Genomic DNA, 55,871 nt, shown 5'->3' on the forward strand with positions numbered 1-55,871 from the left:
TCGCCCGAATCGATCGCGGCCTGCTTCATCCATCCGCGGAGCGTGTCTGGATTCACGCCCGTGCGCTGTCCGATCCGCACCACCGCCGCGTTCAGCGACAGCTCCGGATCCTCCTTGCGCGCCTCCTGCACGAGCCGCATGGCCCGCTCCCGCAACTCCTGCGGGTACTTCTTCGGTGCTGGCATGGCCATCATCCTCTCGGGGAATCAGACCCTCCACCAGAACCGGGGCGATTCAGAGTGACGAGCAATGCGGGTTCCAAACCTTGGCGTGAGCGGATCAACGCCAAGGTCTTCTCCGTCCTCGTGATCGAGGACCGGTCGCCCGGGATGCGACGTGCATCCGTAGTGACGAGCGACCGTGCGGGAGTACTCCCCTTGGTCCGCCCAGTCTAGCCGCGCTCGCCGTGAGTCCCCTGGACGTCCGGCTCAGGCGCCGCGCTCGCGGGGAGCACGCCCTAGTCGAACAGCGGCCCCGCCTGCGGCCGCCACCACTCGTCGTCGGGCGTCACCGGCATCCGGCGCTTGTGCTCGGTGCGCGTGTAGCGGTCGACGATCTGCTCGGCGACCTCGGGCTCGACGTCGCGCCCCTCGAGGAACGCGTCGATCTGCTCGTAGGCGAGGCCGAGCTCGGCCTCGTCCGTCTGGCCGGGGCGCTCGTCGAGCAGGTCGGCGGTCGGCGCCTTCTGCCACAGGCGCTCTGCGGCGCCGAGCTCGCGCAGCAGCTGCTTGCCCTGCCGCTTCGTGAGGCCGGCGAGCGGCAGCACGTCGGCGCCGCCGTCGCCGTACTTCGTGTAGAAGCCCGTGACGCCCTCGGCCGCGTGGTCGGTGCCGATCACGAGCATGCCGAGCTGGCCGCCGATCGCGTACTGCGCGATCATCCGCGCCCGCGCCTTGACGTTGCCCTTGTGGTAGTCGTCGACCTCCCCGACGCCCGCCTCGATCGACGCCTCGAGCGCATCGACCCCCGGCTTGACGTCGATCGTCACCTCGCGATCGGCGCGGATGAAGTCGAGCGCGAGCTGCGCGTCGTCCTCGTCGTGCTGCACCCCGTAGGGGAGCCGCACGCCGACGAAGCTCGCCTCGCCTCCCGCCTCCCGCGCACGCTCGACGGCGAGCTGGGCGAGGCGTCCGGCGAGCGTCGAGTCCTGCCCGCCGGAGATGCCGAGCACGAAGCCCTTCGCGCCGGTCGCGGCGAGGTAGTCGACGAGGAACTGCACGCGCCGCTCGATCTCCTCGGCCGGATCGATCTCGGGACGGGAGCCGAGGGCGGCGATGATCTTGAACTGGGCTGTACCGGTGGGGATGCGCTCCATGGCCCGAGCCTACGCTCGCGATGTTTCCGGAGTGCTACGGCTCCTGAGAGCACTCCGAGATTGACAATCGTTCTCACTAAGCCGTAGCGTCGACCCGTGCGGCACGGCGTCGCACTTGGACAGGAATCCCATGCGACCCATGCAGACCACCGCCCTCCTCAGCACCGTCGGAGCGGCGGCCCTCGTGCTGACCGGATGCGCCGGCCCGGCCGCCGGCGCCGGCTCGGCCGACGATCGGCTCGAGATCGTCGCCACCACGACGCAGCTCGCCGACATCGCCCGCGAGATCGTCGGCGACGGGGCGGAGGTGACGAGCCTGCTGCGCCCCGGCGCTTCAGCGCACAGCTTCGACCCCGGACCCGCGGCGCTCGCGGCGCTCGCCTCCGCCGACCTGCTCGTCATCAACGGCGCGGGCCTCGAGGGCTGGCTCGACAGCACGGTCGAGGCCTCCGGCTTCGCGGGCACGCTCGTCGACACCTCCGAGGGCATCGACCTCATCGCCGAGGGCCACGACCCGCACGAGGGCCACGACCACGACCACGAGCACGCCGACGGGCACGAGCACGCCGACGAGGCCCGCGCCGCCGAGCACGCCGACCACGACCACGCGCACGAGCCCGACGACCACGCGGGCCACGACCACGGCGCGTTCGACCCCCACGTCTGGACCGACCCGGCCAACGCGATCGTCCAGGCGGAGGCCATCCGCGACGCGGTCACCGCCGCCGACCCCGACGCCGACATCGACGCATCCGCCACCGCCTACCTCGACCGGCTCGCCGAGCTCGAGTCGTGGATGCGCGGCTCGATCGAGCAGGTGCCGGTCGAGGAGCGCCTCGTCGTCACGACGCACGACACGTTCGGCTACCTCGAGCGCGCGTTCGACGTGCAGGTCGTCGGCACGGTGCTGCCGAGCCTCGACGACAGCGCCGACGCGAGCGCCGCGCACATCGACGGCCTCGTCGCCGAGATCCGCGCGACGGGCACGCCCGTCGTGTTCAGCGAGAACGCGATCGACCCGCAGCTCGCCGCCACGATCGCCCGCGAGGCGGGCGTCGAGCTGCGGCAGGGGGAGGACGCGCTCGCGGCCGACGCGCTCGGCCCGGAGGGCAGCCCCACGGGCACCTACATCGGCTCGCAGCTCCACAACACGACCGCGATCGTGACCGCGTGGGGCGCCGAGCCGCTGCCGGTGCCAGGATCGCTCTCATGAGCGAGCCCGTCGTCGAGATCGCCGACGCCTCCTTCGGCTACGGCGGAGCGCCGGTGCTCTCGGGCGTCTCGTTCGAGGTGCGCGCGGGCGAGGCGGTCGCGCTCATAGGGCCGAACGGCGCCGGCAAGTCGACGCTCCTCGCGGGCCTGCTGGGCCTCGCCCAGCACGAGGCGCGCGTCTTCCGCGTGCCGAGCGCGCGGGGCGAGATCGGCACGCTGCCGCAGTCGAGCGAGATCGACCCGGCGTTCCCCGTCACGCTCGAGCAGGTCGTCGCCATGGGCCGCACGCCGCGGCTCGGGCTCAAGTGGCCGGGGCGCGCCGACAGGCGCATCGTCGCCGACGCGATCGAGGCGGTCGGGCTCGCCGAACACCGCGCGACGCGCTTCGGCGACCTCTCGGGCGGGCAGCGCCAGCGCGCACTCCTCGCTCGCGCGCTCGCGGGCCAGCCGCGCCTGCTGCTGCTCGACGAGCCGTTCAACGGCCTCGACCACGGCTCCCGCGACGCGCTGCTCGAGACGGTGCGCCGCCTCAAGGCGCAGGGCGTCGCCCTCGTCATCACGACCCACGACCTCGACCTCGCGCGCGCGGTGTGCGATCGCACGCTGCTCGTCAACGGGCGGCAGATCGCCTTCGACGAGACCGGATGCGTCCTCACGCTCGAGCGCGTCGAGGCCGCGTTCGCGAGCCACGTGATGGAGATCGACGGCCACACGCTCGCGACGACCGAGCACCACGAGGCCACGCACGGCGCGCACCACCACCACTTGCTGCAGGACGACGACGCCGCGGGCGTCCCGCCCCGATGACGCCCGTCGCGGCGCTCATCGACCCGATCACGCCGTTCTCCGTGCCGTTCATGGGGCGGCCGCTCCTGCTGCTGCTCGCGCTCGCGATCGCGGCGGGCACCGTCGGCGTGCTCGTGAACCTCCGCCGGCTCGAGTTCTCGACGGACGGCCTCACGCACGCGGTCTTCCCGGGCCTCGTGATCGGTGCGGCGCTCGGCGGCGCGGCCGGGCTCATGCCCGGCGCGATCGGCGCGGCCGTGGTCGCGGCGGTCGTGCTCGTGCTCATCTCCCGCCGCGGGCAGCCGCGCGACACCGCGGTCGCGATCGTGCTCACCTCCTTCTTCTCGCTCGGCGTCGTGCTCGTCTCCGCGTCGGGGGGCCGTTCAGGCAGCCTCTCCGACTTCTTCTTCGGCCGGCTGCTCACGATCACGTGGGCCGACCTCGGCGTCTCGCTCGCGCTCATCGGCGTCGCGGTGCTGCTCGTCGCCCTGACCGCGCGGCCGCAGGTCTACGCGGCGTTCGACCCCGCGGGCGCGCGTCGGGCGGGGCTCCCAGTGCTCGCGCTCGAGGTCGTCGGCACGGTCGCGGTCGCGCTCGTCGTGGTCGCCGCATCCGCGTCGGTCGGCACGCTCCTCGCGCTCGCCGTCGTCATCGTGCCGACCGCGGCGGCGCGCGCCCTCACCCGATCGCTCGCGGCGGCCGCGGTCGTCGCGATCGGCTTCGGCGCCGTCACGGGCTGGCTCGGGCTCTGGGGGGTCGTGCAGCTCGCGGTGCTCGGCGTGGATGCCGCGCCCGGCGCGACCGTCGCGCTCACGATGATCGCGGGCTACCTCGTGGCGCTCGCGATCGGCGGCGCGCGCGGCGGCTCGTCGAGGCGCGCGGCGCCCGCGGCGAGCACGGCGGGGGCGGCGTCGTGACGCTCGACTTCTTCTCCCGCGCGCTCCTCGAGGTGACGCTCGCCGGCGCCCTCGCCGGCCTCGTCGGCGTGCTCGTCGTGCTGCGCGAGCGCGCCTTCTTCGCGATGTCGCTCACCCACGCGACGTTCCCCGGCGCCGTCGCGGCGGCGATGCTCGGGGTCGCGATCCCGCTCGGCGCGGCGGTTGCGGCCGTCGCGCTCGTCGCGATCGCGGTCGGCATCGGCCGCATCCGCTCGCAGGGCCCGGCCGTCGCCTCGGGCATCATGCTCACCGCCGGCTTCGCGCTCGGCGCGCTGCTGCAGTCGCTCAGCCCGCTCGCGATCGACGTCGAGTCGTTCCTCATCGGCCAGGTGCTCGCCGTCACGGGCGCCGACATCGCGCTCACCGCGGCGCTGCTCGCCGTCGCGATCGTCGTGTGGGCGATCGCCGGCCGGCACCTCGTCTTCTCGAGCGCCGACGAGGGCGGCTATCGGCGCGCGGGACTGCGCCCGTGGATCCCCGAGGCGGTCGCGCTCGCGCTCATCGCCGCGACCGTCGTCGCGATCATGCCGGTCGTCGGCGCGATCCTCGGGGTCGCGCTCATCGTCGCGCCCGCCGCCGCCGCGCGACTCGTCGTGCGCGACTGGCGCGCGATGCTCGTCGTCGCGCCGCTCATCGCGATCGCGTCCGGCGTGCTCGGCCTCTTCGCATCGCGCTGGTTCGAGCTCGCCGCCGGCGGCGCGATCGCGCTCGTGGCCGCAGCCTGCTACGGGCTCGCCTGGATCCGGGCAGAGGCCGCCCGCCGCCCGCGTGGCACGATCGAGACGAGGACACCATGACCGCCCCCGCTCCCGCCCCTGGTCCCCGGCGCAGCACGAAGCAGCGCGAGGCCGTGCGCGAGGCCCTCGAGGCGAGCGACGAGTTCGTCTCGGCGCAAGCGCTCCACCAGACGATGCGCGCGGCGGGCTCGACGGTCGGGCTCGCGACGGTCTACCGGGCGCTCGCGGCGCTCGCGGAGGACGGCGAGGCGGATGCGCTGCAGTCGGCGGGCGAGCTGCTCTACCGCGCGTGCACCAAGACCCACCACCACCACCTCATCTGCCGCTCGTGCGGCCGCACCGTCGAGCTCGAGGCGGCGGCGGTCGAGCGCTGGGCGGGCCAGGTGGCCGCCGCGCACGGATTCGTCGAGCCCGACCACGTCGTCGACATCTTCGGCCTGTGCGCCGAGTGCGCGGCCGAGCGGGCCGCGCGAGGTCACGCCGCGCGCTGATCCTCCCCAGGTGACTTCTGCCCATCGCGCTCTGGCGCTTCCGATGTGAGACTGTCTCGACGAGACCGAGGGGAGCCCCAGTGACCGCTCAGCCCAGTGCCTTCCGACCCGGCAGCGACCAGCAGCCGACGCTCCTGCAGCAGCTCCAGCAGCGCGAGCAGCAGCACGCGCAGTCGCAGGAGCCGCCGGCCGATCGCCGCTCGCCCGAGCCCGGCCCCTACGACCAGCGCTCAGCCTCCGGAGAGCCGCTCGCGCAGGCGTCGATGCCCTACGGTCAGGGCTCCGTGGGCGGTCGCACCGCCGCGGGCACGGTCGAGAACCCCTACAGCGGGCAGCCGAGCTCGCCGTGGCCCGAGCGGCCGTCGCGCATGGGTCCGACGCGCCGCATCTTCGGCATCCAGCCGGTGCTGTTCATCGGCATCTGCCTGCTCGCGATCGTCACGCTCGTGACGGTCGTGCTCGTCTTCGTCGGCGACTTCGAGAGCCAGGCGTCGCGCGTCGTCTGGACGGTCGTCGTCTTCCTCGCCTTCACGGGCCTGCTCGCGCTCGACCTCGTGCTCGCTCGGCGCTCGTCGACGCCGCTCATCATCGGGGTCGCAGCGAACATCTACCTGCTCGCCGTGCTCATGATCTCGATCTGGATGCGCGGCACCGGTGCCGAGGGCGACCCGTGGGACGACGAGTGGCTCTTCGGCGAGCTCTTCGGCATCACGCTGCTGACGATCCTCGTCGTGCGCGCGGCGGCGGCCGGAGCGTGGGGCCTCATCTCCCTCGGCGAGCGCGGCCGCGCCGAGATGGCGCGCATCATCGGGCTCGTCGCGGCGGCGCTGCTCGGGCTCGTCGGCATCCTGCTGACGCTCCACTTCGCGATCGAGGCCTTCGGCTTCGACGTGACCGAGTGGTACTGGCGCGCGACGGTCGCGGCGATCGTCGTGACGGCGCTCGCGGCGTCGGTGACGGTGCTGCTGTTCTGGAATCGCCGGAACATCGACTGGCAGGAGGCGGAGGCGCGCGGTGAGCACCAGCGGCGACCCGTGGGGCAGCCGATGCCGCAGGCCGTGCCGCAGCAAGCTCCGCAGCCGGCGCCGCAGGCCGCGTCGAGCCCGCTCCTGCCCTGGCCGACGTACGCCGACGGCACGCCGTTCCCGATGGGTCCCGACGGCCAGCCGGTCTTCCCGCCCCAGCGCTGACGGCGGCGCCACGATGCGAGTCTTGCCGCGAGCACGCCGCATCGCGTACGATTGACCCTTGGCGCGGTCTCGGCCGCGCAGCGCACGCCTCCTCCAAACCCCTCAAAGGCTCGGCTTCGGCGTGTGCAGGCAAGTGATCTTGGGCAGGCCCTCGGGCCTGCGGTACCCAATTGGAGGCACCATGGCAGCCGTATGCCAGGTGACCGGAGCCGTTCCCGGCTTCGGGCACAACATCTCGCACTCGCACCGGCGCACGAAGCGCCGCTTCGACCCGAACGTGCAGCGCAAGACCTACTTCGTCCCGTCGCTCAAGCGCAACGTGACGCTCAACGTCTCGGCCAAGGGCATGAAGGTCATCGACGCCCGTGGCATCGAGGCCGTCGTCCGTGACATGCAGGCTCGGGGGGTGAAGCTCTGATGGCGAAGAAGGCGCAGGACGTCCGTCCGATCATCAAGCTCCGCTCGACTGCGGGCACCGGCTACACCTACGTGACGAAGAAGAACCGTCGCAACAACCCTGACCGACTTGTGCTGAAGAAGTACGACCCCATCGTGCGTCAGCACGTCGAGTTCCGAGAGGAGCGATAAATGGCCAAGAAGAGCATGATCGCCAAGAACGAGCAGCGGAAGGCCATCGTCGCCCGCTACGCCGAGAAGCGCGCAGCCCTCAAGAAGGCGCTCGTCGACCCGAAGAGCACCGACGAGGAGCGCGAGGCCGCCCGCATCGGCCTGCAGAAGCTGCCCCGCAACGCCTCGCCCGTGCGCGTCCGCAAGCGCGACGCGATCGACGGCCGCCCCCGCGGCCACGTCGGCGACTACGGCATCTCGCGTGTCCGCTTCCGCGACATGGCGCACCGAGGCGAGCTGCCCGGCGTGACCAAGTCGAGCTGGTAGGCACCGACTCACGCACGAAGGCTCCGACCCCAGCGGTCGGGGCCTTCGTCGTCTCCGGATGCGGTGGCACCGGCTCGAGGGCGCCCGGGATCAGGCGGGAACGTCCTCGAGGTCGCAGGTGCAGTCGTTGAGGTGTGCCCATGGCGGGTCGCTGGCGGTGCACTTGGCGGGTTCGTCGCGGGGGATGCCCCAGTAGTCGGGTGTGCGGTTGACGAACGCGGGACCCGCGGGTTCGGATTCGTCGAGGTAGATCTTGCCGGTGGGGCTGGTCCATTCGAGGACGCCTTGGTCGAGCTGCCGGACGGTCCAGGCGGTGGAGTGCTTCATGAGGTGATGTCGTCGGCAGAGGTGGGCGAGGTTCGAGAGGGTGGTGGGTCCGCCGTGGGCGTGGGCGATGGTGTGGTCGGCGTCGGCTCTGGAGACGCGGTTGGTGCAGCCGGGCCAGCGGCAGCGGCCGTCGCGGCGCTGCAGCCAGCGCCGCATGGCCCGGTTGGGCTTGTAGGTGTCGACCGCGACGGGCACGCCGGTGACGGGGTGGAGGAAGAGCCGCTCCCAGGTGATCGTCTCGGAGGCCAGTGCCCGCACGGTGGCGGCGTCGACGAGCGCCCCGCCCTCCAGTGCGCCGGAGAACCGCAGCTGCGGCTCGTCGGCATCGTCGGTGCGCTTGAGCAGCTCGGTGGCGGGGATCGTGACCGTGATGGTGGCAGCGATGGGGTTGATGCCGTGCAGATCCTCCGGTACCTGGCCTGTCAGGAGCAGCTCCATGAGCGCGTCGAGCCGGTACTGGTCGAAGGTGCGGGGGTCGTCCTTCGGCTTGGCGCGGGCGGCGTCGGTGGCGCGGTTGAACGCGCCGTGGATCGTGACGGACGGGCCGGACAGCGCGAGCGTCGAGATCCCGTCGTCATGGTCGTCGACCCAGGCGCGGCGCTGCTCGACCGCCCGGTCGTGGCGGCGCTGGAGCGGCTCGGCCATCGCCCGGTCGACGATCCGGCGGGCGCGGGAGCGCAGCTGCGACGGGGTGACGCGCTCGGCGATCTCCACCAGCTCCGCCTCGACCTTGGCTCGGTCCTCGGGGTCGACGGCTGGGTCGGTGCGGAGCGCCTCGGTCGCCTGCTCGATCGCGCGCAGGTGGGTGCCGGTGATGCGGCCGGCCTTGTGGGAGGCGTGCGCGGCGGGGAGGTCGGTGACGGTGAGCCAGGCGCCGGTGAGCTTCCGCTCCATCGCCCGGTCGGACAGGCGCAGCTCCGCGGCGAGGTTGGAGGCGCTCTCCTTGACCGCCATCCCGGTGTCACCGCCGGCATCACGCAGCCGTTGCAGCTCCGCCGCGAGCACTTCGCGCTCTTCTGCGTCGAGGCGGGCTCGGCGCTGCTCGATGGCCCGCATCCGCCCCGCGACCGCATCGAGGGCGCGCACGTGCTGCGACCGGGCATCGATCGAGCCCGGCAGCGGCGGCACCTCCATGCGGCCGGCGATGACCTCCTCGACCTCCGCGTCGGTCAGCAGCGCGAGCCGCTCGGACCAGTCGCGGTCGTGGGCGGCGAGCTCCTCCTCGAGCTCGTCGGCGGTGCGGCCGTGCGGGTCGATCGCGCCCGCCCGGATCGACGCGATGTACTCCTCCGCATCGACGCCCCACCACTCATCCATGACGGCATTCCACCACGGGCCACTGACACGCGAATGCGCGGGAGCAGAGCCTGTGGAGAACGAGTTCTCCCCGGTCAGACTCGGGTGATCACCGCATCCGCCGGGGAGGCATCGATCCACCGCCAGCCGTAGGGCTCGAGCTCCAGTTCGAGCGTGCCGTCGATCGTGATCGACTGCCCGTCGAAGCGGTCGGTCAGCGTCACCGGTCCGTCCTCCGACGCCACCGAGAGCCGCACCGCCTCCCGGCCGTCACCGAGGTTGTGCAGGGCGAGCATCGTCCACTCGTCGCCGCGCGCGACGTGCCCGAGCACCGCGCGCTGCCGCACGCCGATGACCTCGAGGGTCGACCACGCGAGCTGGGGGGCGTCGCGGTACATCGTGGTGAGGCGGCGGATGTGGTGCCACAGCGAGTCGGGATCGCGCCGCTGGTCGGCGACGTTCACGCGCTCCGGCCCGAACTCGCCCTCGACGATCGGGCGCGTCAGGCTGGGAGCCTGCGCGCTCGAGAATCCCGCGCCGCGCCCCGGCTCCCACTGCATCGGCGTGCGCACGGCATAGCGGCCGGGCACCGCGAGCTCCTCGCCCATGCCGATCTCCTCGCCGTAGAAGAGCACGGGGCAACCGGGGAGCGAGAACATGAGCGTGTAGACGAGCCGCACCGCGCGCTCGTCGCCGAGCATCGTCGGCAGCCGGCGCCGGATCCCTCGACCGTAGACGCGCATCCCCTCGTCGGGCGCGAAGGCCTCGAAGACCTCCTCGAGCTCGTCGGGCTCGAGCTTGTCGAGCGTGAGCTCATCGTGGTTGCGCACGAAGTTCGCCCACTGGCTCGCATCCGGCAGCTCCGGCCGCTCGCGGAGCGCCCGGGCGAGCGGCGTCGCGTCCTTCCGCGCGAGCGAGAGGTAGAGCCGCTGCATCGAGACGAAGTCGAACTGCAGCTGCAGGCCCGCCGACTTGCCGTCGGCGTGGAACCAGTCGAGCTGCTCGCGATGCGAGAGGTTCACCTCGCCGAGCAGCGCGACCTCGCCGTTCCGGCGCGACGCGAAGCGCTGCAGCCGCCGCAGGTGCTCGGCGCCGTCGTAGTCGGTCCCGGCCGGCTGCGTGCCGTGCTGGTCGGCGTCGCTGAACAGGAACGGCACCGCGTCGACGCGGAAGCCCGAGACCCCGAGCTCGAGCCAGAGCCCGAGGTTGCGCTCGATCTGCTCGCGGACGGCGGGATGCGCGATGTTGAGATCCGGCTGATGGGCCCGGAAGTGGTGCAGGTAGTACTGGCCGGTGGTCTCGTCCCTGGTCCACGTCGAGTCCTCCTCGCCGGGGAAGACGGGCGGGTCGGGGTTCGCGGGCGGCTCGTCGCGCCACACGTACCAGTCTCGGTGCGGGGAGTCGCGCGACGAGCGCGAGGAGCGGAACCACGGATGCTCGGCCGAGGTGTGGTTCATGACGAAGTCGATGATCACGCGCATGCCCTGCGACCGCGCGACGCGGATGACCTCGACGAGGTCGCCGAGCGTGCCGAGCCGCGGGTCGACGGCGAAGAAGTCGGTGATGTCGTAGCCGTCGTCGCGATCGGCGGTGGGGAAGAACGGCATGAGCCACAAGCACGTCACGCCGAGGTCGGCGAGGTCGTGGATGCGCGACACGAGCCCCTGCAGGTCGCCGGCGCCGTCGCCGTCGGAGTCCTGGAAGACCTGCACGTCGAGGCAGTAGATGACGGTGTTGCGCCACCAGTGGTCGGCGTAGTCGATCGGGTGCGGGCTCACGCGCCGGCCCGTCCCGAACCGGCGCCGAGCGCGGGCAGCACCCGCTCGCCGAACGCGTCGATGAAGGCGGACTGCTCCTTGCCGACGTGGTGCAGGTAGACGCGGTCGAAGCCGAGGTCGAGGATCTCGGCGATCCGCGCCTCGTGCACCGACAGGTCGCTCGAGATCGTCACGGCCTCCCGGATGTCGTCGTCCGTCGCGCCCGCCGCGGCGCGCTCGAGCTCCTCCGCGGTCGCGAGGTCCCACGACGCGGGCGCGCCGATCGTGCCCGTCGCCCACTGGTCGCGCGCGATCGCCATCGCCTCGCCCTCGTCCGGTGCCCACGAGAGGTGCAGCTGCGCGGCGGCCTCGCCGCGGCCGCCCGCGTCGCGGTAGCGCGCGAGGATGTCGCGCAGGGTCGCCGCGTCGGAGGCGACCGTGATGAGGCCATCCGCCCACCGCGCGTGCGAGGCCGCCGAGTCGGCCGTGACGGCCGCGCCGAAGAGCGGCGGCGGCTCCGCGGGCAGTGACCACACGCGCGCGCGATCGACCACGATCTCGCCCGAGTGCGAGACCTCCTCGCCCGCGAGCAGCCGCCGCATGACGTCGACCGACTCGTCGAGCCGCCGCACGCGCGTCGCCTTGTCGGGCCACCGGTCGCCCGTGATGTGCTCGTTCATGTTCTGGCCCGAGCCGAGCGCCGCCCAGCAGCGGCCCGGGAACATCTCGCCGAGCGTCGCGATCGCCTGCGCGACGATCGCGGGGTGCATGCGCTGCCCCGGCGCGGTCACGAGCCCGAGCGAGAACGACGTCGACGCGAGCGCGGCGCCGAGCCACGCCCACGAGAAGCCGCTCTCGGCCTGCCGCGTGCTCCAGGGCGTGTGGTGGTCGGAGCACATCGCCGCCTGGAAGCCGGCCTGCTCGGCGTGGCGCACGTGTTCGAGCAGCGCCGAGGGCGCGATCTGCTCGTGCGAAGCGTGGAACCCGATGAGCGTCATGGCCCCACGGAACCGCGCCGGGCGCATCCGGTCAATCGGCGTTCGTCCAGGTGGGCGTGGAAGCCGTGCGCATGGAGACGGGTGGCGGATGCGTCGGCGAGCGCCCCGATGGAGTGGAATGGGTCGGTGACCCTCCGACGACTCCTGCTGCCGATCGACGCGCTCGGACCGGCCGACACGACCGCCCGGGTCGTGCAGCTCATGGCGGGGCTCGCGCTCTACGGCCTCTCGCTCGCGATGCTCGTGCGCGCCGACCTCGGCGTCGGCCCGTGGGACGTCCTCGCGCTCGGGATCGCGAACCACCTGCCGATGACCTACGGCACCGCGACGGTCGTCGTGTCGTGCCTCGTGCTGCTGATCTGGATCCCGCTGCGCCAGCGCCCCGGCATCGGCACGCTCCTCAACGGCTTCCTCGTCGGGCCCGCCGCCGACCTCGGGCTGTGGCTCATCCCCGAGACGAGCGTGCTGTGGCAGCAGGTCCTGCTGCTCGCCGGCTCGATCGTGCTGCTCGCGTTCGCGACCGGCGTCTACATCGCGCCCGCGCTCGGGCCGGGCCCGCGCGACGGCCTCATGACGGGGCTCGTGCGCATCACCGGCTGGCGCATCTGGATCATCCGCACGCTCATCGAGGGCACGGCGCTGCTCGTCGGCTGGCTGCTGGGCGGGCCGGTCGGCATCGGCACGGTCATCTTCGCCTTCGGCGTCGGGCCGCTCATCGGCCTCTTCCTGCCCTTCTTCGAGCGCCGCCGAGCGGCGAAGGCGTCTCGCTTGCGTGCCGCGCGCCTGGCCGCGTCGACCGGGGAGTGACGGGCCGACGCATCCGTTTTGTCCCCCAAACGCGTTCGCAGACTGCGAAACTCCGCGGAAAGCGCGGCGTGTCGGGGTGTTCCTGCCACGGATCGCGGGGCGCGGGTCTACGTTCGGGGTTGGTCGGAGCCCCTGGGGGCCCCGGCGGATGCCCGCCTCCAGGCGGGCCCGACATGCCACATCCAGGAGGACACCATGGCTGAGACCATCAACAAGACCACCCTCGCTTCGAAGATCGCCGCGACGACCGACCTCTCGCAGGCCAAGGTCAGCGCCGTCCTCGACGCGCTCTTCGACGAGGTCTCGGCGGCCGTCAAGGCCGGCGACAAGGTCTCGATCCCCGGCTTCTTCAGCGCCGAGCGCACCGAGACGGCTGCCCGCACGGGCCGCAACCCGCAGACGGGCGAGGAGATCCAGATCGCCGCGGGCCACCGCGTCAAGCTGACCGCCGGCTCGAAGCTCAAGGCTGCCGTCAAGTAGCTCGCACCGCACACAGCACCGGGAGGGGCGTCGCCGAGAGGCGGCGCCCCTCCCGCGTGCTCCCGTGTGCACAACGCAAGCCCGCCGGCCGACCCTCGCGGGAGGTCGAGCGCTGCACCGGGTTCCACCGCCATCCGCGGCGGCCCGGCTTGCGTTGTGCACGGGAGGCCCGGGGCGGGCCGCTCATAGCGTCGGTCACTACCCTGGACGGGTGCAGCGCCTCCGTCTCCTCGCCCCGGCGCTCGCGATCCTCGCGGGCCTCGCCGCGCTGTGGGCGGCGCTCGAGCTCGGCGGCGGCGCCGATCCGCTCGCGATCGAGGATCCCGGCCCGCTCGTGCGCTACGGCCTCCCCGCCGTCACGATGCTCCGCAACCTCGCGATCGCCGCGTCGTTCGGCGGGCTCGTGCTCGCGTGCTTCGCGCTCGTGCCCGGCAGCCGCGACTGGAACCGCTCGCTCGACCTCGCCGCGCTCTCCGCGGGTGTCGCGACGGTGCTGCAGGCGTTCGTCGGCTTCTGGACCTTCCGCCAGCTCGTCTCGAACCCCGTCACGGCCGACGACGAGTTCGGCAACCTGCTGCAGCTGTTCTTCGTCGAGATCGAGACCGGCAGGCTGCAGCTCGGCACGATGCTCTCGCTCGCGGTGCTCACCGTCACGCTGCTCGTCGTGCGCGGCTCGACCGCCGTCGCGTTCGCGGTCGTCGGCTGGGCCGTGCCGTTCTGGCTCATCGCCTCCGGCGGCCACGCGGGCGGCACCGCCAACCACGCGCTCGCCGTCTCGTCGCTCCTCCTCCACCTGCTCTTCGTCTCGATCTGGCTCGGCGGGCTCATCCACCTCGCCGTGCTGGTGCGCGGCCGCGACGACGAGAGCCCCGACGACGCATCCGCACCCCGGAACGCCGCGTACGGCGACGTGCTGCTGCGCTACTCGAGCCTCGCGCTCGTGAGCTTCGCCATCGTCGCCTTCACCGGCATCGTCTCGTCGTGGGTGCGCATGGAGGGCGACTGGTTCAGCGACTACGGCATCCTGTCGATCGCGAAGGCGGTGCTGCTCGTCGTGCTCGGCGCCTTCGGCGCGTGGCAGCGGATGCGCATCCTCACGCCCGCGCGCGAGGCACGCTCGCGCGTGACCGGCAGGGCGGTCGCGCTCATCCTCGGCCTCGAGCTCGTCGTGATGGGCGTCACGGCCGGCGTCGCCGCGGGCCTCGCCCGCACGGCGACGCCCGTGCCGGAGGTGCCGCCGGGCGCGGAGGCGAGCCCTGCCGAGATCCTCACGCAGCAGCCGCTGCCGCCCGAGTTCTCGCCCATCCGGCTGCTGACCGAGTGGCGCATCGACCCGCTCTGGACGGTCCTCTGCGCGCTCTTCGCGTTCTTCTACCTCGCGGGCGTCGTGCGGCTCGCGCGCCGCGGCGACCGCTGGTCGGGCGGCCGCGCGGTCGCGTGGCTCGCGGGCATCGCGCTGCTGTGGTGGTGCACGAACGGCGCGCTCAACGCCTACCAGGAGTACCAGTTCTCGTTGCACATGCTCGTGCACATGCTCATCGGCATGGCCGTGCCGCTGCTGCTCGTGCTGGGCGCGCCGATCACGCTCGCGATGCGGGCGATCGGCAAGCGCCGCGACGGCTCGAGGGGCGGGCGCGAGTGGATGCTCGCGATCGTGCACTCGCGCTACCTGCAGGTCATCGGGCATCCGGTCGTCGCCGCGGTCATCTTCGTCGCGAGCCTGTGGATCTTCTACTTCACGCCGATCTTCGAGTGGTCGATGCGCGAGCACCTCGGGCACGTGTGGATGGTGCTGCACTTCCTCGGCGCCGGTTACCTCTTCGTGCAGGCCATCATCGGCGTCGACCCCGGACCGGCGCGGCCGCCCTACCCGCTGCGGCTCACGCTCCTGCTCGGCACGATGGTCTTCCACGCGTTCTTCGGCCTGTCGATCATGATGAGCGACGCGCTCATGCTCGCCGACTGGTTCGGCGCGATGGGCAACGGCATCGACGCGCTCGAGGATCAGCGGGTCGGCGGCGGCATCGCCTGGTCGGTCGGCGAGGTCCCGACCGTGATCATGGCGATCATCACGACGATCAAGTGGTCGCGCAGCGACCGCAAGGAGCAGAAGCGCACCGATCGCGCCGCTGCTCGAGACGGCGATGCCGAGCTCGGCGCCTACAACGCCATGCTCGAGAAGATGGGGGAGCGATGAGCGACCAGGCGACCGAGACCGCCCGCAGCGAGCGGTCGAAGGCGGAGCGGCCCGAGCAGCGCCTGCCGGAGGAGCTCGCGGCGCTCGCCCGCGGGCGCGAGCTGCGCATCACGATCGTGCGGCACGCCGAGACCGAGCACAACACGAACCACCTCATGCAGGGCTGGTCCGACTCGCCGATCACCGCGCTCGGCACGCGCCAGATCGAGGCCGTCGCGCGGCGCCTGTCGAGCGAGCGCTTCGAGCTGTTCTTCTCCTCCGACCTGCAGCGCACCCGCACGACGGCCGAGGGCATCCGCGCGGCCCTCGACCCCGCGCCCGAGATCGAGCTCACCGAGCTGCTGCGCGAGTGGAACTTCGGCGGCCACGAGGAGCGGAAGGCTTCCGACGTGTGGCGCGAGGTCATCGTCGAGCACGGCTTCGAGGTCGACCGCGAGCTGAGCGCGCTGAGCGCGATCGCCGACCAGGTCGGCTGGCGCGGCCTCTTCGACACCATCGCGCAGCTCGACGCGACCGGTCAAGCCGAGCAGGCCGCCGCGATCGTCCTCCGCGCCGACGGCGCGCTCGAGCACGTCATCCGCGCCGCGGCCGACGTCCCGGGCGAGGGTCCGGTGCACGTGCTCCTCGTCTCGCACGGCGGCTTCATCACGTCGCTCCTGCGGCAGCTCGTGCCGGACCTCACGCCCGACGTCATCCTGCCGAACTGCTCGATGACGACGGTGTCGCTGCCCGCGGGCACGACCGTGTGGCAGCTCGACCGGCTCGGCGAGGTCGCGCCGGTCGAGTAGCGGCCGCAGGCCGCGCATCGAGACCAGTCGCTCCCGTCTCGATACGGCCCTGCGGGCCTACTCGACGGACGGAGGGCGCTCAGTCCCGCGAGGGCAGGTGCACCGCGATCTCGTACCGCGCCCGCGGGTCGGTGTCGTCCGAGCGCTCGCCCGAGAGGCCGAGCTGCTCGTAGAAGTGCTTCGCGACGTCGAGCGACTGCCACTCGAGCACCCGGATCTTCGTCTGCTGCTCCGCCCAGTCCCGCACCGCCTCGAACAGGGCCGTCCCCGCGCCGCGACCCCGCGCATCCGGAGACACCCACAGGTCGTGCATGCGCGCGATCGACCAGTCGCGGTGCGGTGCCGGCCCGTAGTCCTGCGCGGCCGCGTAGCCGGCGACGCGCCCGTCGAGCTCGGCGACGACGATGTGGTGCGCGGGGTTCTCGACGAGCGCGACGAGGCGCTCGCGGTAGCGGTCGACCTTCTCGTCCTCCTCGTCGACCGAGCGGTGCGCGGCGAACATCGGCAGCAGCGCCTCGGCGTCGGCCGTCGTCGCCCGCCGGATCGTGATCGCGCCCTCGCTCATGGCGCCAGCGTAGCCCGACGCGCTCCATGGAGGTTCCCGCCAACGCGTGCGGATGCGCGGGCGCGAGTCGGGCAGGATGGCTCCTCGTGAACATGTGGTTGCAGTGGCTGCTCGCGATGGACCTCAAGAGCCGGGGGAAGCCCGAGCTCGGCATCGGCGACGTCGCGAAGACGACCTTCCGGGTGCTGCCGACCGACATCGACCTGCTCGGCCACATGAACAACGGGCGCTACCCCTCGTACATGGACCTCGCGCGCGTCGACATGACGAACCGCACGGGCATGTCGGCCGCGCTCGGCAAGGCCGGCATCTACGCCGTCGTCGGCCAGTCGTCGATGGTCTACCGCCGCTCGCTCGACCTGTGGCAGCGCTTCGACATCGAGACGGCCGTGCTCGGCGGCGACGAGCGCGCGATCTACCTCGTGCAGCGCTTCGTCGTCGACGGCGAGGTCTACGCGCGCGGCATCGTGCAGGGCCGCTTCATCGAGAAGGGCGTCGGCACGGCGAAGATCGCCCGCGTGATCGAGGTGCTCGAGTCGGCCGGCATCGCGGTCGACATCCCGGCGCTGCCCGAGCAGGTCGCCGAGTGGGCGCGCCTCAACGCGCTGCCGCCGTCGCGCGCGAGCCACCCCTCCGACTGGGCGGGCCGCGTCCCGCGCTGACTCGCGGCCCGGCGGGCGCTGGCTACGGCCGCAGCAGCTCGAGCGCCGCGTGCGCCGCGTTGTGGCCGCCGATGCCCGAGACGGCGCCGCCGCGGCGCGCGCCCGAGCCGGCCATGAGGATCCGCGAGTGCGGCGTCGCGACGCCCCACGCCTCGGCGACCGAGGTCGGCTCGTGGTCGAGCCACGGCCACGACAGCTGGCCGTGGAAGATGTGGCCGCCCGGCATCGCGAGCGACGCCTCGATGTCGCGCGTCGTGCGCGTCTCGATCGCGGGCCCGCCCCGCCCCTCGACGAGCAGCGGCTCGATCGGCTCGGCGAGCACCGAGTCGAGCGACGCGAGCACCGCGCGCTCGAGCTCGTCGCGCATCCGCTCGTTCGACTCCTCGGTCAGCAGCCGGTCGGGCGCGTGCAGGCCGAAGACGGTGAGGGTGTGGGCGCCGGATGCGCGCAGGTCGTCCCCGAGGATCGTCGGGTCGGTGAGCGAGTGGCAGTAGATCTCGCACGGCAGCGGCTCGGGGATCGCGCCGCCCGCCGCGGCGGCGTAGGCGCGCTCGAGCTGCGAGTACGTCTCGTTGATGTGGAACGTGCCGCCGAACGCCGCCTCGGGCGCGATGTCGTCGCGCAGCCGCGGCAGCCGGGAGAGCAGCATGTTGACCTTCACCTGCGCGCCCTCCGGCCGCGGCACCGACGGCCCAGCAGGCTCGAGCAGCCCCGCGAGCACGTGCGGCGCGACGGCCGAGAGCACGAGGTCGAACTCGGCGGTGAGCTCCGTGCCGATCGGCACGCCGGGCGAGTCCGTCGGCAGCCCGCCGACCTGCTCGCTCCACGTCACCTCGCCGTCGGGCGTCACGCGTGTGACGGTCACGCCCGTGAGGATCGTCGCGCCCGCCTGGCGGGCCGCGAGCTCGAGCTCGCCCGAGACCTGCCCCATGCCGCCGATCGGCACGTCCCAGTCGCCCGTACCGCCGCCGATCACGTGGTAGAGCAAGCAGCGGTTCTGCTCGAGGCCCGGGTCGGCGAGCGAGGCGAAGGTGCCGATGAGCGCGTCGGTCGCGATGACGCCGCGCGCGACGTCGCTGCGCACCGCGCGCTCGATCGCCTGTGAGATCGGGGCGTCGACGATCTCGGACCACGCGGATGCGTCCCCGGCGGCCGCGCGCGCCGCCTCCTTGGTGGGCAGCGGCTGGGTGAGCGTCGGGAAGAGCGCAGCGGCGAGGCGCGTCGTGCGGTCGTAGAACGCCGCGAAGCCGTCGGCGTCGTCGGCCGCCCCGATCGCGGCGAACGACGCGCGGGTCGCGGCCTCGTCGCCCGCGTCGATGAGGAGCCCGCGATCGCTGCCCGGCACGGGCGTGTAGGAGGAGTAGCGGCGGCGGGCGAGCCGCACGTCGAGGCCGAGGTCGTCGATGATCTGCTGCGGCATGAGGCTCACGAGGTAGCTGTAGCGCGAGAGCCGCGCGTCGAGCCCGTCGAAGGCCTGCGCCGAGACGGCCGCGCCGCCGACGTGCGGCAGGCGCTCGAGCACCGTGACGTCGACGCCCGCGCGGGCGAGGTACGCGGCGGCGGTGAGCCCGTTGTGGCCCCCGCCGATGATGGCGACACGCGACATGCTCGTCCTCCTCGACTCGGGCGGGCCCGTCGATGCGGTCGGCGCCGGCCCGCGAGCGCTCGGCGCCGCAGCCCGGCCCGGGTCGCCCCATGGCCCACCCCCATACGATATGCGGCATGACCGACCAGTCCAGGGACGACGACTTCGACGCCCTCATCGCGAAGGGCATCGAGCTCGCCGACGCCGAGCAGTCCGGGGACGAGCCGGTCGAGGTCGTCGCCGAGCAGGACGCCGATCCCGATGAGCCGCTCGCTCCGCTCGGTGGGCGCTTCGGGCTGAGCGGCCCGGCGTTCGAGGTCGACGACGCGACGTTCGCGGCCGCGAGCCGCGCCGTGCCGGTCCCGCCGCCCGCCGTCGCCCGCTCCGCCGAGGGCCCGACTCCGAGCTGGTCGCTCGCGCAGGAGCGCGAGGAGGAGCCGACCGTGCAGATGGACGTCGCCGAGCTGCAGGTCGAGCTCGACGCCGCCTCGCCGGTGCCGGTGCCGGGCGATGCCCGCCCGATCGTGCCGGCGGATGCGTCGGCGGGCGGTGCCGACGACGCCGCGGCGACCGCCGTGGTCGAGTCGCCGGAGCCGGTGGACGCGGAGCAGCCGGCCGACGACCCCTTCGCCGCGCGGACGCCGACGCGGCGCGAGCTGCGCGAGCAGGCGACGCAGCTCGAGGCCGCGGCGATCGACGAGGCCGAGCCGGAGATCCTGGACGAGCAGCACGGCGACGTGCACGAGCCGCTGCGGCCGCCGGGTGACGCGACCGACCCCGAGGCGCCGGCGGTCCCCGACCCCGTGGTCGCGAACCCGGTGCTCGCGAACCCGGTGGTCGCGAACCCGGTGGTCGCGAACCCCGTGGTCTCGAACCCCGTGCTGCCCGAGCAGGACCAGCCGCGCATCGGCGGACTCGCCGCCGCGGTCTCGGCGCGCGCCGCCGCGAAGGCGGAGGCCGACCGCCGAGCTCGCGAGGGCTCGACCGACGAGCCGCCCACGGGCGCTGCCGCGGCGCCGCCCGCCGCGGAGGCGCCGAGCGCCGCGGCGACGCCGAACGCCCCCGTGGCGCCCGTCGAGCGGATCGTCGCCGCGGCCGCCGCCGCGACGCCCACGGCGGTCGCTCCCGCGGCTGCCGCACCGATCGCCGCTGCCGTCGCGGCGCCCGTCGCGCCCGCCGAGCCCCCCGCGGCTCCGCCGGCCCCACCCGAGCAGCCCACCGAGCCGGCGCCCGAGGAGCCCGCCTCGCCCGCCATCGTCCGCGACCCCGAGCCCACCGCGGTCGTCAACCCCGCGGCGCCCGAGCGACCGACCGCATCCGCTCGCGTCGAGCTCACCGACGCGTCGAGCGACGACCCCTTCGCGCTCGCGGCGATCGAGCGCGTGCGCGGCTGGATCGACCGGCCGGCGAGCGACAAGCAGGACAAGTCGGCCGAGCGCCTCGCGGGGCTGCTGAAGGATCCGGCGGGCCTCGACTTCGCGATCGGCTTCGTCGACAAGGTCATCCGCCCCGAGGATCCGAAGGTCAGCGCGCTGGGCTTCGAGGCGCTCAGCCGCGAGATCCCGGGCTTCCTCGACTGGTACCTCAAGCTCGGCATCACGGCGGGCGGCGGCTTCGGCATCGTCGTGCCCAAGCTCGTCATCCCCGTCGTGAAGCGCGCGATGCGCGACATGGTCTCGCACCTCGTGATCGACGCATCCCCCTCGAAGCTCGCGAAGCCGCTCGCGAAGCTCCGCGAGGACGGCACGCGCGTCGACGTCACCCTGCTCGGCGAGGCGGTGCTCGGCGAGGAGGCAGCCGCGAGCCGCCTCGAGGGCACGATGGAGCTCCTGCGCCGCGATGACGTCGACTCCGTCTCGATCACGGTGTCGGCGATCGCGCCCCAGCTGCAGCCGTGGGCGTTCGACGAGACGGTCGAGCTCGTCGTCGAGCGGCTGCTGCCGCTCTACCGGCTCGCCGCCGAGTCGACCCCGCCGAAGCCCATCAACCTCGACATGGAGGAGTACCGCGATCTCGACCTGACGATCGCGGTCTTCGAGCGCCTGCTGTCGCGCCCCGAGCTCCGCGGTCTCGAGGCGGGCATCGTGCTGCAGGCGTACCTGCCCGACGCGCTCGCCGCCTACCGGCGGCTCGCCGCGTTCGCGAAGCAGCGCCGTGCGAGCGGCGGCGCCGGCATCAAGGTGCGGCTCGTGAAGGGCGCGCACCTCGCGATGGAGCGCGTCGACGCCGCGATCCACGGCTGGCCGCTCGCCGTCGTCGGCTCGAAGGCCGCGACCGACGCGAGCTTCAAGCGCGTGCTGCGCGAGGCACTGCTGCCCGACAACGCCTTCGCGGTGCGGCTCGGCGTCGCGAGCCACAACCTCTTCGACCTCGCCTACGCCGCCGAGCTCGCCCGCCACCACGGCACCCACCAGCGCGTCGACGCCGAGATGCTGCTCGGCATGGCCGCCGAGCACCGCGACGCCGTGCGCGAGGTCTTCCCCAACCTCGTGCTCTCCACGCCCGTCGTGCGGCCCGACCAGTTCGACGCCGCCGTCGCCTACCTCATCCGCCGGCTCGAGGAGAACGCCGCGGGCGAGAACTTCATGTCGAGCATGTTCGACCTCGGCGACCCTGCCGTCTTCCAGCAGGAGCGCGACCGCTTCCTCGAGTCGATCGAGCTGCTGCGCGCCGACGACGCGGCGGGCGAGCCGCGTCCGAACCGCACCCAGGACCGGCTGGGCGACCTCGCGGTCTCGGTGACGCATCCGACCGGGTTCGCCAACGAGCCCGACACCGATCCGTCGCTCCCGGCGAACCGCGATTGGGCGAGGCAGCTCGTGCAGCGCGCGGGCGAGACCCGGCTGGGCCTCCGCACCCTCGAGATGAACCGCATCGACGACTGGCCGACGCTCGAGCGGCGCATCGACCGCGCGGCGCAAGCGGCGAGCGGATGGGCTGGGCTCGGTGCCGCGCGGAGGGCCGAGACCCTGCGCGACGCGGCGACGGCGCTCGGCGTCTACCGCGGCCGGCTCATCGAGATCATGATGGCTGAGACCGGCAAGACGATCGGGGAGGCCGACCCAGAGGTGTCGGAGGCGATCGACTTCGCGCGGTACTACGCCGAGCAGGCGATCGAGCTCGAGCGCGTCGAGGGCGCCACCCCGCGGCCCGTCGCCCTCACCGTCGTCACCCCGCCGTGGAGCTTCCCGGTCGCGATCCCGTGCGGCGGCGTGACCGCGGCGCTCGCGACCGGCTCGGCGGTCATCCTCAAGCCCGCCCCGCAGGCGCGGCGCTCGGCGGCCGTGCTGGCCGAGGCGCTCTGGGAGGCGGGCGTGCCGCGCGACGTGCTGCTGCTGTGCGACGTCGAGGAGGGCGAGCTCTCCGAGCGCCTCGTCGCCCACCCCGCGGTCGGCCGCGTCATCCTCACCGGCTCGACCGAGACGGCCGAGCGCTTCACCACCTGGCGCGCCGACCTGCCGCTGCTCGCCGAGACGAGCGGCAAGAACGCGATCATCGTCACCCCCTCGGCCGACTTCGACCTCGCCGTGGCCGACATCGTGCGCAGCGCCTTCCTGCACGCGGGTCAGCAGTGCTCCGCCGCCTCGGTCGCGATCCTCGTCGACACCGTCGGCGACAGCGAGCGCTTCCGCCGCCAGCTCGTCGACGCCGCGACGACGCTCCGGGTCGGCTCGCCACTCGACGTCCGCACCCACGTCGGTCCGCTCATCGAGCCGGCGGGCGGCGACCTGCTGCGCGCGCTCACGACGCTCGAGGACGAGGAGGAGTGGCTGCTCGAGCCGAGGCGGCTGGATGCGTCGGGCCGGCTCTGGTCGCCCGGCATCCGCGACGCCGTCCTCCCGGGCACGTACTCGCACGTCACCGAGCTCTTCGGGCCGCACCTCTCGCTCATCGAGGTCGACTCGCTCGAGGAGGCGATCGAGGTGCAGAACGGCACGGAGTTCGGCCTCTCCGCCGGCATCCACTCCCTCGACCCCGAGGAGGTCGCGCACTGGCTCGACGAGGTCGAGGCGGGCAACCTCTACGTCAACCGGGGCATCAGCGCACGCGTCGTGCGGCGGCAGCCGTTCGGCGGCTGGAAGCGCTCGCAGGTGGGGCCGGGCGCGAAGGCCGGCGGCCCCAACTACCTCGCGACCCTCGTCGACTGGGAGCCGGTGCACGCCGAGCCGAAGGCGTCGGTGCAGCTCAAGGGGCTCGACAAGCGCGTCGCGGAGGTCATCGAGGCGGCGACGCCCGTGCTCGACTTCGTCGAGTTCGACGCGGTCCGCGCCGGTGCGAAGAGCGACCAAGCGCGCTGGAAGGCGGAGTTCGGCGTCTCGAAGGACGTCTCGGGCCTGGCCGTCCCTCCCTTGTGCGCGGAGCGGAACGTGCTCCGCTACCGGCCCGCCGAGGTGCTCATCCGCGTCGCGGAGGACGGCCGCCTCGTCGACCTCGTGCGGCTGCTCGCCGCCGCGGCTCGCGCGCGCTCCACGGTGCGCATCTCGACCGCCGTCGGGGTGCCGCCCGGCGTCGTGAAGCTCGCGCGGCGGCCGCTGCCGGCGCTGCGGCTGCTCGAGGTCGTCGAGGAGACCGACGCCGAGTTCCACGCGCGGCTCCGCTCGCGCGAGGCGCTCGCCCCAGTGGAGCGCGACGACGTGCTCGGCCTCGAGCGTCCCTCGGAGCCCGTGCGACGCATCCGCCTCGTCGGCACCGATCCCGGTGTGCGCGCGGCGCTCGCGGGCGACGTCTCGGTCGCCGTCTACGACGGCCCGGTGACGCGCGCGGGCCGCGTCGAGCTGCTGCCGTTCCTGCGGGAGCAGTCGGTGTCGATCACCGCGCACCGCTTCGGCACGCCCGACCGGGCGATGCTCGAGCTGCCCGTCTGAGGCCGCGCCGAAGGCTGGTTGACTGACTCCCATGCGGTACGGATACAAGGCCAGCGCCGAGCAGTTCTCGCCCGCCGAGCTGCTCGACCTCGTCGTGCTCGCCGAGCGGGTCGGGCTCGACAGCGCGTTCATCAGCGACCACCTGCAGCCGTGGCGGCACGAGGGCGGCCACGCGCCGAACGCCGTCGCGTGGCTCGGCATGGCGCTCGAGCGCACCGAGCGCCTCGTGCTCGGCACCTCGGTGCTCACGCCGACGCTGCGCTACCACCCGGCGGTCGTCGCGCAGCAGTTCGCGACCCTCGGGCAGGTGCACCCGGGCCGGCTGATCCTCGGCGTCGGCACGGGCGAAGCGCTCAACGAGCAGGCGATCGGCGTCGAGTACCCAGAGCTCAGGGAGCGGTTCGCGCGGCTCCGCGAAGCCGTGCGCGTGCTCAAGCGGCTCTGGACCGACGAGCGCGTCGACTTCGACGGCGACTACTACTCGCTCAACGGGGCGACGATCTACGACCGGCCGGCAGAGCGCATCCCCATCTACGTCGCCGGCGGCGGTCCCGCCACGACGCGCTACGCCGCCCGCTTCGCCGACGGCCACATCTGCACGTCGGGCAAGGGCGACGAGTACTACCGCGACACGATCGTCGCGAACCTCGAGGAGGGCCTCGCGCAAGCGGAGCGCGACTCCGCCGAGGTCGACCGGATGATCGAGATCAAGGTCTCGTACGACCGCGATGCCGACGCGGCGCTCGAGAACACGCGCTTCTGGGCGGCGCTCTCGCTCTCGCAGGAGCAGAAGCACGACGTGCACGACCCGCTCGAGATGCAGCGGCTCGCCGACGAGCTGCCGATCGAGCAGGTCGCGAAGCGCTGGATCGTGGGGTCGGATGCGTCCCGGGTCGCGGGCGAGATCGCCCACTACGCAGAGCTCGGCTTCACCCACCTGGTGTTCCACGGGCCGGGGCACGACCAGCGGCGCTTCCTCGAGCAGTTCTCGGAGGACGTGCTGCCGCTGCTGCCCGCCCGCTGAGTCATCTTCAACCGGACAGCCGCTAGGGCGCGACAGATATCTCCTCGCCCCACTGGCTATCCGGTTGAGTCCCGCTCGACTCGTCAGACGGCGGCGCTGGCCGTCGCCACGCGCTTCACGAGCGGCAGCGCCGCGGCCGTCGCGGCGAGCGTCACCGCGACCGCGCCGACCGTCAGCAGCGCCCACGTGACGACCGAGTCGGCGCTCGACCACCAGAGCATGAACGACGGCAGGATGAGCAGCAGGGCGACGCCGGCCGCACCGCCGACGCCGACGATGAGCGGCAGCGCCACCTGGCGCACGAGCGCGGACTGCATGACGGGCACGTCGACACCCATCCGGTGCATCGCCTGGTGCTCGCGCTGCTGGTCGAGCACCTTCGCCGACTGCGCGATGCCCGCGAGCACAGCGCCGAGCACGCCGGCGATCGCGATCGTGAGCGCCGCGCCGGTCGCGATGTCGACCGCGAAGGGGTCGTCGGCCGCCCCGAGCGCGGGGGCGAGCGACGCGAAGCCGCCCGCCATCACCGCGACCGACATCGCGCCGACGATGTTGAACGCGCCGCGGGGGTCGTCGATCACGCGCCGGGCCGCGAGCAGCGTCGCGGGCCTCCGCGCCGCCTTCGCGACGATCCGGGCGACGAGCTGGATGAGCAGCGGCCCGATGAGCGAGTAGGCGAGCACGACGATCGCGATGAGGGCGATCGAGAAGGAGACGTCGACCGGGACGAGGTCGAGCGCGACGACCGCGACGTAGACGCCCACGGGAATGGCGAAGCCGACGATCCGCCAGAGCGAGAGGCCCTGCTGGCCCACGCGCTGCGCGACGCCGAGCGGCGTGACGTGCACGCGTCGCAGCGAGGCGAGCGCGGCGACGAGCGACGTGAGGAGCACCGCTCCGGCAGCGGCGAGCCAGATCCACGCGGGCGGCAGCAGCTCGGCGACCGTGAACGGCAGCCCCTGGAACTCGATCCGGGCGATGCCGGGCGTGACCGCGAGCGCGAGCATCGCGCCGACCACCACGCCGACGAGCGCTTGCGCGACCGCGTCGAGCACCGCCATCGCCGACACCTGGCCGCCCGTCGCGCCCGCGAGCCGCAGTGCCGCGAGCCGATCGTCGCGGCGCGCGAGGGCGAGCCGCACGGCCGCTTGCGCGAGCGTCCAGACGGCCGGCAGCAGCAGCGCCGCAGCCACGAGCGCGAGGGTGACGATGAGCTCGCCGTCGAACCGGTCGACCCGGCCCTCGGCCACCCGCACCTGGAACGCGTTGACGCCGCCGAGCACCGCGAGCAGCGCCGCGGTCGCGAAGGCGAACGCGATCGCGCTCAGCACGTCGGTCGCGCGGGGTCCCGTCGCGCGCGCGAGGCGGGCCCAGAGGGCGATGGCGGTCATCGCGGGGTCTCGATCCAGGACTGCTGCACGGCGCCGCGCAGCGTGTTCGGCATGTGCGGGTTCGGCACGTGCGCCTCGACGCGCGCGGCGCCGTACGAGGGGTGCTGCGGGAGCGGCACGGGGGCGGATGCGATGCCGGGCACCGCGTACGACGGCGCGGCGCCCGACGGTGCCGTGCGCGCGGCCGCCGGGACGGCATCCGCTCGCACGTCCACGCGCCGCTCATCGCTCACGATGCGCCCGTCCTGCAGCCGCACGACGCGCGAGCACATCGCAGCGACCTCCGGGTCGTGCGTGACGACGACGAGCGAGGCGCCGTGGCCGAGCGTCGCGCCGATGAGCAGGCTCATCACGGCGTCGCCCGTCGAGCGGTCGAGCGCGCCGGTCGGCTCGTCGGCGAAGACGATGCCGGGGGAGCCGACGAGCGCGCGGGCGATCGCGACCCGCTGCGCCTGGCCGCCCGAGAGCTCGCCCGGCCGGCGACCGAGCATCTCGCCGAGCCCGAGCCGGTGCAGCAGCGCGCCGGCCGCCGCCTCGGCGCCCGTGCGGGCGGTGCCGCCGAGCATGAGCGGCAGCGCGACGTTCTCGATCGCGGGCAGCTCGGGCAGCAGCTGCCCCGACTGGAAGACGAAGCCGAAGTCGCTGCGGCGCAGCTTCGTGCGCTCGCCGTCGCGCATCGACGCGAGGTCGCGGCCGCGCCAGACGACGCGGCCCGACGCCGGCGCGACGATGCCGGCGAGCGCGTGCAGGAGGGTCGACTTGCCCGAGCCCGAGGGGCCCATGATCGCGACCGCCTCAGGCTCGTCGACGCCGATCGCGAGCGAGACGTCGGCGAGCGCGGGCGCCGCGGCGTTGCCCTGTCCGTAGGTGTGGGTGAGCCCGAGGGCCTCGAGTCGGTTCGTGTGCATGGATCCATCGGAGCACCGGGCACCCGGGCCGGGCCAGCGCATCCGCCGCCTTTGCATCGACCGGGGGAGGTGGATCATCCGGGCGGATGAGTCAGGTCGCCTTCCGTAGGCTGATGGCGTGACGACCGATCGAGCGATGCCCGCCGCCGCGCCGGCCCCCGCCCCCGCCCGGTCGGTGGTCGCTGCGGAGGGCACGACGACGCATCCGCTCGCCATCATCCCCGCCGCGCTCGTCACGAGCGCCGCGGTGCTGCTCTTCTGGGCGCTGAGCGACTGGGGCTACCTGCCGCTCGTGCTCGGCGTCGTCGGCGGCATCCTCACCGACCGCGCGGGGCTCTCGCGCAAGCTCGGGCAGGACCTCGCGATCATCGCGATCGCGCTCACGTGGATCAGCTTCATCTCGCTGCACGCCGACCTGAGCGATGCCGGGATCCTGCGCTTCACGATCGCGCTCGGCGGCGCAGTGCTCATCCCGTACTCGATCTCGCGCTGGCTCTACCGCGACCACGCGGTGCGCTTCCCGTGGGCCGGCGGCCGCTGGACGCGCCGCATGTGGACGTACCTCGTGGTCGTCGTGCTCGCCGCGTACCTCATCCTGCCCTTCTACTTCCTCACCTCCGGCGTCTACCGCAACTGGCCGGCGGTCGAGGACTGGAACATGATCGCGCGGCTCTTCATGGGCGTGAACGCCGTGGGCCTGTGGGACGAGCTCTTCTTCATCTGCACCGTCTACACGCTGCTCCTGCGCCACTTCCGGCCGTGGCTCGCGAACCTCCTGCAAGCGGGCATCTTCGTCTCGTTCCTGTGGGAGCTCGGCTACCAGTCGTGGGGGCCGCTGCTGACGATCCCGTTCGCGCTCGTGCAGGGCGCGATCTTCTCGTGGACGAAGAACCTCCTCTACGTCGTCACGGTCCACTTGCTGTTCGACGCGGTCGTCTTCCTCGTCATCGTGCACGCGCACCACCCCGAGGCGCTGCCGATCTTCCCGCTCGTGCACGGGTTCTGAGGCTCCCCTGGCGCGAGCGGATGCGTCGGCGTAGCCTCGCGCGCATGGCCATCGCACGCTTCCCCACGCTCGTCGTCGACTGCCCGGACGCCCTCGCGCTCGCGCGCTTCTACGGCGCGATGCTCGACTGGCCGATCGTCGACGAGAACGACGACTGGGTCGAGATCAAGGCCGACCACGGCCAGATGCTCTGCTTCCAGCAGGTCGAGCAGTACGCGGCGCCCGACTGGCCGGGCCAGGAGCACCCGCAGCAGATGCACCTCGACGTCAATGTCGACGACCTCGACGAGGCGGAGGCGGCGGTCGTGGAGCTCGGCGCGACGAGGCACGAGCACCAGCCGGGCAAGACCTTCCGCGTCATGCTCGACCCGGCCGGGCACCCCTTCTGCCTCTGCGTCGAGTAGCTCGCGCTCGCTCGGCGAGCGCGGGACCTAGGCTCGAGGGGTGACCACCGTGCTCCTCGACGTCGACACCGGCATCGACGACGCCCTCGCCATCCTCACCGCCGCGCTCTCGAACGAGATCGACCTCGTCGGCTGCTCGGTCGTGTGGGGCAACGTCGACGCCCGGCAGGGCGCCCGCAACACCTCCGAGGTGCTGCGGCTCGCGGGGCACGGCGACGTGCCGATCGCGGTCGGCGCCGCCGGTCCGCGGAACGGCGCGGTTGCCGTCTACTCGCCTCGCGTGCACGGCGACGACGGGCTCGGCGGATGCGCCGACACGGCCCACGAGCCGCAACTCGCGCCCGAGAGCGCGGTCGAGCTCATCCTGCGGCTCAGCCACGAGCACGCCGGGAGCCTCGAGATCGTCGCCGTCGGGCCGCTCACGAACCTCGCTGCCGCGCTCGACGCGGATCCCGAGCTGCCCGAGCGCATCCGCCAGGTCACGATCATGGGCGGCGCGGCGCTCGCGCCCGGCAACGTGTCGGCGACGGCCGAGGCCAACATCTGGCACGACCCCGAGGCGGCGCAGGTCGTCTTCGACGCGCCGTGGGAGCTGACGATGGTCGGCCTCGACGTGACGATGACGTCGCTCATCACCGACGCGCACCGCGAGCGGCTGCGCGCCGGCGGCGAGGTGGGGCGCTTCTGCGACCGCATCCTCGACTTCTACCTCGACTTCTACGAGGGCTACACGGGCGAGCGCGCCTCGGGTAACCACGACGCGCTCGCGCTCGCGGTCGCGACCGGGCTCGTGCGCACGACGCTCTCGCCGATCGTCGACGTGCACGTCGACTGCTCGGACGGCCCCGCGCGCGGCCGCACGGTCGCCGAGCTCGAGGGCGAGTGGGGCGAGTGGCCAGAGCGCGAGGGTGCCCGCCACCGCGTCGTGATGGAGGTCGAGCCGGGCTTCGAGGATCGCATGGTCGAGCTGCTCGCGTCGGCGCGCTGAGCGCCGAGGGCGAGCGCTCAGGCGACGGCGCCCATCCGCCGCACCGCCTCCTCGATGACGTCGGGCCGCGTGCCGAGGTTGAAGCGCACGTGGTTCGCGCCGCCGGAGCCGAACGCCTCGCCCGCGCTCAGCCCGACCCGCGCCTGCTCGAGGAAGGCCTTCGCCGGCCCGCTCGAGAGGCCGATGTAGCCGGGGTCGGGGCGCGCCGCCGGGTCGGCGACGCGGGACTCGCGGCAGTCGAGCCACGCGAGGAACGTCGCCTCGCCCGGCCGCCAGCGGATCGCCGGCGCGTGCTCCGCGAGCAGCCGCCCGAGCAGCGCGCGGTTCTCGCGCAGGCCCGCGAGCACGTCGTCGAGCCACGCGCCGCTCTCGGCGAAGGCCGCGACGTGCGCGATCGACGCGAGGTGCGAGGGGCCGTGGCTCACGACCTCAGCGATCGACGCGAGGTCGCCGGCCGTCTCGGCTCCGCCGACGATGAGCGCGGTGCGGAGGCCCGCGAGGTTGAAACCCTTCGACGCGCTCGTGAGCGAGAAGCCGCGCGGATCCACCGTCCAGTAGGGCGTGAGCTGCGCGTCGAGCAGCAGCGGCGCGTGGATCTCGTCGGAGATCACGCGCACGCGGTGCCGATCCGCGATCGCCGCGACCCGCTCGAGCTCCTCGCGCGAGTGCACCGTGCCGGTCGGGTTCTGCGGGTTGCACAGCAGCAGCACCGCACGCGCGCGGCCGTCGGGGGCGGCGCCGCCGACGCGCTCGCACACCGCCTCGAGCGCGTCGAGGTCGAGCCGCAGGTCGTCGCCGAGCGGCGCCTCGACGACCTGCCGCTCCGCGTGCACCGAGTAGGCGTGGAAGGGCGGGTAGACGGGGCTGTTGACGATCACCGAGCCGCCCGGCGGCGTGAGCTGCCGGATGAGCTCGAACGCGCCCATCATGACGTCGCTCACGAGCGCGGTGCGCTCGACGACCACCTCGGCGCCCCAGCGCTCCGCGGCGAAGACCGCGAACGCATCCGCGTACCCCGTGCCGTGCAGGTAGCCGGTGTCGCCCCGCAGCATCGCGTCATGGACGGCGCGCGTGATCGGCTCGGCCGGCACGACGTCCATCTCGGCGACCCACATGGGCAGCACGTCGGGCTCGAAGAAGCGCCACTTGATGCTCGTGCGCTCGCGCAGCCGGTCGAGGGGCACCTGCTCGAAGGGGTTGACCATGCGCACAGCATCTCAACCGGACAGCCGGTAGGGCGAGGCGAATGCTGTCGCGCCCTGCCGGCTACCCGGTTGAGCCGGGCGCAACGGGCTCAGCCGACCTGCTCGAGCAGCCCCGTGTCGACGTCGTAGAGGAAGCCGCCGACCTCCGCGCGGTCGCCGATGAGCGGGTGCGAGCGCACGCGGTGCACGTCCTCGATGATCGAGAGCCGCTGCTGCTCGATCGCGCCGAGGTCGAGCCACGACGCGTCGACGCCCGCAGCCTCGGAGATGTCCATGAGCAGCTCGCGCTCCGACTTCGACGCCATCGCGCAGCGCGTGTGCTGCACGAGCAGCACGCGGTCCACGCCGAGGAGGTTGACGCCGAGCACGAGCGCGACGAGCGTGCGCTCGGTCGCGCGGCCGCCCGGGTTGCGGAGGATCTTCGCGTCGCCCGGGACGAGCCCGATCATGCCGAGCGGATCGATGCGCGAGTCCATGCACGTGACCATCGCGACACCCGCCTTCGCGACGCCGTCGAACCCTTGCAGGGCGAAGGTCTCGGCGAAGGCGCGGTTGTGCTCGAGGAGGTCATCGAAGGCGTTGTTCATGTCAATGAATCTAGTGCGAACATGACCCCATGGAGATCCGCGCCCTCGCCCAGCAGATCGACGCGATCTCACGCCGCTACGCCGAGGTGTACGGCTTCGAGCGCGACGCCGACTGGCTCGTGCTCAAGCTCCAGGAAGAGGTCGGCGAGCTCGTGCAGGCGTGGCTCGCGAAGACCGGCCGCCAGCGCGACAAGGGCCACAGCGCTGCGGAGATCGATCGCCGCTTCGCGCTCGAGCTCGCGGATGCGCTGGGCATGCTGCTCGCGCTCGCGGAGGCCACGGGGGTCGACATCGAGCAGGCGATCGACGACAAGTGGCTCGTCTGGGATCGGCGCGTCTCGCAGCGCGCCGGCGAGGCGGACGCGCCCGAGCGCGACTGACGCCCCGCATCCGATCGCCCCGCATCCGATCGCCCCGCATCCGATCGCCCCGCATCGCATCGCCATGGTGCCGCCGCTGAGGTCGCCCCGATAGCCTGCCGCCATGACGCAGACCGCCATCATCGTCGGTGCCGGACTCGGCGGGCTCGCGGCCGCCCGAGCGCTCGAGACCGCCGGCTGGCACGTGCGGGTGCTCGAGGCCGCGCCGAAGGTGCGGGCGATGCCCGCCGGCATCAGCATCACGAGCAACGGGCTCGAGGCGCTCGACGAGCTCGGGGTCGGGGATGCCGTGCGCGAGCAGGCGGTCAAGGCCAGGCCCGAGGGCGTCTTCACCGATCAGGGCACGCGCCTGCAGCAGGGCTTCGCCCATGAGTCGAGCGCGGTGCACGCGATCCACCGGGGGACGCTGCTCGAGATCCTGCGCGGCGACCGCGAGGTCGAGAAGGGCATGCGGGTCGTCGGCGCCGCCGACGGATCGAGCGGGCGCCCGAGCGTCACGATCGAGCATGGCGCCGTCGACCCCGACTCGCGAGACGCGCGCGCGGAGCGGCAGGCGCGCGCCGACCGCTCGCTCGGCATCAAGGTCGGCCGACGGCTGCAGCGCGCCCTCGAGCCGGGCGACGAGCCGATCGACCGCCGCGCCGAGAAGCGGGCGACGAAGCAGCAGGTGCGCGACGCGGCCGAGGGCCGCTCCGAGACGCTCGAGGCCGACCTCATCGTGGGCGCCGACGGCATCGACTCGGCGGTGCGCAAGGCGCTCTGGCCGAAGGCCGCGACCGACTACTCGGGCGCGACGTGCTGGTACGGCGTCGTGCAGGCGGAGTCCGACTCGCCAGCGGGCGCCCGCCAGTACCTCGGGCGCGGCGCCGAGTTCGGCATGGTGCCGATCGACGGCGGGCGCGTCTACTGGTGGGGCATGGCGCACGCCCGGATGGGTCGGCACGCGCCCGATGAGCTCGAGGCCGCGCGCGAGCGGTTCGACACGTGGGCGCCCGAGGTGCGCGACCACATCGCCGCGACCGCGCAGGCGTCGATCACGCGCCGCGACCTGCACTGGCTCGCGACGCCGCTGAGGACCTTCCACCGCTCGGGCGTCGTGCTGCTCGGCGACGCGGCGCACGCGATGCTCCCGACCCTCGGCCAGGGCGGCAACCTGACGTTCGAGGATGCGGCGACCCTCGGCATCCTCCTCGCCGACCACCCGCTCGAGCAGGCGCTCCGCGCCTACGACAGCGAGCGCATCCGCCGCACCGACCGCTTCAAGCAGCTCTCGCACCGCCTCGCCCACACGACGACCGAGACGCGCAGCTCGGTGCTCGTCGCCGCGCGCAACGGGGCCTACAACCTCATGCCCGCGATGCTCGCCGAGATCGCCGGCGACTGGATGCTGCACTGGCGCAGCCCGCGCGCGAAGCGCTGACCGGGACGCTGTCGGCGACACGCCCGAGAGCGGCATGGGTAGTTCTCCCCATAGGCCTCTCCCAGGTGCGGGCGCTACCGTTCTGGGTAGCCCGGCTGGGGCCCCGCAAGGGGAAATCGGGCTACGAGACAGGGATCCGGCGCATCGCGCCGGAGTGCAAGGGCCTCAGGGACGGGGCGTTGCACGACTCGGCGAGAGCCGGTCGTCCACATCACAGAGCGGGGCTCGACTGGGGTCGGGCCCCCTCTCTCGTCTGCGGATCTATCGCCGAGCTCTTTCGGCGAGCAGCATCGGGAAGATCAGCTCGCGGTTGAGCGGCGCCTCGGCCTCGTCGTCGATGCCGAGCGCCGGGTCGATCCAGCGCACCGCCTCGATCTCGGCGCGCGCGTGCGGCTCGATCACGTCGTGCGTGCGGAACACGCTCGCGCGGAGCGCGAAGCCCGCCTCGTTCGCGGCGCGCGTCTTGAACTCGCCCATCGGCTCGATGCGGTCGAGGCCGATCTCGACGCCGAGCTCCTCGAGCACCTCGCGCACGCCGCACTCCGCAGCGCTCTCGCCGGGCTCGGGCTTGCCGCCCGGCAGCATCCACGCGGAGGTGCCCCGCTTCCGCACCGTCAGCACCGCGCCGTCGGCGCGCTCGAAGCAGATCGCCGAGACCGTGATGACGCCCATGCGACCAGGCTAGGCGGCTCGGCTACGGGCGGCGGTAGGCGCTGCCGTCAGCCTCACGGGGGAGCGGTTCGCCGCCCCGAGCACGATGCGAGCCCCCGCGCGGCGTCGGCCCTCATCGGCGAGCGTCGCGGCGATCGGCCTCCGCGCATCCGTCAGGCCGCCATGCTGGCAGGGGACTTGTGCCCATCGCATCTGCAGCGACGCGCTCCTACGGTGGAGGCGTCGGCACCGATCGGGGTCGGCGGTCGAGGACTTCGAGGGAGTGATCATCGCATGAGCGATTTCGGCGCATCGTATGCAGAGATGGAGTCCGTGGCGGGCAAGCTCGACACGGGCAAGGAGGACATCTCGGGTGTCCTGAAGGACCTGAAGGGCCAGGTCGACACCCTGCTGGGCGAGGACTTCAAGACGCAGCACGCGTCGGGCAAGTTCGGTGAGGGCTACGAGGAGCTCACGACGGGTCTCGAGCAGGCGATCGAGGGCATCTCTGAGATGGGCGAGGCGCTGCGCGGCATGATGCAGGCGATCCAGTCGCTCGACGAGCAGCTCGCCGGCAGCTGATCATCCTCGAAGGGCCGGTCGGCGCACTGCGGCGCTGACCGGCCCTTCGTCGTCCGCGCGACCGGTAGCCTGCCGAGGTGAGCATCGCGATCGCGCCCGTGCGTCCGCGCGATCGGTGGGAGCTGGCGTACCGCTGGGCCGCGGCGGTCGCTGCCGCCCAGTTCGGCTGGGTCTTCGTCATGGGGCTCTTCGCGGGTGGGCGGTTCCTCGCCGTCGAGGCGCCGAGGTGGGAGCCGTTCGTCGAGTGGCCGGTGCTGCCGATCCCCGCGTGGCTCACGGTCGCCATCGGCGTCGTCGCGGCGGTGGCCGCGGTCGGCATGGCGGTCAGGCGCGAGGTGACGAGCGAGGTCGCCGTCGCATTCCAGGACCTCGCGATCGGCATGCTCGTCCTCGGCGTGCTCCCGCTCGGGCTCGCGCGCGCCTACGCGGGCGTCGGCGTCCCCGAGGGTGAGCTCGGCTGGCACTGGATCGCGTCCGTCGCGCACGTCGTCGCGCTCGTCGCGCTCGTCGTCCGCGTCGCCCGTGCCGCGCGCGCCGAGCCCGAGCGATGAAGCCCGGCTCGCGGCCCGCTCAGCCCGCGGTGCGCGTGATGAGCTTCGAGAGCACGATCGCCGAGCGCGTGTGGTCGACGGTCGCGGCGGCCCGCACCTTCTCGAGCGCGTCCTCGAGCGCGATGACGTCGCGCGCCCGCATGATGACGATCGCGTCGGCCTCGCCCGTCACGGTGCCGGCCTCGACGATCTCGGGCACTCCGGCGAGGATGCGCTTGAGGTCGGTGGGCGAGACGGTGCCGCGGCAGAACAGCTCGACGTAGGCCTCCGTCGCGAGCCCCTCGACGGCAGGGTCGACCTGGACGGTGAAGCCGCGGATCACTCCGTCGGCGACGAGCCGGTCGATGCGCCGCTTCACGGCGGATGCGGAGAGGCCCACCTCGGCACCGATGTCCGCGTAGCCGGCTCGCGCATTGAGTCGCAGGCGGTCGATGATGCCGTGGTCGATTCGATCCATGCGCACGAATCTACAGTGCTGGCGGCCCGACTTGCACGAAACTCGCGTCCGGACCCGTGCATTTGCGTCGATCGGTTGCGACCCTGGATGCATGCAGCAGACGACCGACGCGCGCCCCGAGACCGCGAACCCCCGAACCGCGAGCACTCAGACCGCGACCGCGCAGCTCGGCCTCGACGCCCGAGCGGCCGTGCACAAGACGGTGCTCATGTGCCGCCCCGAGCACTTCACCGTGAGCTACCGCATCAACCCGTGGATGAACCCCGAGCTCCCGACGAGCACGCCGCTCGCGGTCGAGCAGTGGCAGTCGCTCCACGACGCCTACCGCTCGCTCGGCTACGACGTCGAGCTCATCGAGCCCATCCCCGGCCTCAACGACATGGTCTACGCCGCGAACGGCGGGTTCACGCTCGATGGGCACGCATACGGCGCGAAGTTCACCTACGAGGAGCGCGTGCCCGAGGGCCCCGCCTACATGTCGTGGTTCGAGGCGAACGGCTTCGAGGTGCACGAGCCGCGCGCCATCAACGAGGGCGAGGGCGACTTCCTGCTCTCGAACGGCGCGATCCTCGCCGGTCACGGCTTCCGCACGACCCTCGAGTCGCACGACGAGCTGCGCAGCATCTTCGACCGCGAGGTCGTGAGCCTGCGCCTCGTCGATCCGTCGTTCTACCACCTCGACACCGCCGTCGCGATCCTCGACGAGTCGAACATCGCCTACCTCCCGAAGGCGTTCGACGACGCGAGCCGCGCGGAGCTCGAGCGCCGCTACCCCGACGCGATCCTCGTCGACGACCAGGACGCATCCGTGCTCGGCCTCAACTCCTTCGGCGACGGCCGCACGATGCTCATCGCCGAGCGCGCGACGGGCTTCGAGCGGCAGCTGCGCGAGCGCGGCTACGAGACCGTGGGGCTCGACCTGAGCGAGCTCCTGCTGGGCGGCGGCGGCATCAAGTGCTGCACCCTGGAGCTGCGACGATGATGACGGAGGCGATCATGACCCAGACGACGACGGATGCAGTGAGCCGCACGACGCCGAGCCAGGCCACGCGCGACGCGATCGAGCAGGTCGAGGCGCACGCGGCGCACAACTACCACCCGCTGCCGGTCGTCGTGACCGAGGCGGAGGGCGCGTGGGTCACCGACGTCGACGGCCGCCGCTACCTCGACTGCCTCGCCGCCTACTCGGCGGTGAACTTCGGGCACGGCAACCCCCGGCTGCTCGCCGTCGCGCACGCGCAGCTCGACCGCGTGACGCTCACGAGCCGCGCCTTCCACTCCGCCGCGCTCGGTCCGTTCGTCGAGGCGCTCGCGGCGCTCGCCGGCAAGGACATGGTGCTGCCGATGAACACGGGCGCCGAGGCGGTGGAGTCGGCGATCAAGGTCGCGCGCCGCTGGGCCTACGAGGTGAAGGGCGTGCCGGCGGGCGAGGCCGAGATCATCGTGATGGAGGGCAACTTCCACGGCCGCACGACGACGATCGTCTCGTTCTCGGACGACCCGGATGCGACCACGGGCTACGCGCCGTTCACGCCCGGCTTCGTTCGCGTGCCGTTCGGCGACGCCGCGGCGCTCGAGGCCGCGATCACCCCGTGCACCGCGGCGGTGCTGCTCGAGCCCATCCAGGGCGAGGCTGGCATCAAGATGCCGCCGGCCGGCTACCTGCAGCGCGTGCGCGACATCACCTCGCGCGAGCGCGTGCTCTTCATCGCCGACGAGATCCAGTCGGGGCTCGGCCGCACGGGAGCGACGTTCCAGTGCGACAACGAGGGCGTCGTGCCCGACGTCTACCTGCTGGGCAAGGCGCTCGGCGGCGGCGTCGTGCCGGTGTCGGCGGTCGTCGCCGATGCCGACGTGCTCGGCGTGCTGACGCCCGGCTCGCACGGCTCGACGTTCGGCGGCAACCCGCTCGCAGCGGCGGTCGGGCTCGAGGTCGTGCGGATGCTCTCCGAGGGAGCGATGCAGGCTCGCGCCCGCGAGCTCGGCGAGCGCTTGCACGCGGGCCTCGCCGAGCTCGTCGGCCACGGGGTCACCGAGGTGCGCGGCGTGGGCCTGTGGGCAGGGATCGACATCCATCCCGCGGTCGGCACCGCGCGCGACGTGTGCGTGCGGCTGCTCGAGCGCGGCGTGCTCGCGAAGGACACGCACGGGCAGACGGTGCGGCTCGCGCCCCCGATCGTCATCGAGGAATCCGACCTCGACCTGCTCGTCGCCGCGTTCCGCGAGGCCGTCAGCGCATCGCGCTGACGCCCGCGCGGGTCACGGCTCCGGCGTCGCGCCCATCGGGTCGACAGCCTCGGCGGCGCCGTCCGCATCGGCCGGCTCGATGCGCTCGCCCGCGCCGTCGGCGGCCTCGGCGAACGCCGACGTGCCGTCGGAGAGCGTCTCGGCGATGATGCCGAAGCAGTTCCCGTCCGGGTCGCGGAGGTAGGCGACCCGGCCGATGCCGCGGAGGTCCTCCGCCGGCACCGCCTCGCTCCCGCCGAGCTCGACCGCCCGCGCGACCGAGGCATCCGCGTCGTCGACGCCGATCACGACGTTGCAGCCGTTGACGGGGGCATCCGCAGCGGGAGCGGGCCCCTCCCGGAGCGCGAGGCCGCCGTTGATGCCCATGCCCGGCGCATCCAGCTGGATCGAGCCGTCGCCGGTCTCGATCGTCCAGTACGGCACGTCGCCGAACTGCTCGAAGCGCCACTCGAACAGGCCGCTGTAGAAGTCGATGAGCCGCTGGGGCTCGGAGGCGTAGATCTCGAAGTGCACGACGAGGCTGCTCATGCCGCGACGCTACGCGGTCGGCCCTGGCCGCACCAGGGCCGGCACCCGCCCAGCACTTGCCACGCGGGGTCAGCCTGCACGCATAGCAGAAGGGGAGTATGGTCGCGGGGTGGCTGAAAGCATCCTCCTCGGGCACGCACCCCGGCCGACCGACGGCGCGCAGCTCGCGAAGCGCATCCGCACCGTCGTGATCGCCGCCGAGCCCGCCGGCATCGCCTGCACGTCGATCATCGACGCCGAGCTCGACGGCGCCGACATCGCCAGGCTCCACCTCGACCTGACCGGCTTCATCCTCGCCGGCGAGGTCGACCGCGATCGCGCGCGGCTCGAGCCGCAAGGCGCCTCGGTGGGCTGGGAGTCAGCCGTGCTGCGCGACCTGCGCGTGCACGCGAGCCCCATGCACGTCTCGGGCGCCGACGTGACGCTCGACGCGCAGCTGACCGACGTGCCGTTCACCTGGATCGAGACCGATCTCGGCGAGCTCGCCGTCGACCTCGCCCGCCCGACGGCCGAGCGTCCGCTGCACGGGCACGCGATGGTGTCGGTGCCCAAGGCGCAGATCGGCAAGGCGGTGCTGGGGCTCGCCGAGTCGGCGCTGCTCGACCACGGCGTCTCGGTCTCGAAGCTCGAGCTCGACGTCGAGTCGACCGGGCCGCGCGACCTGCGCATCGCCGTCGACGCGAAGGTGCGCAAGGGCCTGCTCGGCGCCTCGGTGCGCGGTACCGCGAGCGCGTCGATCGACGACCGCATGGGCGTGACGCTCTCGGACATCCAGGTCGACAGCGGCAACCCGCTCGTGTCGGCGATGCTCGGCGCGATGCGCGGCAAGATCCAGGCCTACGAGGGTCGGCGCATCGACCTCGCCTCCGAGCTGCCGACGGGCGTCAGCCTCGCCGACGTGCAGGTGCGCGTCACCGATGCCGTGACGATCGAGGCGCGGCTGGTCTAGCCGGGGATTCGACACGCCGGGGGCGCCGTCGGCGCCCGCAGCGGCTCAGCCGGCGGGGACGAGCGCCTCAGGCGCGAGCCGGAGCCCCGACGCCTCGAGGCGGCGCCGCGACTCGTCGGCGTCGATCCAGTCGAGGTGCGGGAACGCGCCGAGCGGCACGACCGAGTGGAGCACCGTCGTCGGGTAGACGTGCACGAGGTTGAAGGCGCGCGCGCCGTCGCGGCCGCGCGTGCCGCCGACCGGCACGTTGAGGTCCTGCGTGTAGCAGGTGGCGGAGGCGACCGACACGGGGATGCCGCCGAACGTCGCGGTCGAGGAGTAGTGCAGGTGGCCGGCGAGGATCGAGCGCACGTCGGTGCCGACGAGCGCCTCCTCGAGGTTGCGCTGGTCGCGCAGCTCGACGCTCGCGGCGAGCTCGAGCACGCTCGGCACGGGCGGGTGGTGCATCGCGAGGATGGTGCCGTGCGGCGCGGGCTCCGCGAGCTCGGCGCGCAGCCACTCGAGCTGCTCGTCGCCGACCTCGCCGTGGTGGCGGCCCGGCACCGTCGAGTCGAGCGTGATGATCCGCAGCCCGCCGACGTGCGTGACCGCGTCGATCGGCGCATCCGAGGGGGCCTCGCCGAGCAGCTCGGTGCGGAACGCCCGCCGCTCGTCGTGGTTGCCCATCACCCACACGACCTGCGCGCCGAGGTCCTCCGCGACGGGGTCGACGATCCGACGGAGGCGACGGTACGCATCCGCCTCACCGCGGTCGGCGAGGTCGCCGGTGAAGACGATCGCCTCGGGCCTCGCCCCCGATGCCTCGAACTCGTCGAAGAGGCGGCGGAGGTGGTCCTCGCTCGCGACGCGGTCGTAGAGGCGGCCGCCGCCGGCGAGGAGGTGGGTGTCGGAGATGTGGAGGAGGAAGTGGTCCGGCCGGGGGTGCTCGGCGGATCGGGTTGTCACGATTCGTCCTGTTCCAAGGTGTCGGCTCTTCATCGAACTTGCTCGGAGGCTAGTCCAGCGCACGCGCCCGAACGCGACGTGAACGCGGCGTGTACGAGGGAGAACACGCCGCTCCGGCACCGGATTCCGGGGAAGTACCATGGGATGTACCCCGAGGAGAGGAACGGCGCGCCCAGTGGCAGACGAGCACGAGCGGAAGGTCGACGACCCGGACAGCGTCTTCACGCCCGCCCGACCGGTCTCGCGCATCCGCGTCTCGGAGGCTCCCGAGCTCGTGGTGCTGCCCTCCGGCGGCCGCTTCAGCCGCTTCGATCGGGCCGACGTCGTGCTGCAGAAGGGGCGCTACGCGCTGCTGAGCGGCCACATGACGCCGCACGAGTCGATGGTCGAGGACCTCCTGGCGCTGCGCGATGCGCTCGACGGCGCCGACATCCCGTGCCTGCTCGTGCGCGACGACGACGGGCGGCCGATCGTCGCGGTCGACCGGGCGCTGCGCAAGCAGCTCGCGGCCGCGCTCGGCGAGGCGTTCGCCGAGGAGCCCTTCTACGCCGAGGCGATCGCACCCGAGAAGGCGCTCGGCTTCGGTGCGGTGCTGCTCGCCGACGGCCGCCTCGCCGGGCACCGCAAGGCTGGCGCCATGCGGGTCTACCGGCCGCGCGTCGCCCCCGCGGGCCGGTTGCGCTACGGCCGCGAGACGGCGGTGCAGCTCGAGCTCTGGCGCTTCGGCGACGAGACGCTCAAGGCGCCGCTGCCGAACGCGCTCATGCGCGCGACGATGCCCCGCAGCGAGGCGGTCGTCGACTCGGTGCTGCGCTACGGCCGCGAGTGGCAGACGATCCGCGACATGTGGGAGCCGCTCGCGAGCGATGTCCCGTTCGACATCGACGTGGTCTTCTCGTGGGTCGACGGCTCGAGCGACGAGTTCCAGCGCGAGCGCGCGAAGCGCATGCAGGCGTACGTCGTCGGCGAGGGCGACGACTCCGAGGCGCGCTTCCGGCAGATCGACGAGCTGAAGTACGCGCTGCGCTCGGTGCACATGCACGCCCCGTGGGTGCGCCGCATCTTCATCGCGACCGACTCGCCCGCGCCGGAGTGGCTCGCCGAGCACCCGATGGTGACGATCGTGCCGGCGGAGGCGATGTTCGCCGACCCCTCGGTGCTCCCGACCCACAACTCGCACGCGGTCGAGGCGCAGCTGCACCACATCGAGGGGCTCAGCGAGCACTTCCTCTACTCGAACGACGACATGTTCTTCGGGCGCCCGTTGAAGCCGGATGTGTTCTTCTCACCGGGCGGGATCACGAAGTTCGTCGAGGCCACGACCCGCATCGGCATGGGCGAGACGCACGCCAAGCGGTCGGGCCACGACAACGCGGCGCGCACGAACCGGCGGCTGCTGCGCGAGCGCTTCGGCGCCATCACGACCCGCCACCTCGAGCACTGCGCCGCGCCGCTGCGGCGGAGCGTCATGGCCGAGCTCGAGGCGGAGTTCCCGGAGGACTTCCGCCGCACGGCCGCGGCGCGCTTCCGCTCGGCGACCGACATCTCGGTGACGAACTCGCTCTACCACTACTACGCGCTCATGACCGGGCGGGCGGTGCAGCAGCGCGACGCGAAGGTGCAGTACATCGAGACGACGCTGAAGAAGGCGCTGCCGGCGATGCAGCGGCTGCTGAAGCGGCGTGATCAGGACATGTTCTGCCTCAACGACGGCTCGTTCCCCGAGATCTCGGTCGAGGAGCGCACGGCCGCGGTGCGGGAGTTCCTCGAGGCGTGCTTCCCGATCCCGGCGCCGTGGGAGCGGCAGGCCGTGGCTGCGGCCGACGCGCGTTCCGCGGCGGCGGCAGCGTCGAGCTGAGCCGCGTCAGCCGAGCAGCGCGTCGACCTCGCTCGCCGTCGGCACGCTCGACGAGCTGCCGCGGCGCGTGACGGTGATCGCGCCCGCGGCGCCGGCTCGGCGGATCGCCTCGTCGATCGGGAGGCCCCTGGCGATGGATGCTGCGAGGTGCCCCGCGTACGCGTCTCCTGCGGCCGTCGTGTCGACGACGTCGACCCGCAGCGCCTCGTGGAGCGTGACGGACTCCGCCGTCACGAGCACGCTGCCGTCGCCGCCCATCGTGATGAGCGCCGCGCCAGCGCCCTTCTCGAGGAACCAGCGCCCGGCGCGCTCGGCCGACTCGCGCGAGTCGACCTCGATGCCGGCGAGCAGGCTCGCCTCGGTCTCGTTGGGCTTGACGAGGTCGATGAGCGGCCAGATCGCGTCGTCGAGCGGCACCGCGGGCGCCGGGTCGAGGATGACCGTCATGCCGGCCTCGCGCGCGAGCCGGGCCGCGACGAGCGTCATCGCGAACGGCGTCTCGAGCTGCGTGAGCATGACGCGAGCTGTGCCGGCGAGCGCGGCGAACGCGCGCTCGAGCTGCGCCTCGTCGAGGGCCGCGTTCGCCTCCGGGATCACGACGATGTCGTTCTCGCCGCGCTCGACGACGCGGATGTGGGCGACGCCCGTGTGACCGGGCACGGTGCGCACGTGCTCGAGGTCGACGCCGGCCGCGCCGAGGCTCGACGTCACGAGCCCGGCGAACGCGTCGTCGCCGACGCATCCGACCATGTGCGTCGTCGCGCCCGCCCGCGCCGCGGCGACGGCTTGGTTCGCGCCCTTGCCGCCGAGCTGGAGCTCGAACGAGTCGCCCGTGAGCGTCTCGCCGGGCAGCGGCGCCCGGGGTGCGAACGCCGTCACGTCGACGTTGATCGAGCCGACGACGAGCACGCCGCCGGCCGCTGCGCCCGCCGCCTCGCCCATCGCGCTCACGCCAGCGCGTCCGGCACCGGCTCGGCGCCGAGCACGTGCTGGTCGCAGAAGCCGAGCACCGCCTCGTTCCACGTGCGCGCGTTCGAGGGCCGCAGCACCCAGTGGTTCTCGTCGGTGAACTGCAGGAAGCGGTGCGGCATCGACTCGGGGGAGCCCGGCCAGCCGGACACGAGGTCCCACCACAGCCGCAGGGCTTCGCTCACCGGCACGCGGTAGTCGCGGTTGCCGTGCGTGACGAGCATGGGGGTCGTGATGGCGGATGCGTGGTGGTGCGGCGAGTAGGCGCGGTACCAGTCGGGCAGCTCGTCGGCGTGGCCGTGCACGCGCACCTTCTGCGCCGCGGCATCCGTCGTCGCGTGCTGCTGGTCGAGCGCCCACAGCCCCGCGTGCGTCACGATCGCGCGGAACCGTTCGGTGTGCCCGGCGATCCAGTTGGTCATGTAGCCGCCGAACGAGCCGCCGAGCACCGCGGTGCGCTCCTCGTCGAGCCCCGCCCGCTCGAGCACGGCGTCGAGCAGCGTCTCGCACTCGCGCCAGACGACGTCGGCGAGGCGCGGCCAGCCGCGGTTGAGGTCCGCGTGACCGTAGCCGGTCGACATCGCCGGGTCGGGCAGCAGCACCGCGTAGCCCCGCGCGACCGCGAGCCACGGGTTCCAGCGCCAGCTCCATGCGTTGTAGGAGCCGTGCGGGCCGCCGTGGATCCAGAGCATGACGGGTGCGGGCTCGGCGGCGCTCGCGGCGTGCGGCGTGCAGAGCCAGCCGCCGACCGTCACGCCGTCGACGTCGGCCTCGACCCACTCGAGCGTTCCGGGCAGCTCGCCGATGCCGCCCGGCGCCGGGATGCTCGCCGAGCTGCCGTCCTCGAGCGAGATCCGCACGGGCGCCGCCGGCGTCGCCATGTCGGTGCGGAGCGCGAAGACCGCGCCAGCCTCGGCCGCTGGCGAGAGCGCCGCGTGCGGCGCGTCATCGACGAGCGTGCGCACGGCGCCCGTCGCGCCGTCGACGACGAGCACGGCACCGCGCGAGTGCAGGTCGCCCACGACGATCAGCGTCGACGCATCCGCCCACGCATAGTCGGTGACCGTGACGTCGCCGACCTCGACGGTCACGGGGTCGCCGCCGTCGAGCCGGTGCAGCTCGAGGAAGTCGTACGTCGTGTCGGTCGGCGTCGAGGTCGTCAGGCGCGTGACGGCGACGCGCGTGCCGTCGGGCGAGACGGCCGGGCTGCTCCACTGCTCGCCGGGCGTCGCGGGCAGCAACTCGCGCCGCTCGAGCGATGCGGTATCGATGAGCGCGATCGACGAGCGGGTCTCGCCGCCCGCGACGCGCTCGGTCCAGGTGGTGACGATCGCCGAGCCGTCGGGCACGAGGTCGGCGGATGCGTTCACGAGCGCGACCGTGTCGGCGTCGGGCGTGAGGTCGCGCAGCTCGCCGCTCGGGGAGACGAGCACGAGCCGGGGGCTCACGTCGCCGACCTCGTGGTCCCAGTAGCGGATGGGCATGCCGGTGTGCCAGATGCCCGTGCGCTTCGCGTCCTTGCGGGCCTTCCGACGCTCGGCGTCGTCGTCGAGCGAGCCGCCCGCGAGCACCTCGGTCGTCGCGAGCAGCGACCCGTCGTCGGCGACCGCGACGAGGCTGAGCCCGCCCGGCGCCGACGCGACGACGCTTGCCTCCCCTCGCTCGGGCAGGCGCCAGATCGCCGACACGTCCTCGTCGGCGCCGCCGGTCGGGTCCGGCCGCGCCGAGGAGAAGAGCAGCGAGCCGTCGGGCGCGAAGCGCGGCGCGCTCTCGCCCTTGTCCGACCACGTCAGCCGACGCGCGTCCTGCTCACCCGCGGGGTCGAGCTCCCAGAGCGACGAGACCATGCGCGAGCCGTGCTCGTCGGCCTGCGCGATCGCCGCCACGAGCCGCTCGCCGCTCGGCGAGGCCGCGAGCCCCGCGAGGCGCGGCAGCCGCAGCAGGCCGTCGATGTCGGTGAAGTCGTCGAAGCGCGCGGAGTCCATCCTCCGACGCTAGCGGCCGAGGGACAACAGCTAGTTCTTCGACCGCAGGCGCAGCGCCTGCATGCCGCCATCGACCGCGAGGCTCACGCCCGTGGTCGAGCCGGCGCGTGGGCTCGCGAGGTACGCCACCGCGTGGGCGATCTCGCTGGGAGAAACGAGCCGGCCGTGCGGCTGGCGCGCTTCCAGCTGCGACCGTTCATGGACGGGGTCCGCAGCGGCCGAGAGCAGGCGGCCCACCCACGGGGTGTCCGCTGTTCCTGGGCTCACTGCGTTGACGCGAATGCCATCGTCCAGGTGGTCGGCAGCCATCGCTCTCGTCAGGCTGAGCACAGCCCCCTTCGACGCCGAGTACAGCGCGCGCTGAGGCAAGCCTGCCGTAGCGGCGATCGAGGACGTGTTCACGATCGCGGCCGCATTCGACCGGCGCAGGTAGGGCAACGCAGCGCGCGTGACGCGCATGATGCCGACGACGTTGATGTCCCATACTCGGTGCCATTCGGCCTCGTCGTTGACGTCGATCGTGCCCTCGGCGCCGATGCCCGCATTGTTCACCACAATGTCGATTCCGCCCAGCTCACGCGCTGCGCGGTCGACGGCGGATCGCACCGCCGCGTCGTCCGCGATGTCGCATGGGATCCCGAGATGCCGCTCGCCCGGCTTGACATCCAGCACCGCCACCCCGGCGCCGCGCGCAGCGAGCTCTTCCGCGATGGCGGCACCGAGACCGCTGCCACCGCCAGTGACGATCGCGGCCAGCCCCTCGTACTCGCTCACGCGGCTGCTCCCACTGCGGTCACGCGGTGCTGCTGCGTGCCGACGCCCTCGATCTCGACCTCGACGACATCGCCGTCGCGCAGGTAGGGGAAGCGGCCTGACAGGGCGACGCCCTCCGGGGTCCCGGTCAGCACGAGGTCCCCCGGATCGAGGCGCATGTAGCGGCTGAGGTCGAGCACCACGGCCGCGACGTCGAAGATGAGGTCAGCCGTCGAGGAGTCCTGCCTCGGCTCACCGTTCACCCGGCTGCGCAGACGCAGGTTCCCGAGATCGAGCTCGTCGGCTGTGACCAGCTCGGGCCCAAGCGGAGTCGATCCAGGAGCGCACTTGCCTTTCGACCACTGACCGCCTGAGGCTTCCAACTGCCATGCGCGCTCGGAGAGGTCATCCGCGACCGTTGCGCCGACGATGCAGGCAGCGGCCTCCTCGCGGGAGGCAAGGTTCCAAGCGGTTCGGCCGATGACGATGGCGAGCTCGACTTCCCAATCCATCTTGAGCGCGTGCGCCGGCAACGGGACGTCATCGTTCGGCCCCACGACGGTGTTCGGATGCTTGAGGAAGACGACCGGTTGCTCGGGCGGTGCACTCCCGGACTCGGCGGCGTGCGCCGCGTAGTTCATGCCGACGCAGACCACGGCGCCCGGCCGCGCGATGGGCGCGCCGACGCGTCGGCCAACACGTTCCACTTCCGGCAGCGAACCCTCTCCGAGGGCCGCGCGCACGCGGTCGAGGTCGCGCTCCAGGAACACCCCATCGATGTCTTCCGTGATGGCGCGGAGATCATACGCCCGATCGCCGACCAGGACGACGGGCACCTCCTCGCCGGTCCTGCCCAGGCGTGCCAGCCGCATCGCAACTCCTTCGTCAACTCCCCCGTACCGAACATCCGAGGTCTGTGACCGATTGTAAGCGCGAGTGAGTCCATCTAGGGATTTGGGCGCTAAACATCGGATTAAGGGTCACCGCAGGGCGGCACTGACATCACGAGCGGCTGCGTCCAGCAACCAGCGCTCGACGCCGGCGATGTGCACCGTCATGGCGGCGCGAGCGAGCTCGGCGTCACCTGCGGCGATGGCATCGACGATCCGCGCATGCTCGAGCAGAGTGCGTTCGACCGCGTGCTCTTGCGTGAGGCCCCGCCACACGCGAGCGCGAGCGGTCCGATCGGACATCGTCTCCAGCACGCTGACGAGGTAAGCATTTCCGGTGGCTTCGGCGATCATCCGGTGAAGGGCAGTGTCGTGCGGCACGAGCACATCGCTCGCCGTCCGTTCGTCGACAAGCGCCAGGTGGGCCTGCATTCTTTCCGCCTGCACTTCGTCGCGCCGCAGCGCGGCGAGCGCCGCAGCCGCCGGCTCGATCATCCGACGCACCTCGAACACGCCGAGGACCGCACGTGACGCGTGGAAGTCGAGCACAAACGACATCGCTTCGAGCAGCAGGTGCGGTTCGAGGCTCGTGACGTACGTGCCGTCGCCTCGCCGCACATCGAGCACCCGCATCGCCTCCAGGGCCTTAACGGCTTCTCGCATCGACGATCGAGAGAGTCCTAGTTGCGCTGCTAGCTCCGCCTCGGGCGGGAGTCGGTCGCCGGGTCGCAAGCGCCCCTGCTGCAACATCTGCTTCACCTTCGAGATGGCGTCGTCTGTGACAGTCACGCCGTCACTCTACGGAGCGAGTGATCCACGAACGAGCGGTTCGCACCGCGGCGTCGCGCCGTGCAGCCGCATTGCATCTGCTCGGCTTTCGTGCTTTGCTGTGGCTCGGTGAACCTATAGGCTTTGCGTGTTCCATGTAGGAAACGAAGGTTGAGACGACGATGTCCAAGGTCAGAGCGGTGGAGCCGGCGAGCCACGACTGGAGCCGACGCCCCGTCGCCCACGCGCTCCCGGCCGCACCCGGAACCTTCGTGGGTCGTGTCTGGGATCCCGTCCGCTCGGTCCCTGTCCCCGTGCTCATCGCAGGCTCGGCCGTCCACGATCTGCTGCCGATCGCAAGCACCGTGGCGGATCTGCTCGAACGCGTAGACGTGCTGCAGCTCCTGGAGGAAGCTCGCGCGGCTTCGCCGAGGTGGCATGTCGAAGACCTCCGCTGGGAGGGCGATGGAAGCGGACCCAGCTTGCTGGCCCCGATCGACCTCCAGGTCGTCAAGGCCTGCGGCGTGACGTTCGCCGGCTCGATGCTCGAACGCGTGATCGAGGAGCGCTGTATGGGTGACGCGACGCGTGCCGCAGACGTGCGTGCGGAGCTCGCCGACGCGCTTGGCACGGAGCTCGCGGACGTCAAGCCGGGAGGACCGGAAGCCGAGCGCGTGCGGCGGGAGCTGCTGGAGCGGGGCTGGTGGTCGCAATACCTGGAGGTGGGCATTGGGCGGGACCCTGAAGTCTTTACCAAGGCCCCGCTGCTCTCGGCCGTCGGCTCGGGCGGCGCGATCGGGATCCCCGACTTCTCGTCTTGGAACAACCCAGAGCCGGAGCTCGTGCTCATCGTCCGATCGACGGGCGAGATCGTGGGCGCCACGCTCGGCAACGACGTCAACCTCCGCGACGTCGAGGGTCGCAGCGCCCTGCTGCTGGGCAAGGCTAAGGACAACAACCGGTCGACCGCGATCGGGCCCGTGATCCGGCTCTTCGACGAGACCTTCACGGTCGACGATGCGCGGCAAGTCGAGATCAGCCTCGAGGTGTGCGGCACCGATGGCTACTGGCTCGAGGGCGTCAACGATGTCTCCGCGCTCAGCCGTTCGTTCGAGGCGCTCGTCGAGGCAACTGCGGGTCGCCATCACCAGTACCCGGATGGCTTCGCGCTGTTCACGGGCACGCTCTTCGCCCCGACGCAAGACCGGGACGAGTCGGGCCACGGCTTCACCCACCGCATGGGCGATCAGGTGCAGATCAGAGCGGAGGAGCTTGGGTCGCTCTGGAATGTGGTCGGACGCACCGAGGATCTTCCGCCATGGGATTACGGCATCAGAAGCCTCTGGTCGGACCTCTCTCGACTCCGAAAGGAGGCGCACCTTGAAGCGCGCTGAGCCGAATCCCCGGCCGTCCGCCGCGGCAACGGTATACGAGCGCATCCGGCACCTCATCCTCACCAACACCATCCCCCCTGACTCCAAGCTCAACATCGACGGGCTCGCCCGCGAGCTCGGCGTCTCGCAGACGCCGGTCCGCGAGGCGCTGCAGCGCCTCGAGGGCGATCGGCTGGTCCTGGCGAAGCAGACGCGCGGCTATTGGACGAGCCCGCTGCTCGACGAGGACGGCCTCGATCACTTGTTCGAGGTGCGTCTGCTCATCGAGCCGTGGGCGGCGGGTGCCGCGGCGGTGGACCGCGCCTCGAACCCGGGTTTGTGGCTGACCCGGGAGATCGAGCGCTTCGAGCTCGACGATGGCGATGGACTCCCTGGCGAAGCGCTCGTGCGTCACGACACGGCGTTCCACATGGCGATCATCGAAGCGGTTGGCAATCCATTCCTGGCGGAAGCGTTCGAGCGGACGCACGCACACCTACACCTCTTCCGCCTCTACACCGATGACATGGACTCGTCCGTGACGATCGAGGAGCATCGCATCATCGCGGACGCGATCGCGCGCAGCGACGCGCGAGCCGCGACGACGGCGATGCGAACGCACCTCTTCTCCGCGCTCCACCGCTTCGGGCGAGGGCTCGGCGGCTCCGCATCCAACTCGCAGCTGCACTCGATCACCTCGAGCGTGCTCGGGCTCGAGCGTCCGGAGTGTGCACGTTGACCCGCATAACGTCGGCGTCGGCTCGCCTCGTCGTCATCCCGGCCGCGACGGAGCGCACGGACGCCATCCAAGCCTTCGCTGCGCAGGAGACACCCTTCGTGGAGATCGCGACGGCCGACGGGTTCGTGGGGCGCGGCTACAGCTACACGATCGGCACGGGCGGATCGGCGGTCATGGCGCTGTTGCGCGATGTGATGCTCCCACGGCTCATCGGCGAGGACAGTCGCAAGATCGAGCACGTCTGGTCGATGCTCCGCGCATCGACTCGCTCGACCACCCCAGGAACTCTCACTGCGCTCGCGCTCGCGGCGGTCGACATTGCCCTCTGGGACATCTCAGCGCAGCGCTCACAGCAGCCCCTCGCGCTCGCGGCTGGCGGTCACCGCACGAGTACGCCGGTCTACGACACCGAGCACGGTTGGCTCCACATCCCGACCGACGAGCTGGTCGATGGGATGCGCTCGATTGCCGATGCGGGATGGACGGCGGGCAAGGTCAAGGTGGGGAAGCCGACTCTGGCCGAAGACCTGGAGCGTCTGACTGCCGTGCGCGAGGCGGTCGGCGACGACTTCACGCTCATGGTCGACGCCAACCAGGGCTTCACCCGTTCTGAGGCCATGCGACGAGCGCGAGCCTTCGAAGAGCTCGGTGTCGCGTGGCTCGAGGAGCCTCTCCCGGCAGACGACGTCCAAGGCCACGCGATGCTCGCCCGACAGACGAGCATTCCTATCGCGGTTGGGGAGACCCTAACGACGATCGGGCAGTGCGCCGAATACCTTGCTGGGGGCGCCGCAAGCGTCATGCAGGTGGATGCGGCACGCATCGGAGGCATCACTCCGTGGCTGAAGGTCGCGCACCTCGCTGAGGCTCTCAACGTCTCGATCGCGCCGCACTTCCTTATGGAGCTGCATGTGAGCCTGGCCGCCGCCGTGCCGGCCGGGACCTGGGTGGAGCACATCCCGCAGCTGGGTGCCGTCACGAGTGGACAGGTCCTCCTCGAGCACGGGCGGGCGCATGCACCGGACTTCCCCGGCCTCGGCATCTCCTGGGACCTGGACAAGATCGAAGGGCTGACAGTCGCATGACCACTGCAGACGTCTTGAGACTCGACCTCGCGCACGCGCGTACCGTCGCGGTCGAGCTGCTCGAAGCCGTGGGCGCTCAACCCGATCACGCGCGCGCAACCGTCGACAACCTGCTGTTCGCCGACTGCAGCGGCATCGCGTCGCACGGCCTGCTCCGCCTGCCGCTGTACGCCAAGGCAGTCATTGCCGGCGGCATCAACGTCGCCCCGCGAATGCGCTGGGAAGCCGAGAGTGTCGGGGCTGGCCTCCTCGATGCCGACGCCGCGTTCGGTCAGGTCGCCATGGAGGAGGCCCTGCGGTGGATTGAAGCGCAGCGCGGTCGCGCATCCACGGTCACGGTCGCGGTGCAGTCGAGCTCGCACTTCGGCGCTGGCGGCTACTGGACGCGTCGCCTCGCGGAGGCCGGCTGGCTCGCGATCGGCGTCTCCTCCACGGGGCCCACCGTCGCGCCCTTCGGAGCCACCCGGAAGGTGCTCGGCACGAACCCCCTGTCGATCAGCCTGCCGGCTGGCGCAGAGGAGCCCCTCACCGCGGACCTCGCGACCAGCTCCGGCGCCTACGGCAAGGTCATTGGCGCCCGCAACGCCGGCACGTCGATCCCGGAGGGCTGGGCGGTCGACGCGGAGGGCAACTCGACGACCGACCCTGAGGCGGCGATGGCCGGCGCCCTCACCGCGTTCGGTGGTCACAAGGGCTCCGCGATCGCGGTCATGCTCGAAGGCCTGTCGGTCGTGCTCGGTGAAGCCAGCTTCGCCTTCGAGACCGAGGACATCTGGTCGAACCCCGGCTCGCGCATGAACGTCGGGCACATGATCATCGCGATCGATCCGGGCGCCTTCGTCAGCAGCGCATCGACGGCGGAGCGGGTGCAGAAGCTGCGCGACGCCGTGCGCGGAGCAGGTGAGGCGGTCATGGCACCAGGCGACCCCGAACAGCGGGCACGCGCCGAGCGCAGCAAGTGGATCCCCCTAGCGCGCAGCACCGTCGACGCGATCGACAGCATGGCTGTGTCCGTCGGCGTGCCCGGCCTCGCCGCTCACTCCGACATCTCTCACCCCGACATCTCTCACCCCGACAGCACCGTGGATACAAAGGAGCATCAACGATGACGCAGAAGCGAATCGGCACGGCCATCGCGGCCGCGGCCGCACTCACCCTCACCCTCAGCGCGTGCGTGAGCACGGAGGCCCCCGCTCGGACCGGCGACGCCGCCCCTGAGGGTGCCATCGAGCTTCGGCTCTCGCATGTCTATGAGGGCACTCATCCCGTAGAGACCTGCGGAGTGCCCGCCCTCAACGCCGCGCTCGAGGGATCGGGCGTGCACATCAACTCGTTCCCCGCGGCGCAGCTCGGCAGCGAGGCCGAGAGCCTCGAGCAGGTCGCGTCCGGCAGCTTGGAGCTCGCTGTCGCCGGGCCGTCGTTCCTCGGCGTATGGGAGCCGGATGTGGCGCTGTTCGACGCTCCGTACCTGTTCCGGGACGTCGACCACTTCGAGGAGACGCTGAACGGGCCGATCGCGGATGAGATCTTCGCCTCCCTCAAGGACGAGTCCGGCCTGGACGTGCTCGGCACCTGGTACTACGGGACACGTCACGTCACCTCCAATTCCCCGGTCATGACCTCAGCGGACCTGCAAGGCAAGAAGCTGCGGGCTGCTGACGCCCCCCTGTACCTCACGATGGCCAACATCATGGGCGGGTCCGCTACTCCGATGGCGCTGTCCGAGGCGTACATGGCACTGCAGCAGGGCACCATCGACGCGCAGGAGAACCCCATCCCGACCATCGCGAGCCAGCGCTTCTACGAGGTGCAGAACCATCTGAACCTCACAGGACACATGATTCAGGGCGTCATGTTCGTCGGCAGCGACGCGTCCCTCGCCGCGCTCGACGACGAGCAGCGCGCCGCGTTGGAGACTGCTACCGCAACCGCGGCGAGCGCCGTCCGCGGCTGTATCGAGGATGAAGAGGAGTCGTACGTCGCTGAGTGGCGCGAGTCCGGCGCGATTGAGGTCAACGACCAGGTCGACGTCGAGCACTTCCGCGCCCGCGCGACCGAGCTGATCCCCGACAGCTTCGAGTGGGGCGACCTCTACCTTCAGATCCGGGAAGGCTAATGGAACGGTTGGAACCGGGCGACGAGCGCTACCTCGAGTCACGCTCCGTACCGTACCGATTGCTTGTGGGGTCGGAGTTCGGACTCGGCCTGGTGCTGCTCGTTGGGCTATTGAGCCTCGTGATCTTGCAGGTCATGTCTCGCTACGTTTTCGCGTCGCCGTTCAGCTGGACCGAAGAGCTCGCGCGCTTCGTGTTCATCTGGATGGTGTTCGCGGGCGCAGCGTTCGTGACCGCGCGCCGCCGGCACATCGCGGTGCAGCTGTACGGCGGAGGTCGGACCGGCAAGGTCGTGGGGGTCGTGGAGGCAATAGCGACGGTGATCGTCATCGCGACTGCCGTCGCCATGGCCATTGGCGCGGCCGAGCTCATGCAGGCGACCGCACGGCTCACCTCACCCGGCACGAACGTTTCGCTGCCGGTCGTCTATGCCTCGGCAGTCGTCGGGTTCGCGCTCATCGCATTCCACTCGGTCTGCAACCTCTACCTCACCATTCGCTACCCGAGCCAGTTCGCCGGCTCCATCGACATCGAGAAGGGCGGCATCTGATGGTGATCCTGTGGATGCTCATCGGTCTCATCGCCATGCTGGTGCTGCGCGTGCCCGTCGCGATCGCCCTTCTGGCGCCCTGCCTCATCTACGTCGTGGCGGACCCATCGGCGACGTTCGAGGTGGCGGCGCAGCAGACGATCTCCGGATTGAACTCGTTCCCGCTGCTAGCCGTGCCGCTGTTCATCATGCTCGGAAACGTTGCGAACGTCAGCGGGATCTCCGACCGACTGTTCAACGCCGCGACAGCCTTGATCGGGACCGTTCGCGGAAGTCTCGGCTATGTCAACGTGGCCACCAGCTTTGGGTTCGCCTGGATGAGCGGTGCCGCGATCAGCGATGCCGCGGCTCTCGGGCGCGTGCAGGTCCCGGCGATGATCAAGCGGGGCTACAGCGACAAGTTCTCGGTGGGCATCACCGCCGCGTCTTCGCTGATCGCCCCGATCCTGCCGCCCTCGATCCCCGCGATCATCTATGCAGTTACGGCGGGTCTCTCGGTCGGTGCACTCTTCATCGCTGGCATCGTGCCCGCGTTGCTGGTGGTCCTGGCGCTCTGCATCATGGTGTGGGTCACGACGCGCAAGCGCGACGACCTCCGGCTGGAGCCGGTCCGCGGCAGGGAGCGCTGGATGCCTGTGCTCGGCGCCCTGCCTGGCTTGGGGGCGGGCATCGTGGTGCTGGGCGGCATCCTCGGCGGCATCTTCACACCGACCGAGGCGGCGGGCATCGGGGTGCTCTACATGTTCATCCTCGCGGCGGCGTACCGACGGATGAATACGACGAACATCCTCTACGTGCTCCGCACGACGTTGGAGACGAGCGGTGCCGTGCTGCTCATCGTCGGAGCGGCGTCGCTGTTCGGGTGGGTGCTCGCTCGGGAGCAGGCGCCCCAGAAAGCCGCCGAGCTCATCCTGAGCCTGACGACCAACCCGATCGTCTTCCTGATCCTGCTGAACATCCTTCTGCTGATCGTCGGTGCCGTGCTCGAGCCCACCGCGGCGATCCTGATCCTCGTCCCGGTCCTCGCGCCGGTCGCTACGCAGTACGGCCTGGATCCGCTGCACGTCGCATCGGTCATCATCTTCAACCTCATGATCGGCTTGCTGACGCCTCCGGTGGGGCTCGTGCTCTTCGTGCTGTCGAGCGTGACCGACCTGCCGGTGTCGAAGGTTATCCAGGGTGTCGTGCCTTTCTTCGTCCCGATGTTGGCAGTGCTGGCGCTCATCACCTTCTTCCCCTTCTTCACCACCTGGCTACCCGGCGTCATCGCGCCGTAGCCGACACCTCGAGAGGAACACCGAACTGTGGCAAAGATCATCGCGATCGAGACCAGCGATGTCCGCTTCCCGACGTCGCTCGAACTCGATGGCTCCGACGCCGTCAATGTCGATCCCGACTACTCGGCCGCGTACGTCCGCGTCCGCGCCGAGGACGGCGAGACTGGGCACGGGCTCGTCTTCACAGCCGGGCGAGGCAACGAGATCGTCGTCGCCGCGATCGAGTCGTACGGGCATCTGCTCCTGGGCCGTGAGCTGGACGACTTGGTCGGCGACCTCGGCGCGGCGGCACGACTCCTCGTGCACGACTCGCAGCTGCGCTGGCTGGGCCCGGAGAAGGGCGTCACGCAGATGGCGGCGGGTGCCTTGATCACCGCTCTGTGGGACGTCGCGGCGCGGCGGGCGGGAAAGCCGCTGTGGCGCTTCATGGCAGAGCTCACCCCCGAGCAGCTCGTGGCCGCGATCGACTTCACCCACATCTCGGACGCGCTGAGCCCGGACGAAGCACTGCAGATCCTGCGCGAGGGCCAGGTCGGCAAGGAGGAGCGAATCACCGAGCTCGAGCGGGAGGGGTACCCGGCCTACACAACGTCGCCAGGCTGGCTGGGGTACTCGGACGAGAAGCTTGTGCGACTGAGTCACGAGGCGGTGGTTGACGGCTTCGGCATGATCAAGCTCAAGGTCGGCGGGAACCTCGAGGACGATCGCCGCAGGCTCGCGCTTGTGCGGGAGGCGCTGGGCGCCGACTTCCCTGTGGCGATCGACGCCAACCAGCGGTGGGACGTGCCCGAGGCAATCGAATGGCTGCAGCAGCTCGCTGAGTTCGAACCGTGGTGGATTGAGGAGGCGACTAGCACCGACGACGTGCTCGGCCACGCGCGCATCCGCGAGGCCATCAAGCCCATGCGTGTCGCCACGGGCGAGGCGGTGCAGAGCCGCATCATCTTCAAGCAGCTGCTGCAGGCGGGCGGCATCGACTTCCTCCAGCTCGACTCGACGCGGGTCGCCGGCGTCAGCGAGAACCTCGCGGTCCTACTCCTGGCGAAAAAGTTCGGCGTGCCCGTGTGCCCGCACGCCGGCGGTGTCGGGCTCTGCGAGCTCGTGCAGCACTTCTCGTTCTTCGACTTCGCGGTGGTCTCGACGACCAAGGACAGCCGCATGATCGAGTTCGTCGACCACCTCCACGAGCATTTCGCCGAGCCGGTGCGCATCGAGCGCGGCCGCTATCAGGCACCTCGGCTCCCCGGCGCTGGGGCCGAGATGCTCGATGCATCTGTCGAGCGTTGGACATTCCCCGAGGGAGAGGGCTGGCGCGAGATCGGCGACCGGGCCGCGGTGACGGGCGCATCGCTCGAGTTCGACCGCCGCTGACGGACGCATCGAGGGTGAGGAGAGAG

General features: G+C 71.9%; 55 protein-coding genes and 1 pseudogene (1 of these 56 running past the window's edge). 36 read left to right on the plus strand and 20 right to left on the minus strand.

Translation table 11 applies throughout. The annotated features are described in order from the left end of the window. Positions 1-185, minus strand: a pseudogene (locus tag ACP7BI_RS02540) (IS3-like element ISMyma3 family transposase); the annotation flags it as partial. Positions 186-457: 272 nt separating this feature from the next. After that, entirely contained in the window at positions 458-1,315 is an 858-nt protein-coding gene (nadE, locus tag ACP7BI_RS02545) for an ammonia-dependent NAD(+) synthetase (protein ID WP_425843552.1), read from the minus strand. 139 nt (positions 1,316-1,454) lie between these two features. Between nadE and ACP7BI_RS02550 the strand changes: the two genes are divergently transcribed. From ACP7BI_RS02550 to rpsN, 9 genes are all read left to right on the plus strand, one after another. After that, positions 1,455-2,528, plus strand: a complete 1,074-nt coding sequence (locus ACP7BI_RS02550) for a metal ABC transporter substrate-binding protein (protein WP_425843553.1) — start codon at positions 1,455-1,457, stop codon at positions 2,526-2,528. Further along, a complete protein-coding gene (locus ACP7BI_RS02555; protein WP_425843554.1) occupies positions 2,525-3,334 on the plus strand; it encodes a metal ABC transporter ATP-binding protein in 810 nt (269 codons plus the stop codon). The genes ACP7BI_RS02550 and ACP7BI_RS02555 overlap by 4 nt, the downstream gene beginning before the upstream one ends. After that, positions 3,331-4,230, plus strand: coding sequence for a metal ABC transporter permease (locus ACP7BI_RS02560; protein ID WP_425843555.1), 900 nt, complete (start codon positions 3,331-3,333; stop codon positions 4,228-4,230). Before ACP7BI_RS02555 ends, ACP7BI_RS02560 begins: the two co-directional genes overlap by 4 nt. Beyond that, on the plus strand, positions 4,227-5,048 hold the full coding sequence (locus ACP7BI_RS02565) for a metal ABC transporter permease (RefSeq protein ID WP_425843556.1): 822 nt from the start codon (positions 4,227-4,229) through the stop codon (positions 5,046-5,048). Before ACP7BI_RS02560 ends, ACP7BI_RS02565 begins: the two co-directional genes overlap by 4 nt. Then, positions 5,045-5,479, plus strand: a complete 435-nt coding sequence (locus ACP7BI_RS02570) for a Fur family transcriptional regulator (RefSeq protein WP_425843557.1) — start codon at positions 5,045-5,047, stop codon at positions 5,477-5,479. Before ACP7BI_RS02565 ends, ACP7BI_RS02570 begins: the two co-directional genes overlap by 4 nt. An 80-nt stretch (positions 5,480-5,559) precedes the next feature. Continuing rightward, positions 5,560-6,669, plus strand: a complete 1,110-nt coding sequence (locus tag ACP7BI_RS02575) for a hypothetical protein (RefSeq protein ID WP_425843558.1) — start codon at positions 5,560-5,562, stop codon at positions 6,667-6,669. Between the two features lie 181 nt (positions 6,670-6,850). Further along, entirely contained in the window at positions 6,851-7,087 is a 237-nt protein-coding gene (gene rpmB / locus ACP7BI_RS02580) for a 50S ribosomal protein L28 (protein ID WP_123696728.1), read from the plus strand. Continuing rightward, positions 7,087-7,257, plus strand: a complete 171-nt coding sequence (rpmG, locus tag ACP7BI_RS02585) for a 50S ribosomal protein L33 (RefSeq protein ID WP_021010541.1) — start codon at positions 7,087-7,089, stop codon at positions 7,255-7,257. The genes rpmB and rpmG overlap by 1 nt, the downstream gene beginning before the upstream one ends. Then, a complete protein-coding gene (rpsN, locus tag ACP7BI_RS02590; RefSeq protein ID WP_021010540.1) occupies positions 7,258-7,563 on the plus strand; it encodes a 30S ribosomal protein S14 in 306 nt (101 codons plus the stop codon). 90 nt (positions 7,564-7,653) lie between these two features. Here rpsN and ACP7BI_RS02595 read toward each other — a convergent pair whose 3' ends face one another. The 3 genes from ACP7BI_RS02595 to ACP7BI_RS02605 all read right to left on the minus strand — a co-directional run bounded on the left by ACP7BI_RS02595 (position 7,654) and on the right by ACP7BI_RS02605 (position 11,941). Further along, complete coding sequence (locus tag ACP7BI_RS02595) at positions 7,654-9,207, minus strand: DUF222 domain-containing protein (RefSeq protein WP_425843559.1); 1,554 nt, start codon at positions 9,205-9,207, stop codon at positions 7,654-7,656. Between the two features lie 74 nt (positions 9,208-9,281). Continuing rightward, positions 9,282-10,964 (minus strand): alpha-amylase family protein, encoded by a 1,683-nt coding sequence (locus ACP7BI_RS02600; RefSeq protein ID WP_425843560.1) that lies wholly within the window; start codon positions 10,962-10,964, stop codon positions 9,282-9,284. Then, the gene (locus tag ACP7BI_RS02605; RefSeq protein ID WP_425843561.1) at positions 10,961-11,941 is read right to left on the minus strand and encodes a TIGR03885 family FMN-dependent LLM class oxidoreductase; all 981 of its coding nucleotides are present in this window, start codon (positions 11,939-11,941) and stop codon (positions 10,961-10,963) included. The genes ACP7BI_RS02600 and ACP7BI_RS02605 overlap by 4 nt, the downstream gene beginning before the upstream one ends. Positions 11,942-12,067: 126 nt before the next feature. Between ACP7BI_RS02605 and ACP7BI_RS02610 the strand changes: the two genes are divergently transcribed. The 4 genes from ACP7BI_RS02610 (at position 12,068) to ACP7BI_RS02625 (ending at position 16,213) form a co-directional block, all read left to right on the plus strand. Next, positions 12,068-12,748: a YczE/YyaS/YitT family protein gene (locus tag ACP7BI_RS02610; RefSeq protein ID WP_425843562.1), complete on the plus strand. Its 681-nt coding sequence runs from the start codon at positions 12,068-12,070 to the stop codon at positions 12,746-12,748. A gap of 195 nt (positions 12,749-12,943) precedes the next feature. Next, on the plus strand, positions 12,944-13,228 hold the full coding sequence (locus tag ACP7BI_RS02615; RefSeq protein WP_021010536.1) for an HU family DNA-binding protein: 285 nt from the start codon (positions 12,944-12,946) through the stop codon (positions 13,226-13,228). Positions 13,229-13,439: 211 nt separating this feature from the next. Then, on the plus strand, positions 13,440-15,425 hold the full coding sequence (locus tag ACP7BI_RS02620; RefSeq protein WP_425843563.1) for a cytochrome c oxidase assembly protein: 1,986 nt from the start codon (positions 13,440-13,442) through the stop codon (positions 15,423-15,425). Then, positions 15,422-16,213: a histidine phosphatase family protein gene (locus ACP7BI_RS02625; protein ID WP_425843564.1), complete on the plus strand. Its 792-nt coding sequence runs from the start codon at positions 15,422-15,424 to the stop codon at positions 16,211-16,213. The genes ACP7BI_RS02620 and ACP7BI_RS02625 overlap by 4 nt, the downstream gene beginning before the upstream one ends. Before the next feature lie 79 nt (positions 16,214-16,292). Here ACP7BI_RS02625 and ACP7BI_RS02630 read toward each other — a convergent pair whose 3' ends face one another. Continuing rightward, on the minus strand, positions 16,293-16,778 hold the full coding sequence (locus ACP7BI_RS02630; protein ID WP_425843565.1) for a GNAT family N-acetyltransferase: 486 nt from the start codon (positions 16,776-16,778) through the stop codon (positions 16,293-16,295). A gap of 92 nt (positions 16,779-16,870) precedes the next feature. Between ACP7BI_RS02630 and ACP7BI_RS02635 the strand changes: the two genes are divergently transcribed. Beyond that, positions 16,871-17,440, plus strand: coding sequence for an acyl-CoA thioesterase (locus ACP7BI_RS02635; protein WP_425844059.1), 570 nt, complete (start codon positions 16,871-16,873; stop codon positions 17,438-17,440). Positions 17,441-17,462: 22 nt separating this feature from the next. Here the strand turns inward: ACP7BI_RS02635 and ACP7BI_RS02640 are convergent, their stop codons facing one another. After that, on the minus strand, positions 17,463-19,046 hold the full coding sequence (locus tag ACP7BI_RS02640; protein ID WP_425843566.1) for a phytoene desaturase family protein: 1,584 nt from the start codon (positions 19,044-19,046) through the stop codon (positions 17,463-17,465). A 116-nt stretch (positions 19,047-19,162) separates the two neighbouring features. On the opposite strand from ACP7BI_RS02640, the gene ACP7BI_RS02645 reads away from it, so the two are divergent. Further along, positions 19,163-23,890: a proline dehydrogenase family protein gene (locus ACP7BI_RS02645; protein WP_425843567.1), complete on the plus strand. Its 4,728-nt coding sequence runs from the start codon at positions 19,163-19,165 to the stop codon at positions 23,888-23,890. A gap of 31 nt (positions 23,891-23,921) precedes the next feature. Then, complete coding sequence (gene fgd, locus ACP7BI_RS02650; protein WP_425843568.1) at positions 23,922-24,914, plus strand: glucose-6-phosphate dehydrogenase (coenzyme-F420); 993 nt, start codon at positions 23,922-23,924, stop codon at positions 24,912-24,914. An 83-nt stretch (positions 24,915-24,997) separates the two neighbouring features. Here the strand turns inward: fgd and ACP7BI_RS02655 are convergent, their stop codons facing one another. Both ACP7BI_RS02655 and ACP7BI_RS02660 read right to left on the minus strand, forming a co-directional pair. Beyond that, positions 24,998-26,305 (minus strand): FtsX-like permease family protein, encoded by a 1,308-nt coding sequence (locus tag ACP7BI_RS02655; RefSeq protein ID WP_425843569.1) that lies wholly within the window; start codon positions 26,303-26,305, stop codon positions 24,998-25,000. Beyond that, positions 26,302-27,213 (minus strand): ABC transporter ATP-binding protein, encoded by a 912-nt coding sequence (locus ACP7BI_RS02660; protein ID WP_425843570.1) that lies wholly within the window; start codon positions 27,211-27,213, stop codon positions 26,302-26,304. Before ACP7BI_RS02660 ends, ACP7BI_RS02655 begins: the two co-directional genes overlap by 4 nt. 118 nt (positions 27,214-27,331) lie before the next feature. Here ACP7BI_RS02660 and ACP7BI_RS02665 point away from each other — a divergent pair, with 118 nt between their 5' ends. The 3 genes from ACP7BI_RS02665 to ACP7BI_RS02675 are packed head-to-tail and all read left to right on the plus strand — an operon-like array spanning position 27,332 to position 29,611. Beyond that, complete coding sequence (locus tag ACP7BI_RS02665; RefSeq protein WP_425843571.1) at positions 27,332-28,219, plus strand: CPBP family glutamic-type intramembrane protease; 888 nt, start codon at positions 27,332-27,334, stop codon at positions 28,217-28,219. Between the two features lie 44 nt (positions 28,220-28,263). After that, entirely contained in the window at positions 28,264-28,623 is a 360-nt protein-coding gene (locus tag ACP7BI_RS02670) for a VOC family protein (RefSeq protein ID WP_425843572.1), read from the plus strand. A gap of 40 nt (positions 28,624-28,663) precedes the next feature. After that, positions 28,664-29,611: a nucleoside hydrolase gene (locus ACP7BI_RS02675; protein WP_425843573.1), complete on the plus strand. Its 948-nt coding sequence runs from the start codon at positions 28,664-28,666 to the stop codon at positions 29,609-29,611. 17 nt (positions 29,612-29,628) lie between these two features. Here ACP7BI_RS02675 and ACP7BI_RS02680 read toward each other — a convergent pair whose 3' ends face one another. Beyond that, positions 29,629-30,816 (minus strand): MalY/PatB family protein, encoded by a 1,188-nt coding sequence (locus tag ACP7BI_RS02680; protein WP_425843574.1) that lies wholly within the window; start codon positions 30,814-30,816, stop codon positions 29,629-29,631. A gap of 89 nt (positions 30,817-30,905) precedes the next feature. Then, positions 30,906-31,403 (minus strand): beta-class carbonic anhydrase, encoded by a 498-nt coding sequence (locus ACP7BI_RS02685; RefSeq protein WP_425843575.1) that lies wholly within the window; start codon positions 31,401-31,403, stop codon positions 30,906-30,908. Positions 31,404-31,432: 29 nt separating this feature from the next. Here ACP7BI_RS02685 and ACP7BI_RS02690 point away from each other — a divergent pair, with 29 nt between their 5' ends. Together ACP7BI_RS02690 and ACP7BI_RS02695 are read left to right on the plus strand one after the other, a co-directional pair. After that, positions 31,433-31,783 carry a pyrophosphatase gene (locus tag ACP7BI_RS02690; RefSeq protein WP_425843576.1) on the plus strand — a complete coding sequence of 117 codons (351 nt, stop codon included), beginning with the start codon at positions 31,433-31,435 and terminating at the stop codon, positions 31,781-31,783. Positions 31,784-31,886: 103 nt separating this feature from the next. Then, complete coding sequence (locus tag ACP7BI_RS02695; protein ID WP_425843577.1) at positions 31,887-33,203, plus strand: FAD-dependent monooxygenase; 1,317 nt, start codon at positions 31,887-31,889, stop codon at positions 33,201-33,203. Positions 33,204-33,464: 261 nt separating this feature from the next. Here the strand turns inward: ACP7BI_RS02695 and ACP7BI_RS02700 are convergent, their stop codons facing one another. Then, entirely contained in the window at positions 33,465-33,875 is a 411-nt protein-coding gene (locus ACP7BI_RS02700; RefSeq protein ID WP_425843578.1) for an NUDIX hydrolase, read from the minus strand. 273 nt (positions 33,876-34,148) lie between these two features. On the opposite strand from ACP7BI_RS02700, the gene ACP7BI_RS02705 reads away from it, so the two are divergent. Beyond that, positions 34,149-34,436: a WXG100 family type VII secretion target gene (locus ACP7BI_RS02705; protein WP_425843579.1), complete on the plus strand. Its 288-nt coding sequence runs from the start codon at positions 34,149-34,151 to the stop codon at positions 34,434-34,436. A gap of 77 nt (positions 34,437-34,513) precedes the next feature. Next, positions 34,514-34,987: a hypothetical protein gene (locus tag ACP7BI_RS02710; RefSeq protein WP_425843580.1), complete on the plus strand. Its 474-nt coding sequence runs from the start codon at positions 34,514-34,516 to the stop codon at positions 34,985-34,987. A 19-nt stretch (positions 34,988-35,006) separates the two neighbouring features. On the opposite strand, the gene ACP7BI_RS02715 is transcribed toward ACP7BI_RS02710, so the two are convergent. After that, positions 35,007-35,444, minus strand: coding sequence for an Lrp/AsnC family transcriptional regulator (locus tag ACP7BI_RS02715; RefSeq protein WP_021010510.1), 438 nt, complete (start codon positions 35,442-35,444; stop codon positions 35,007-35,009). Positions 35,445-35,535: 91 nt separating this feature from the next. Here ACP7BI_RS02715 and ddaH point away from each other — a divergent pair, with 91 nt between their 5' ends. Both ddaH and rocD read left to right on the plus strand, forming a co-directional pair. Beyond that, positions 35,536-36,426 carry a dimethylargininase gene (gene ddaH / locus ACP7BI_RS02720; protein WP_425843581.1) on the plus strand — a complete coding sequence of 297 codons (891 nt, stop codon included), beginning with the start codon at positions 35,536-35,538 and terminating at the stop codon, positions 36,424-36,426. Between the two features lie 14 nt (positions 36,427-36,440). Then, the gene (gene rocD, locus ACP7BI_RS02725) at positions 36,441-37,691 is read left to right on the plus strand and encodes an ornithine--oxo-acid transaminase (RefSeq protein WP_425843582.1); all 1,251 of its coding nucleotides are present in this window, start codon (positions 36,441-36,443) and stop codon (positions 37,689-37,691) included. Positions 37,692-37,703: 12 nt separating this feature from the next. Here the strand turns inward: rocD and ACP7BI_RS02730 are convergent, their stop codons facing one another. Beyond that, positions 37,704-38,219 (minus strand): VOC family protein, encoded by a 516-nt coding sequence (locus ACP7BI_RS02730; RefSeq protein WP_425843583.1) that lies wholly within the window; start codon positions 38,217-38,219, stop codon positions 37,704-37,706. A 109-nt stretch (positions 38,220-38,328) separates the two neighbouring features. On the opposite strand from ACP7BI_RS02730, the gene ACP7BI_RS02735 reads away from it, so the two are divergent. Next, positions 38,329-39,168 (plus strand): hypothetical protein, encoded by an 840-nt coding sequence (locus ACP7BI_RS02735; protein WP_425843584.1) that lies wholly within the window; start codon positions 38,329-38,331, stop codon positions 39,166-39,168. A 45-nt stretch (positions 39,169-39,213) separates the two neighbouring features. Here ACP7BI_RS02735 and ACP7BI_RS02740 read toward each other — a convergent pair whose 3' ends face one another. Continuing rightward, a complete protein-coding gene (locus ACP7BI_RS02740) occupies positions 39,214-40,113 on the minus strand; it encodes a phosphodiesterase (protein ID WP_425843585.1) in 900 nt (299 codons plus the stop codon). A gap of 274 nt (positions 40,114-40,387) precedes the next feature. On the opposite strand from ACP7BI_RS02740, the gene ACP7BI_RS02745 reads away from it, so the two are divergent. Continuing rightward, positions 40,388-41,971: a stealth family protein gene (locus ACP7BI_RS02745; protein WP_425844060.1), complete on the plus strand. Its 1,584-nt coding sequence runs from the start codon at positions 40,388-40,390 to the stop codon at positions 41,969-41,971. Positions 41,972-41,977: 6 nt separating this feature from the next. Here the strand turns inward: ACP7BI_RS02745 and rbsK are convergent, their stop codons facing one another. From rbsK to ACP7BI_RS02770, 5 genes are all read right to left on the minus strand, one after another. Then, positions 41,978-42,913: a ribokinase gene (gene rbsK / locus ACP7BI_RS02750; RefSeq protein WP_425844061.1), complete on the minus strand. Its 936-nt coding sequence runs from the start codon at positions 42,911-42,913 to the stop codon at positions 41,978-41,980. A 5-nt stretch (positions 42,914-42,918) separates the two neighbouring features. Continuing rightward, complete coding sequence (locus ACP7BI_RS02755) at positions 42,919-44,925, minus strand: prolyl oligopeptidase family serine peptidase (RefSeq protein ID WP_425843586.1); 2,007 nt, start codon at positions 44,923-44,925, stop codon at positions 42,919-42,921. 30 nt (positions 44,926-44,955) lie between these two features. After that, entirely contained in the window at positions 44,956-45,699 is a 744-nt protein-coding gene (locus ACP7BI_RS02760) for an SDR family NAD(P)-dependent oxidoreductase (protein WP_425843587.1), read from the minus strand. Further along, positions 45,696-46,550: a fumarylacetoacetate hydrolase family protein gene (locus ACP7BI_RS02765; RefSeq protein WP_425843588.1), complete on the minus strand. Its 855-nt coding sequence runs from the start codon at positions 46,548-46,550 to the stop codon at positions 45,696-45,698. The genes ACP7BI_RS02760 and ACP7BI_RS02765 overlap by 4 nt, the downstream gene beginning before the upstream one ends. Positions 46,551-46,658: 108 nt before the next feature. Continuing rightward, positions 46,659-47,357, minus strand: coding sequence for a FadR/GntR family transcriptional regulator (locus ACP7BI_RS02770; RefSeq protein ID WP_425843589.1), 699 nt, complete (start codon positions 47,355-47,357; stop codon positions 46,659-46,661). 293 nt (positions 47,358-47,650) lie between these two features. On the opposite strand from ACP7BI_RS02770, the gene ACP7BI_RS02775 reads away from it, so the two are divergent. The 9 genes from ACP7BI_RS02775 to ACP7BI_RS02815 all read left to right on the plus strand — a co-directional run. Beyond that, a complete protein-coding gene (locus ACP7BI_RS02775) occupies positions 47,651-48,730 on the plus strand; it encodes a fumarylacetoacetate hydrolase family protein (protein WP_425843590.1) in 1,080 nt (359 codons plus the stop codon). Further along, positions 48,624-49,448, plus strand: coding sequence for a GntR family transcriptional regulator (locus tag ACP7BI_RS02780; protein ID WP_425843591.1), 825 nt, complete (start codon positions 48,624-48,626; stop codon positions 49,446-49,448). Before ACP7BI_RS02775 ends, ACP7BI_RS02780 begins: the two co-directional genes overlap by 107 nt. Further along, positions 49,436-50,533, plus strand: coding sequence for a mandelate racemase/muconate lactonizing enzyme family protein (locus ACP7BI_RS02785; protein WP_425843592.1), 1,098 nt, complete (start codon positions 49,436-49,438; stop codon positions 50,531-50,533). The genes ACP7BI_RS02780 and ACP7BI_RS02785 overlap by 13 nt, the downstream gene beginning before the upstream one ends. Then, on the plus strand, positions 50,530-51,642 hold the full coding sequence (locus ACP7BI_RS02790) for an Ldh family oxidoreductase (protein WP_425843593.1): 1,113 nt from the start codon (positions 50,530-50,532) through the stop codon (positions 51,640-51,642). The genes ACP7BI_RS02785 and ACP7BI_RS02790 overlap by 4 nt, the downstream gene beginning before the upstream one ends. Then, positions 51,639-52,649 carry a DctP family TRAP transporter solute-binding subunit gene (locus ACP7BI_RS02795; protein WP_425843594.1) on the plus strand — a complete coding sequence of 337 codons (1,011 nt, stop codon included), beginning with the start codon at positions 51,639-51,641 and terminating at the stop codon, positions 52,647-52,649. The genes ACP7BI_RS02790 and ACP7BI_RS02795 overlap by 4 nt, the downstream gene beginning before the upstream one ends. A gap of 65 nt (positions 52,650-52,714) precedes the next feature. After that, a complete protein-coding gene (locus ACP7BI_RS02800; protein WP_425843595.1) occupies positions 52,715-53,197 on the plus strand; it encodes a TRAP transporter small permease in 483 nt (160 codons plus the stop codon). After that, positions 53,197-54,474 (plus strand): TRAP transporter large permease, encoded by a 1,278-nt coding sequence (locus ACP7BI_RS02805; protein ID WP_425843596.1) that lies wholly within the window; start codon positions 53,197-53,199, stop codon positions 54,472-54,474. The genes ACP7BI_RS02800 and ACP7BI_RS02805 overlap by 1 nt, the downstream gene beginning before the upstream one ends. 27 nt (positions 54,475-54,501) lie before the next feature. Beyond that, positions 54,502-55,845, plus strand: coding sequence for an enolase C-terminal domain-like protein (locus tag ACP7BI_RS02810; RefSeq protein WP_425843597.1), 1,344 nt, complete (start codon positions 54,502-54,504; stop codon positions 55,843-55,845). A gap of 7 nt (positions 55,846-55,852) precedes the next feature. Further along, a protein-coding gene (locus ACP7BI_RS02815; protein ID WP_425844062.1) for an aldehyde dehydrogenase (NADP(+)) crosses the window boundary here: on the plus strand, positions 55,853-55,871 show its start. Its footprint extends 1,499 nt past the window's final position; 19 of the gene's 1,518 nt are visible here — the first part of the coding sequence; it begins with the start codon at positions 55,853-55,855; its stop codon lies off the right edge, out of view.

This window comes from Agrococcus sp. TSP3-2-1 (assembly GCF_049897585.1).
Classification (GTDB): domain Bacteria; phylum Actinomycetota; class Actinomycetes; order Actinomycetales; family Microbacteriaceae; genus Agrococcus.

Coding starts and splice junctions, on each gene's coding strand:
- ACP7BI_RS02570 (WP_425843557.1), top strand. CDS start 5,045: ATGACCGCCCCCGCTCCCGCCCCTGGTCCCCGGCGCAGCACGAAGCAG.
- ACP7BI_RS02780 (WP_425843591.1), top strand. CDS start 48,624: ATGTGGTCGGACGCACCGAGGATCTTCCGCCATGGGATTACGGCATCA.
- ACP7BI_RS02635 (WP_425844059.1), top strand. CDS start 16,871: ATGTGGTTGCAGTGGCTGCTCGCGATGGACCTCAAGAGCCGGGGGAAG.
- rbsK (WP_425844061.1), bottom strand. CDS start 42,913: ATGGGCGAGGCGGCGGGCGCAGCGGCCGGCGGCGTGCTCGTCGTCGGC.
- ACP7BI_RS02560 (WP_425843555.1), top strand. CDS start 3,331: ATGACGCCCGTCGCGGCGCTCATCGACCCGATCACGCCGTTCTCCGTG.
- ACP7BI_RS02715 (WP_021010510.1), bottom strand. CDS start 35,444: ATGGATCGAATCGACCACGGCATCATCGACCGCCTGCGACTCAATGCG.
- ACP7BI_RS02755 (WP_425843586.1), bottom strand. CDS start 44,925: ATGGACTCCGCGCGCTTCGACGACTTCACCGACATCGACGGCCTGCTG.
- ACP7BI_RS02700 (WP_425843578.1), bottom strand. CDS start 33,875: ATGGGCGTCATCACGGTCTCGGCGATCTGCTTCGAGCGCGCCGACGGC.
- rpmG (WP_021010541.1), top strand. CDS start 7,087: ATGGCGAAGAAGGCGCAGGACGTCCGTCCGATCATCAAGCTCCGCTCG.
- ACP7BI_RS02615 (WP_021010536.1), top strand. CDS start 12,944: ATGGCTGAGACCATCAACAAGACCACCCTCGCTTCGAAGATCGCCGCG.
- ACP7BI_RS02660 (WP_425843570.1), bottom strand. CDS start 27,213: ATGCACACGAACCGACTCGAGGCCCTCGGGCTCACCCACACCTACGGA.
- ACP7BI_RS02730 (WP_425843583.1), bottom strand. CDS start 38,219: ATGAGCAGCCTCGTCGTGCACTTCGAGATCTACGCCTCCGAGCCCCAG.
- ACP7BI_RS02550 (WP_425843553.1), top strand. CDS start 1,455: ATGCAGACCACCGCCCTCCTCAGCACCGTCGGAGCGGCGGCCCTCGTG.
- ACP7BI_RS02690 (WP_425843576.1), top strand. CDS start 31,433: ATGGAGATCCGCGCCCTCGCCCAGCAGATCGACGCGATCTCACGCCGC.
- ACP7BI_RS02685 (WP_425843575.1), bottom strand. CDS start 31,403: ATGAACAACGCCTTCGATGACCTCCTCGAGCACAACCGCGCCTTCGCC.
- ACP7BI_RS02645 (WP_425843567.1), top strand. CDS start 19,163: ATGACCGACCAGTCCAGGGACGACGACTTCGACGCCCTCATCGCGAAG.
- ACP7BI_RS02630 (WP_425843565.1), bottom strand. CDS start 16,778: ATGAGCGAGGGCGCGATCACGATCCGGCGGGCGACGACGGCCGACGCC.
- ACP7BI_RS02625 (WP_425843564.1), top strand. CDS start 15,422: ATGAGCGACCAGGCGACCGAGACCGCCCGCAGCGAGCGGTCGAAGGCG.
- ACP7BI_RS02555 (WP_425843554.1), top strand. CDS start 2,525: ATGAGCGAGCCCGTCGTCGAGATCGCCGACGCCTCCTTCGGCTACGGC.
- ACP7BI_RS02655 (WP_425843569.1), bottom strand. CDS start 26,305: ATGACCGCCATCGCCCTCTGGGCCCGCCTCGCGCGCGCGACGGGACCC.
- ACP7BI_RS02595 (WP_425843559.1), bottom strand. CDS start 9,207: ATGGATGAGTGGTGGGGCGTCGATGCGGAGGAGTACATCGCGTCGATC.
- ACP7BI_RS02805 (WP_425843596.1), top strand. CDS start 53,197: ATGGTGATCCTGTGGATGCTCATCGGTCTCATCGCCATGCTGGTGCTG.
- rpsN (WP_021010540.1), top strand. CDS start 7,258: ATGGCCAAGAAGAGCATGATCGCCAAGAACGAGCAGCGGAAGGCCATC.
- ACP7BI_RS02790 (WP_425843593.1), top strand. CDS start 50,530: ATGACCACTGCAGACGTCTTGAGACTCGACCTCGCGCACGCGCGTACC.
- rpmB (WP_123696728.1), top strand. CDS start 6,851: ATGGCAGCCGTATGCCAGGTGACCGGAGCCGTTCCCGGCTTCGGGCAC.
- ACP7BI_RS02795 (WP_425843594.1), top strand. CDS start 51,639: ATGACGCAGAAGCGAATCGGCACGGCCATCGCGGCCGCGGCCGCACTC.
- ACP7BI_RS02680 (WP_425843574.1), bottom strand. CDS start 30,816: ATGGTCAACCCCTTCGAGCAGGTGCCCCTCGACCGGCTGCGCGAGCGC.
- fgd (WP_425843568.1), top strand. CDS start 23,922: ATGCGGTACGGATACAAGGCCAGCGCCGAGCAGTTCTCGCCCGCCGAG.
- ACP7BI_RS02705 (WP_425843579.1), top strand. CDS start 34,149: ATGAGCGATTTCGGCGCATCGTATGCAGAGATGGAGTCCGTGGCGGGC.
- ddaH (WP_425843581.1), top strand. CDS start 35,536: ATGCAGCAGACGACCGACGCGCGCCCCGAGACCGCGAACCCCCGAACC.
- nadE (WP_425843552.1), bottom strand. CDS start 1,315: ATGGAGCGCATCCCCACCGGTACAGCCCAGTTCAAGATCATCGCCGCC.
- ACP7BI_RS02670 (WP_425843572.1), top strand. CDS start 28,264: ATGGCCATCGCACGCTTCCCCACGCTCGTCGTCGACTGCCCGGACGCC.
- ACP7BI_RS02695 (WP_425843577.1), top strand. CDS start 31,887: ATGACGCAGACCGCCATCATCGTCGGTGCCGGACTCGGCGGGCTCGCG.
- ACP7BI_RS02765 (WP_425843588.1), bottom strand. CDS start 46,550: ATGCGGCTGGCACGCCTGGGCAGGACCGGCGAGGAGGTGCCCGTCGTC.
- ACP7BI_RS02605 (WP_425843561.1), bottom strand. CDS start 11,941: ATGACGCTCATCGGGTTCCACGCTTCGCACGAGCAGATCGCGCCCTCG.
- ACP7BI_RS02640 (WP_425843566.1), bottom strand. CDS start 19,046: ATGTCGCGTGTCGCCATCATCGGCGGGGGCCACAACGGGCTCACCGCC.
- rocD (WP_425843582.1), top strand. CDS start 36,441: ATGACCCAGACGACGACGGATGCAGTGAGCCGCACGACGCCGAGCCAG.